Raw genomic sequence first — 52,352 nt, forward strand, 5'->3', positions numbered from 1 at the left:
TCTTCATCAAAATCTCCTCATGCATATTGCCGAGAAAATTCTACTTTTGAACCCGATTAGTGCGCGGGAGGATTACCTTTGTTATCACTCAACCGCGAGGCAACCGCGCCGCGCACCTGTTCAAACTGGTAACTCGCGAAGCAAAGACAGGTTGAAAGTTGCCGCTCGGGGGCAGCTTGCCTTTCGAAGCATGCAGAGGATGCGATCATAACCGTCCTCAAAGGTGTTAATGGTGTCAAGCAGCGCTTCTAGACTTTCTACTTGTTCGTCGGATATTTTTCCTCTGAGCGTCTCGATCACTAAAGCGACGGTGTCGGTCCGGCTTGCGGTGCGAGCGCGGCGAGTTCTGCCATCGCCTTCGCATTGTCTCGATTTCGAACGGCCTTGACGAAATCTCCGGTTGACCATTGCGTCATTCTTGCGCCTCTGGAAGCTCCGATGCTTTCGCGGTCGAAAGAATGCGGTAGCAGTTAATGTGGCACGAAGTTACCTTGGGTCGGGATAGTCCTATGGATGGATGGGGCGTTATCCTGACCTGTTAAAACCGAACAACCATATCGGGCTGCGCCTAAGTTTCCGACCGGAAACTCCCATAAATCGCGAATAATTTCAGTTGTTTACCAAATCTCTTAACAAGTGTCGACCTTAGCCCGACACTGGCATAGCCTGAATAGGGGGTTGAATGTCAACTAGTCACCAGTTGGTTGGAATCATTCTCGATGAAACGCTCGCATGTCAGGACCCTAATAGCCCGCAGTCCAAAACCCGAAGCAGTGGCGCATACCAACCGCTTGGCCCGTATATCCCCGGCGACAAGGGAAGCTATCCAACGACAGACGCCGCGATGAACGCTCTCGCCGAACTCGCCGACACCCTCACACACAACGCGAGCGATCTCAAGGTCGCTGTTAGCCGGGATCGTATGCGTATGATCGTTTCGGAGGCCTTTGGTTCTGCCTCAACGAACTAGTCGGCGAGCCGGACCGGAACAAGCATTGGAAGATATTGCGAAAGCGCATATTTGAGAGTGCCCGAGCCTCGGGCAAGCAGATCGTACACTAAGTGCCCGTCTGGCTCTTCACTGGGCAAGACTGCCCCTCGTTCAGTATTGGCCCCGTGAAATTTGTACCACGGGCCGGCTGGCTGGAGGAAATTCGGAAGAGACGGGGTAAAGATTCACCGTGGATGGCCACAGTCGAGAGCCTATGGTCGGAAGAGGACGTTCGGGGCGGTTCGAGGTGGTCTGGAGTGAAAGGTGTGTTCCAGCGTGGCGTTTAACCCCACCATCGGCGCCGAAGTCTGACCCCAGCCAAACCGAAGAAACCACCAATTGATCAGCATGTTAATCTACCCAGACCGGGGTCATTCTTTTCCGCCGATAGGGGTCAAACCTCAACGCTTAATCACACCTGGTCCATCAGATCCTTGACGACGCCCGCCACGTCCTCGATCGGAACCTCGGGATCGACACGGTGCTGATAGAGAAGGTCGATGCGGTCGGTGCGCAGGCGCTTCAGCATGCCCTCGACCGCCAGCTTGATGTGGTCCGGGCGGCTGATGAGGCCGGGCTTGCGCTCGCCGGTCTCCAGATCGATGTTCCAGCCGAATTTCGAGGTGATCACGACCGTGTCGCGGAACGGCGCGATGGCTTCGCCGAGGATGCGCTCGCATTCATGCGGACCATAGGCCTCTGCGGTATCGAAAAAGGTCACGCCGTGTTCATGGGCCGTGTGGATGATGGCGATCATCTCCGGCCGCGACGGGATGGTCGTCTGGTAGGTGCGGTGCATGTTCTGGACGCCGAGGCCGACGCTCGACACCTCCAGCGTCCCGAGCTTCCGGCGACCGTCCAGCGAGGTTGCCATGGAGCCGTTCACGCCGCCGGTCTGCGCCGATGCCTGTGAACCGGCGGCAGCCAGAATGGGTACGGTCGCAAGACCGCCCGCTGCGCCGAGAAAGCGGCGGCGGCCAATCGTCGGAATGCCTTCGTTCGTCATGTCTGCGTGTCCTTTCCAGCGTCCAAATTCGAATGATTTCGAATTTAGCGCCTGCCGCAGACCACAATTAGACGGTATAATGCGCATGAGCCTTTTAGCTGAGCTAACAAATAGCGCATGGAAAATTTCAATGACCTCGCCGCATTCGCAATCGTTGCAAGAGAGAAGAGCTTTACGCGCGCCGCCGCGAAGCTGCGCGTTTCACCATCGGCGCTGAGCCAGACCATCCGCAATCTCGAAGGGCGTCTCGGCCTGCGACTTCTTGCACGCACGACAAGGAGCGTCGCTCCGACGGAAGCGGGCGAGCGCTTGCTGCGCACGATCGCACCGCGTTTCGAGGAAATAGAGGCAGAGCTGGCGGCCTTGAGCGAACTTCGCGACAAGCCGGCCGGTACCGTGCGCATCACGGCCGGGGAGCACGCGGCGATCTCGGTCCTGCAGCCAGCGCTCAAACGCTTTCTGCCGCTCTATCCGGATATCAATGTCGAGATCATCGTCGATTATGCCCTGACGGACATCGTTGCCGAGGGCTATGACGCCGGCGTGCGCATGGGGGAGCAGGTCGCCAAGGACATGATCGCCGTGCCAATCGGGCCACATCTGCGGATGGCGGTGGTCGCCTCCCCCGGCTACTTCGAACAGCATCCCCTACCCCGCAGGCCGGAGGATCTGGCCGCGCATAACTGCATCAATTCCCGGCTCCCTACCTACGGGGGCCTTTTTGCCTGGGGACTGGAAAAGGAGGGGCGCGAGGTGAAGGTGCGGGGCGAAGGCCAGCTCGTCTTCAACAGCCTCAGCATGCGGCTGACCTCGGCGCTCGACGGCCTCGGCTTGCCTACCTGCCCGAAGACCAGACACTCAAGCATATCGCCGAAGGCCGGCTGGTGCGGGTTCTGGAGGATTGGTGCCCCGCCTTCCCCGGCTATCATCTCTACTATCCAAGCCGCCGACAGCAATCGCCGGCACTGGTCCTACTGGTGGGCGTTCTGCGTTATCGCGGCTGACCTGTGCTTCCTCGCCTGGAGCCATTGCAGGGCGCAGTAGGTCAGGCAGATGTAGAGGCCGATGACAGCAAGGCAGTGAAAGAAGAAGCCCGCGACGGACTCTTCGAAATTCCACCAATCGAGTGTCACCTGCATGGAGAGCTTCGTGCCGATGGCCAGCGCGAACGAACTCCAGACGCCATGGATCGCGATGAGAATCGCGGTCGCCCGCAGCGCGAGCGTGCGAGTGGCGTTCGGCTGGGAAAGGCCTGTCAGCTTGCGCGCCACGCCGATGAGCATCGGCCAGCGCAGGCCGAGATGGACAGCGACAATTACCAGCACCCAATAGGCCGCGAGCGTATGGATCTGCCGCACCGTGAAGCCGCCGAAGGCCGAGAGGATGCCGGACAGCGCATTGGAAATGAGCACGCTCGTCACCAGCAGAGCCAGCATCGCGACGAGCAGCGCAAGCGTCACCGCAATGTTGATCAGGCTGCGCGCCTCGCGCCGGGTCTTTGGGATGGTGCCGTACCAGCGGCGATTGAAGACGTTGTGCAGGATGACCAGCAGGAACATGGCCGTCCCGGCCAGTTCATGGGCGACATTGCCGAGCCACCAGTAAGAGAACGCGAAGAGCAGCAGGCCGGCGGCGACAAGGTCGAAGACCAGTCGCGTGAGGAAAACGGGGCTCAAGCGTCGGATCTCCCGTTCATTCGACCGGCGCGCCATCGAAACGGGGGATGCGATAGGCCGTATAGAGGTAGTCGCTGTCCTGCTGGCCGCTATGGCAGGACTGACAGCGCGCCGTATTCTCGTCCCTATTGATCGACCTATCCGGCCAGAACCACTGGAACTGCCAGTCGCCAGTACGGCGGCTTTCATCATATTCGGCGCCAAAGCCCTCGCCCCTCTGCATGACGAAGTAGCGGTAGAGCTTGCCGTCGCGATGATCGACCAGCACGAAATGCGTGCCATCTGGGATCGGCTGGCCGTTCCTGACGGCCTCCATCGCCGCCGGCGTGGTCATTATGTGCTCCATCACATCGCCGCGCCGGACGGTCGTGTAGTGAACCAGCGCGTCCAGGTCGGAAAACTCGACGCGGTTGGGCTCCGCGTGGACCCGCCAGCCGACAAGAGAGCCGGCGAAGGCGATAAGCGTGGCGACAGCGTAAAGCCTCCACGTAATCCGACTTGGGGAATGCAAATGACCGTCCTTTTCATCCGTTTCGGTAGAAAGGACGATAAAGCCGATCGCATTATCGGATTAGATGGCAGTATCGGGATGGGTCTTTAAGGTCAGCTTCACAATTAGCGCGGTGCGTTCTCTTCACACTGCACTCTGCCGAAGGGCGTCCAGGATGACCTTGAAGGCGGGCGCGTTTTGCCGGCGGCTGGGATAGTAGAGGTAGTAGCCGGAAAACGGCGGGGACCATTCATCGAGAACGACCTGCAGCCGGCCGGCAGCAATGTGGTCCGCCACGATGTCTTCCGGCACGTAAGCGACGCCGTAGCCGGCAAGCGCCGCTTCGACCATCGGCAGCGTCGAATTGAAGGTCAGCTGGCCGTCGACACGCATGCGGATATCCCGTCCGTCTCGCTGGAACTCCCAGGCGTAGAGCCCGCCGGCGGTCGTCAGGCGCAGGCAGATGCAGTTGTGGTTCACCAGGTCTTGGGGCGTTTGCGGAATTCCTCTCGCCGCAAAATATCCCGGCGTGCCGACCGCGACCAGCCGCCAGTCGGGGCCGATGCGCACGGCGATCATATCCTTCTCGACCGTCTCGCCGAGCCTGATACCGGCATCGAACCCGTCCTCGACGATGTTGCGAAAACCGTTGTCCCGGCTGAACTCAAGCTTGATGTCCGGATAATCAGCGAGAACCGGCCGCAGCTTCGGCCAGACCAGATAGTCGAGCGCGTGATCGGATAGGGTGATGCGCACCGTGCCGGACGGCTTGTCGCGATAGGCGGTCAGCGCCGCGATATCGGTTTCGATCTCGGCGATGCGGGGGCCAAGTGACTGGCGCAAGCGTTCGCCGGCCTCCGTCGTGGAGACGCTACGCGTTGTGCGCGCCAGAAGCCGCAGCCCCATCCGCGTTTCCAGCCGCTTGATCGTGTGGCTCAAGGTCGATTGGGTAATGCCGATCTTGGCCGCGGCCCTCGTGAAGCTGCGCTCCTCGGCGACGACCAGGAACCAAAGCAGGTCATTGAAGTTTTCACGCATCGCCCACTCCGGAAGGAGGTGCATACCTAATTCTATTTATGGCTCGAGTCGATAAGTTCAAGCGAATTAAAGCGGCTAATCCTCGCAATCGCGCCCTGCTATCTCTCACGGCGAAACGGCTGGCGCATGACGCACCGGCCAGGTCTTCTGAGGAAAGCAGGCCGCATGGACATTCCCTACGACGATCGCCTGGTGAAACCGCAGGCCGCATGGGGCGCGGTCTTCTCGATGGCGCTCTGCGTCGCCGTGCTCATCGCGTCCGAATTCATGCCCGTCAGCCTGCTGACACCGATCGCCGGCGACCTTGGCATCACCGAGGGGCAGGCCGGGCAGGCGATCTCGGTCTCCGGCATCTTCGCAGTCGTCACCAGCCTCCTCATCGCCAGCCTCTCGTTCTCGCTGCTGCTTGTCGTCTCCGGGCTGATCGTGACATTCGCGCCCACCTATGCGGTGCTGATGATCGGCCGCGCCCTGCTCGGCGTCGCCATCGGCGGCTTCTGGTCGATGTCGACGGCCATCGTCATGCGGCTGGTGCCGGAAGAGGCCGTGCCGAAGGCATTGGCGATGATCAATGCCGGCAACGCCATCGCCGCGACCGTTTCCGCGCCGCTCGCCAGCCTGCTTGGTGATCACGTCGGCTGGCGCGGCGCCTTCCTCCTCGTCGTGCAGCTGGCGCTGCTTGCGCTCGTTTGGCAAGGGACCAGCATGCCGTCGCTGCCGTCGCTGCCGCCGCGCGGGCGCAAGGGGACGGGCAATGTGTTCCGGCTGCTCAGGCGCCGACAGGTCGCGCTCGGCATGGCGGCGATGTTCCTGCTGTTCATGGGCCAGTTCGCCCTCTTCACCTATCTCAGGCCCTTTCTCGAAACCGTGACCGGCGTCGGCATCTCGATGCTTTCGGCAATCCTCCTCCTGATGGGACTTGCGGGCGTTGCCGGTACCTGGGCCATCGGTCATCTGTTGCAGGCGCGGCTTTACAGCATCGTCATCGCCATTCCGCTCGTGATGGCGCTGCTGGCGCGCGCTCTGATCCTGTTCGGCTCCGTGCAGTCGGCCGTCACCGCTCTTTTGATCGGCTGGGGTTTCTTCGGCACGGCCGCACCAGTCGGCGGGGGCACCCGGCTCAGCCGCGCGCTGCGCGACGATGCCGAGGCGGGCGGCGGTTTGCAGGTCGCCGTCATCCAGCTGGCCATCACATTGGGCGCCGCCGTGGGCGGCCTGCTGTTCGATGCGTTTGGATGGTGGAGCGCCTTCGCCCTCGGCGCAGTCCTTCTGCTGGGCTCGGCGCTTGCGGCAGCGGCCGCCGCGATCGATCCCGGAAAGGCTTGAGCCATGACTTCGTCACTCATCACCCGAAGGGCAGCGCTTCAGGCCATCCTCCTCACTGCCGCAGCCGCGCCCTTCAGCTTCGCCCATGCACAGGGAGCCGGACCCATGAGAATCCGCATCACGTTCAACGGCCGGACGATGACCGCGACGCTGGAAGACAATCCATCGGCGCGCGACTTCACATCGATGCTGCCGCTCCACGATCTCACGATCGACAACTACGCGAACAACGAAAAGATCAGCTATCTGCCGCGCAAGCTTACCGAGGAGGGCAGCGGCCCATTCGGAAACGAGAAGCCGGGCGATCTCTGCTATTATGCGCCCTGGGGCAACCTTGCCTTCTTCTATGCCGGATACCGCTGGTCACGCGGGCTGATCCGGCTCGGCCGCATCGACGGCCGCCTAGACCCTCTGCTGACGTGCGGACAATTCCCGCTGCACATCGACCGCATTCGCTAACAGACAGGAGACCGCCCATGGACATTCTACGCGCTGGCTCGCGCCCATCCGCAAAAGGCCCGGACGCCTGGTTCACCGGCACCGTGCGCATCGACCCGCTGTTCAACCCATTCGATGCCGAGCGGGTTCAGGGCGCCCAGGTCACCTTCGAGCCGGGCGCACGCACCGCCTGGCATACGCACCCGCTCGGGCAGACGCTGATCGTCGTCTCGGGCCTCGGCCGGGTACAGCACGAGGGCGGCCCCATCGAGGACATCCGCCCCGGCGACGTCGTCTGGTTCGCGCCGGGCGAAAAACACTGGCACGGCGCATCTCCGGATGTCGCCATGAGCCATATCGCGCTTCAGGAGGTCAAGAACGGCAAGGTCGTCGACTGGATGGAGCATGTCACGAACGCCGAGTACGGCGTTTGAAGCAACCGGAAACAGAGAACAAAGGAACATCCCATGCTTGGAACAGTGCTTTACAGCCCCGGCGACATCCGTTGCGAAGAGGTGGCGGAACCGGAAATTCTCCACCCGACCGATGCAATCCTGAAACTTTCGGCCACTTGCATCTGCGGCTCGGATCTCTGGCCCTATCGTGGCCTCCAGCCGCTGAACGAGCCCATGCATATGGGCCATGAATATTGCGGCGTGGTGGTGGAAGTCGGCAGCGCGGTCACGACCATCAAGCCCGGCCAGTTCGTCATCGGCTCCTTCTGCTGCTCGGACAATACCTGCCCGCATTGCCGCTTCGGCTTCCCCTCCTCTTGCGAGAACCGCGAGTTCATGAGCCGTGCGCAGGCGCCTCTCCTTCGTGTGCCGCTCGCCGATGGCACGCTGGTCGCCACGCTCCAGATGCCCGATGACGACCTGATCCCGAGCCTGCTCGCCGTCTCCGACGTGCTCGGCACGGGCTGGTATGCGGCCGACGCCGCCCGCGTGCGCGTCGGCGGCACGGCCGTCGTCGTCGGGGACGGCGCGGTCGGGCTGATGGGCGTCCTGGCCGCAAAGCAGATGGGTGCGGAAACGATCATCGCGATGAGCCGCCACAAGAGCCGGCAGGACCTCGCGCTCGAGTTCGGCGCGACACATATCGTCTCCGAACGGGGTGACGACGGCGTCGCCCGCATCAAGGACCTGACGGACGGCGTGGGCGCGGAATCGGTGCTGGAATGCGTCGGCACGCAGGAATCGATGGCGCAGGCGCTCGCGTCGGCCCGCCCCGGCGGCTCGATCGGCTTTGTCGGCGTACCGCATGGCGTCACGCTCGACGGCCAGCAATTGTTCTTCGCCCAGAAGAACCTGCTCGGCGGCCCCGCCCCGGTGCGCCGCTTCCTTCCCGACCTGATCGATCTGGTGATGAGCCGCAAGATCAACCCCGGCAAGGTCTTCGATCTCGAACTACCGCTGGAAGACGTCGCCGAAGGTTACCGCGCCATGGACGAACGGCGGGCGATCAAGACGCTGCTGCGGGTGTAGTACGATCATGGCAGGGCCACTCGCTCGGCCATATTCCGAAATCGCCCCTGAGGCATGTCACGACTTGAAGGTATACGAACGGCCGGCTCGCCTGCTTTACACCCGTCAACGGGGTACCGAGTCCTACGTACGCCAACAAAATCAGTTCTGAGTCAGAGCTAAGGCGCACGCCGACAAGGGGCAACGTTCCGCACCAACCCTATTGTCCCGGGGAACCTACCAGGAACCGCGCTTGCGCAGCCACGCGGCCGCCTTGTCGACACCGCCGAACGGGAACACATGAATCTGGGCGATCACCGCCGGCGTTGCGTTTTTGCGGTGCTCTTCGAATGGCGCGACAAAGATGTCCGGCGCATAGCCGGTCGCGAGCGACAACAGGCAGCCGCCATGACGTGTCAACATCGAAAGCGAATTGCCGACACCGCACAGCGTTCCGTATTTGATGAGCGTGGTTATCTTCGCCGGTCCGGCAACACCCATGTGTATTGGCATGTCCAACCCGACATTGAAAAGGCTTTCCGCCCAGGCAAGCGCCTTTTGCGCATCGAACCCGAACTGCGTGACAATGCGCAGCCGTGCGCCGGTCCGCTCGGCGAAGGCCTGCTTGTTGCGCAATGCCTCCAGCGCGGTCGCCTCGGAAAAGTCCAGGCTTCCCTCGGGATGTCCGGCGACCGCGAGATCGGTGATCCCGTATCGGTCGAGAACACCGGTCTCCAGCAGGTCCATCGAAGAGGCGAACGGCCCGGTTGGCGGACTGACGCCGCCACCGATCACGAGCACATCCGTCACGCCTGCCCCCTCGGCCAGCTGGCCGACGCGGAATTCGAGCGCCCCCTGCGAGAAAATCCGGCGCGCCGCGAGATGCGGGACCGGTACGCATCCCACTTCCCGCAGGCGCCGTGCCGCCGTCAGCATTTCTCCATCCGTTTCGACCGTGCCGATGTCGGTGAGATAGACGCGAGTGCCGCGCGGCAGGAAGGCGCCAAGATCGCCGACCGTCAGTATCTGCTTCGGCAGGATTTCGATGGATGCCGGAAGCTTGCCTGCATCAGCTCGTTCTGTTTCGGTCATTTTCGCTCGCATTGCGGCAGCGCGGTGGAATGCCGGCACCAAGAGGAATGGACGCTCTTCTCACAGCGCGACGTATCTGCGCACCATAATGTTGACGGCTTGCGCCGTTTTGCGTCTAGGAGAGCGCGTCGTATGCCGACCCCGCCTGAAAGAAGACCGCTGTGGTGGCCTAACCGTTGAGATAGCGACGCATGCAATAAAGCAACGTTGCCTGTTCTTCATTCTCACGAACGTCGATTACGCGCCCGAGGAGAATGCGATGGGTTGCCTCGTCAACTTCATTGGTGAGCTCGCATTCGAAGCTGACAGAGGCGTTGGCCAGGATTGGAACACCCGTTAAGCCTTCTCTCCACTCGCCAAGCGTAAATCGATCCTCCGTCGGTGTCTTTCCGCCAAAGACATTCGAAATGTCCTCATGGCCTGGCATCAGCGTGTTGACACAGAAGTGGCGCGTGTTCTCAAAGGCATAAAAACACGAGCTCGAACGGTTGATGCAGACGAGAAGTGTTGCCGGCGTGTCGCTGACGCTGCAGACTGCTGAGGCCGTAAAGCCGTAGCGCTTCCCGCTGTGCCTGGTGGTGACGACGTTGACCGCCGAGCCGAGGCGAGACATGCCGTTGCGAAACGTGGCTTTATCCACGATGTCGAAGCCGTGCTTCACCATGTTCATGTCGGCCCCCTGCTGCTCAGCCAGCACTAGGCCGAGAGTTCTTTTCGGACGATTTCTGCGCCTGCTGCCAGAGCATTCAGCTTGCCTCTTGCTACACGGCGAGACAGGGGCGCCATTCCGCAGTTCGTGCAAGGGCAAAGTTTGTCCGCATCGACAAACTGAAGCGCCTTTCGTAGGGTCGCGGCCACTTCCTCTGGGGTTTCAATGGTATTGCTTGCCACGTCGATGGCCCCGACCATCACCTTCTTGCCTCGAACAAGCTCCATGAGATCCATCGGAACATGAGAGTTGTGGCATTCCAGGGAGATCATACCGATGCTGGATTTCTGTAGCTTGGGGAAAGATTCCTCATATTGCCGCCACTCGGACCCCAGGGTCTTTTTCCAATACGTATTGGCCTTGATGCCGTATCCATAGCAGATATGGACAGCGGTCTCGCATTTGAGGCCCTCGATTGCTTTCTCCAATGTGGCGACGCCCCAGTCATTCACATCATCAAAGAAGACGTTGAATGCGGGCTCGTCGAACTGGATGATATCGACGCCGGCAGCCTCCAGCTCCCTCGCTTCCTCATTAAGGATCTTGGCAAATTCCCAGGCCAGCTTTTCACGGCTCTTATAGTGACTATCAAAGAGCGTATCGATCATCGTCATGGGACCCGGCAGAGCCCATTTGATGGGCTGCTTCGTCTGCTGACGTAGAAATTTGGCGTCTTCGACGAAAACCGGCTTCTGGCGAGACACGGCGCCCACGACCGTGGGGACACTCGCATCATAGCGATTGCGAATTCTGACGGTCTCACGTTTCTCAAAATCAACCCCGTCGAGGTGTTCGATAAACGTCGTAACGAAATGTTGGCGCGTTTGCTCGCCATCGCTGACGATATCGATGCCTGCCTGTCGCTGATCATCCAACGACAAACGCAAGGCGTCCTGTTTGCCCTCAATCAGTTCCTCGTCTTGCAGCTTCCAAGGCGACCAAAGCTTCTCAGGCTCTGCAAGCCACGAGGGTTTGGGCAGGCTGCCGGCGGTTGACGTGGGCAACAGTGTTTTCATGATAGGCGACCTTGTGTTTCCAGTTCGTCAGAGGACGTGATTGGCAGACCATTGCTCAAGAATGGTCCTGTACGGTTTGATGAAGTGCTTCTCGGCGAACTTCCCCTGCTCAATCGCCAGCCGACTCCGTTCTTCTCGATCGTAGACAATCCGGGTCAACGAGTAATCCTGGTGCTTCAGATCTGGCTGATAGCAGGCACCCGCCGCGGAATTGGCGTTGTAAATCTCGGGTCGATAGATCTTCTGAAAAGTCTCCATCGTGCTGATGGTGCTGATAAGCTCAAGATTGGTGTAGTCATCGAGCAGATCGCCGAGAAAATAAAAAGCCAAAGGGGCAACGCTATTCGCCGGCATGAAAAAGCGAACTTGCAATCCCATTTTCCCGAAATATTGGTCGGTCGAGGAGAGCGTATTCTGTTTGTATTCGACGCCCAATACGGGATGCTGATTGTCCGTCCGATGATAGGTTTTGCTGCTTGATGCGCTTAGGCATATGACTGGCGGCTTGTTGAAATGCTCTTTGTAAGCATTTGAATTCAGGAAGCACTTGAACAAGTTTCCATGCAGATCGCCAAAATTATCCGGCGTGCTGAACCCGGGTCGATTTTTGTTATGCTCTGGCAACAACACGCTGAAGTCGTAGTCGCGCACATAAGAGGAGAAATTATTGCCCACGATGCCGTCAATACGTTCGTTCGTTTTGCGATCAACAACAGTTGTTTTCAATATTTCAATGAGCGGAAAGGCATCACTATAGCCTCCGGCGCCAATGCTCATCTCGACGGAAATGATTTCGAGCTCGACAGAGTAACGATCACCTTTGGGGTTATCCCAATGCGCCAGAGCGTTGAAACGGTTGTCAATCATCGTCAGCGCATTGTGCAGGTTCTCTCGGCGGCTCTCCCCTCTAGCCAAATTAGCAAAATTGGTCGTAATGCGCGTATTTTCTGAGGGGTGATATTCCTCGTCTAATTGAACTACCTTAATATTAAAATCGAAATCGCTATTCATCACGACGACGCGCCCTGTTTCCCGAGAAAAAACCTAAGACTATTTACGTAAACTTCAGGGTACACCGGACATTACTTTCTATATTCCCAGTCGGCAGCGTTCACACCGCCCAGACATACGAGTGGTGTGCGGTTTATGCCTGAGGGATCGATCGAGAAAAAATGGTATTATCTCACGGAAGCATGAGCCGTGCTCATGATTTGAGGCCGAAGCCAGAGACAAAAAATGCGGAGATGACGGTATCTCACGAGCCGCCTTCAGACATCGAGGTACTCGAATGCCCGTTCAGCACGCAAAACCGACGGGACATAGGCGCGGGGGCACCTTCCACATCCGCCATGCCTCCGTGATAGACGCCTTGACCGCTCTGGCGACATGAGACATTGGTTCGTCATCGTGGTTCTGCGGATGAAAGTCCGGAGCTAAGAGGGAATTCGGTGAGGGCTTTGATCAAAGCCTGAAGCCGAGGCTGCCCCCGCAACTGTAAGCGGCTAGCGAACGTCCATCCATGTCACTGAGGCATACCTCGGGAAGACGGACGAAAGCAATGACCCGCAAGCCAGGAGACCTGCCGCGATAGATAACGTCCACGGGCGGGGTGTCCCGGAGTGCCGCTTTCGCGATAAGCACTCCCGTGCCGTCGTCTCTGCGTCATGCCGCTGCCCGGCCGCAACCTGATGGCAGTGCAGATGACAGAGATCGCGACCATAGAAAAGCCTGTCGAGCACGGCTCCGCAACCAGTCTTATCGATATCGTCTTTCCCGGAGATACCAACCATCACGGCACTCTGTTCGGCGGAGCCGGACTTGCTCTCATGGATCGCGTAGCCTTCATAGCGGCAACCCGGTTCGGGCGGGCGCCCTTCGTGACCGCCTCTTGCGAGCGGATCGATTTCAGGCAACCCGCACGGATCGGGCACATCGTTGAGTTCACGGCCAGACCGGTCAAGGCTGGACGGCGCTCCTTGACGGTCGAGGTCGAGATGGCGGCGGAGACCATAGTCGGTCGCCAGCGACACACCTGTACGCGCGGCATCTTCCATATGGTCGCGATACCGGAGAGCGGCCACGCGGCGAACTATACATTGCCCGAGCTCGCGGCAGCGGAAACTCTGAACGCCACGGACACCGTTTTCATGGTCGACATCGTCTTTCCGGATCAGGCAAACAGCGTCGGCCGGATGTTCGGGGGCGAGGCGATCGCCTACATGACCAAAGCCGCATTCGTTGCAGCGTCGCGCTACTCCGGCAAGCTGGTCGTCCTCGCCTCATCAGAGCGCATCGATTTCGCACGAGCAATCAAGATCGGTGAAATTGTCGAGGCGGAAGCGCGCGTCGAGCGCGTGGGACGCAGCTCCATGTCCATCGAGACGAAACTTTGGTCCGAAAACCTCCTGACCGGCGAGAGGCATGTTACGGCCACAGGATGTTTCACCATGGTGGCGGTCGATAAAGACCACCGGCCGGTTCCTGTTCGCGATAGCGCCACAGCGGAATCGCTTACCTTTAATCACGGGCGGGCATAACCGTGCTGGACAGGCAACATCTATCGATCTTGCGTGAAGTCGACCGTTTGGGCAGCCTAACGGCTGCGGCTGAGCGGCTGAACGTCTCCCAGTCGGCTCTTAGCCATACGATCCGCAAGTTGGAAGAGCGCTACGGCGTGGCGATGTGGGAAAAGGACGGCCGCAACCTTCGTCTCACAGAGGCTGGCCGCTACATCGTGACACTAGCACAGCGCGTTCTGCCCCAGATTGAAAGGGCCGAGGATGTCCTGTCGGATTATCGCCATGGCCAGCGAGGCTCGCTCAAGATTGGCATGGAATGCCACCCATGCCACCAGTGGCTTATGGGGGTCACAAAGCCCTATCTCATGGAATGGCCGGATGTGGGCCTGGAACTGAAGACATCATTTGCTTTCGGCGGTGTGGCGGCGTTGACGGGGTACGAGATCGATATCCTGATCACGCCGGATCCGATCGAGACGTCCGGCATTCATTATGTTCCAGTGTTCGACTATGAGCTGGTGCTTGCCGTTCCGGCCGATCATCTCCTGACGCTGAAACGCCATGCCGATCCTACGGATCTGCTGAATGAGACACTATTCACCTATCCGGTACCGCCGGAGCGACTGGACGTGTTCACGCAATTTCTGGTGCCCGCCAATTGCCGGCCGCGACATCACCGCAATGTCGAGACGACGGAAATGATGCTCCAGCTCGTGGCGGCAGGGCGCGGGGTCAGCGCCATTCCCAGCTGGCTAGTGCGCCGAGAAGCAGCGGCGCTCGGTGTCTGCCCCGTCCGGATTGGTCAGAGCGGTATCCAGAAAAGCATCCATCTCGGATTAAGAGATGGCGACGACACTGTCGATTTCATCGCCGGGTTTCTCGCGACGTCACGCCAGACATCGGCGTGACGTTTCAGGTGTAAGGCCATCTGGAACGTCTGAACCTTGCAAGCGTTCATCGCGCGATCGCAACCTGCCTGGGCTGACGTAACTTCGGCCAGAGGATCAGCCAGCTCACCAGAACAAGGTTCACGACGTTCCACAGGAAACCATGCAGGAACGCCAGGCGGTAAGACCCGGTCGCGTCGAAGATGTAGCCGGCAGCAAGGCCCCCGCATGCCATGCCGAGCACCGTCGCCATCAGCACCAGGCTGATGCGGATGCCGGCTTCACGTGGCGGCAGGAACTGGCGGATGATCACAGCATACATCGGCACTATGCCGCCCTGGAACAGCCCGAACAAGCCGGAGATCACATAGAGCGAGGCTTGGCTGTTGAAGAACAGATAAAGCAGCAGTGCTGCCGCCTGCATGGAGGAGCCGAGGATCAGCATCGGGCCGGCCCCGATCCGGTCCGCGACCACGCCGGAAGCGAGACGGCTGACGACGCCAAGGCCGAGCATCAGCGACACGATCTGCGTGCCTACGGCGACGCCGTACCCGAGATCGCCGCAATAGGCCACGATGTGGACCTGCGGCATCGACATCGCCATGCAGCACGCAAACCCCGCGACGACGAGAATGCCTTGCAGCACATTGGGCTTGAGGCCGAGTTCCTCGCGCGCCGCTTCGGTCGCCGCATCAGCCTCGGCATAAGCCGCAGTCTGCAGGCGCCGCTTCAGCAGAAGTCCGATCGGCACCATCACCAAAGGGACGAACAGGCCGATGCCGACATGGGTGGCCCGCCAGCCCTGCGCCGTTACAAAATGCTCGATGATCAGCGGCCATACCGCGCCGGAGAGATAGCTACCCGAGGCGGCGAAAGTGACGGCAAGTGCGCGCCGCTTGCGGAACCAGTGGGACAGATCGGAAATCAACGGCGAGAATCCAGCAGCGGAGCCGAGGCCGATCACCGCGGAAATCGCGGCGAACTGCCAAATGTTGCTTGTGAAGGCGGCGGCGATATAGCCGATGCAGAGCAGAAAAGCGCCAATCAGCACCGGTGCGACAATGCCGACCCGATCCGCGAGGCGTCCCATCGCCACCCCACCGAAGGCGAAGCCCAGCATGGTGTAGGTATAAGGCAGCGAGGCGCCGCCGCGCAACGTGTCGAACTCGAGTTGGAGGGTCGGCAGCACCACCACGATCGACCAATTGCCGACGCACGCAACAGTGCCAAGAATGAGTGTGAGCACCAGCCGTAACCAGGCATAGTTTGAATCGACGCCGCCGACTTCGATTCCACTAGGCGCGCTCATCCGCTTCTCCAAATCTGCCATGTCGAGTCCGTCTTCAACCCGGTTTTGTACATTGAATGCGATTGGCTTTACAGTGTCGATAGGGCTCGCAATCTGGACCTTTAGCTCCGTGGCACTTGTTGTCTGGCTCACCCGATAGACTGGGTAAGTCCAACTGGCTGAACTTGCCATTCGGGGGGCCGTTTGATGGGGCAACGTCGGCGGTCTTAAAGGGATCAGAACCACTGATCCTTTGTTGGCTCAGTTGAGCATCCGCCTCAGTCGGAAAGTCGCGCCCGCGCCGCCAGGAAGTCAAGCATCACCCTCACCCGGGACGGAAGCGTACCGCCCTGGCCCTGAAACACCGCATGGAAGGTCTCGCGATCTCCTGGGTTGAGGTGCTCGGCAACTGGCACCAGCCGCCCGGCAGCGATATCGTCGCGGACCGTGAACGTCGCCATCCGCGCCAATCCGACACCTGCTAGCGCCAGCCGGCGCAGCCCCTCCCCGTCGCTCACTCGCACCCTTTCGCTTGGCGGCAGCTGGATGGTCAAACCGTTCTCTATCACCGGCCATCCATCCACAGCCCTGGCATAGTTCAGGCTCAGGCGGTTGTGGGTTCTGAGGTCGTCCAAGCTTTCCGGCTTGCCTTGGCATTCGAGATAGGACGGCGCCCCGACGATGGTCATCGACGTACTGCCGAGCTTGCGCGCGATCAGCGTCGACGACTTCAGCGGACCAGCGCGGATCGCGATATCGACGCGCTCGGCCATCAGGTCGACGACAGCGTCGGTCTGGATAATGTCGACGGCGAGTTCCGGAAACGAACCCAGAAGGTCCGGCAGAAGCGGCATCAGCACATGCGTAGCAAAGGAAGCGCTGGCGTTGAGGCGAACGCGGCCGGCAGGGGTGTCGCCGGCCGCTGCCTGCCTCTCCGCATCATCGATATCGGCGAGGATGCTGGCCGCGCGCTCGTGAAATGCGCATCCCTCCGGCGTCAACTGCAATTGACGCGTCGACCGGTTGATCAGCCGAACGCCAAGCCTCTCTTCGAGCCTCTGCACCAGCTTGCTCACCGCCGATGGCGTCATGCCGCATTCGCGAGCAGCTGCTGAGAAGCCGCCGAGTTCGACAGCCCTGACAAAGACGGCCATTTCGCCGGAGCGATTGATATGTTGTCGCGCCATGTGACTTCAGCTCACAAATGATGTTCCTGCAAATGGTCTATCTATCAAATCCCCAAGACACCACCTTCGATTTGCCAACGCAGACATGCTCGCACAAAGGAGTTCGAACAATGGAATACAGACGGCTTGGATCGTCCGGGTTGAACGTTCCCGCGCTGTCTTTCGGCGCCGGGACGTTCGGTGGCAAAGGGCCGCTTTTCAGCGCGTGGGGCAACAGCAACGACACCGAGGCACGCCGGCTTATCGACATCTGCATGGAGGCGGGCGTCAATCTTTTCGACACGGCAGATGTCTATTCGGACGGGGCTTCCGAAGAAGTGCTCGGCGCGGCGATCAAGGGACGGCGCAGCGACGTTCTGATCTCCACCAAAATGGCGCTGCCCATGGGCGACGGCCCGAACGATGCCGGGTCCTCGCGTTCGCGCCTGATCAAGGGCGTTGACGATGCGCTGCGCCGGTTGGGTACCGATTACATAGACCTGATGCAACTGCACGCCTTCGATGCCTTCACACCCGTCGAAGAGGTGTTGTCGACACTCGACACGTTGGTGAGCGGTGGAAAAATCCGGTATGTCGGCGTTTCCAATTTCGCCGGCTGGCAACTGATGAAGTCGCTGGCAGCGGCAGAGAAAGGCGGCTATCCGCGCTATGTCGCTCATCAGGTCTATTATTCGCTGGTGGGGCGCGATTATGAATGGGAATTGATGCCGCTTGGGCTCGATCAGGGCGTCGGCGCGCTCGTCTGGAGTCCGCTCGGATGGGGGCGCCTCACCGGAAAGATCAGACGTGGCCAAGCCTGGCCGAACGGAAGCCGCCTGCATGATACGGCCTCGTTCGGTCCGCCGGTCGATGACGAAAAGCTCTACGACATCGTCGATGTGCTTGACGAACTGGTGGGTGAAACCGGCAAGACGATCCCACAAATCGCCATCAACTGGCTGCTGCAGCGCCCGACGGTCTCAAGCGTCATCATTGGCGCCCGCAACGAAGAGCAGCTACGTCAGAACCTGGGTGCCATGGGCTGGTCGTTGACCCCGGACCAGACAGCGCAGCTCGACAAGGCCAGCCGGAAGACCGCCGCCTACCCGTACTTCCCCTATCACCTCCAGCAAGGCTTTGCGCGCCTGAACCCGCCGACGGTGTGATCCCCTTCCCATTCTGACAAGCGGGTGCGTACGGCACTGCAGAATTGGGAGTACGATCTCCGCCAATAACCACTTACTAAGAAACCGGCCGGGTGATTTTGCCCGGCCTTTTCACGAGAATGGCGACGGCCTGGCCAAACTGGACCTGTCGACTTGGTGTGATAAGCAAGGATTCAAGAATTGCAAAACTCTTGAAAGGAGCCGAACCATCGACCCGATATCCCATGCTAATGCATAATTCCGAATCGGGAGGCAATCTGCTCACCTTGTTAAAAGTATACTCACCACTACCCGGAAAAGCCGGACAGCCTTTGTCTCACGCCAGGGTGTAGGCGGTCTTGACGGTTGTGTAGAATTCGTTGGCGTAGCGGCCCTGCTCGCGCGAGCCATGCGACGAGCCCTTGCGGCCGCCGAAAGGCACATGGAAATCAACGCCCGCCGTCGGCAGGTTGACCATGACCATGCCGGCCTCGGCATTGCGCTTGAAATGCGTCGCGTGCTTGAGGCTCGTGGTGGCAATGCCGGAGGACAGACCGAACGGCGTGTCGTTGGCGACGGCCAGCGCCTCCTCGTAGTCCTTGACGCGGATGACCGCGGCGACCGGGCCGAAAATCTCTTCCCGCGAGATGCGCATGTCGTTCGTCGCCTCGGTGAAGAGCGCGGGCGCCAGATAGAAGCCGGGCGTGTCGCGCTTCAGCAACTCACCACCGAAGGCGAGTTTTGCACCCTCTTGTCTGCCTATCTCGATATAGTCCGTGTCCTGCTTCAGTTGGGTTTCATCGACCACCGGACCGATATGCGTGCCGGCCTTCAGCGCATCATCGACGACGACGCTCTTCAGGCGCTCACCGACGGCAGCGACGAACTTGTCGTGGATGCCTTCCGTCACGATGACGCGCGAGGAGGCCGTGCAGCGCTGGCCGGTGGAGAAGAAGGCCGAGTTCACAGCGGCTTCCACGGCGACGGTGAGGTCCGCATCGTCGAGCACGACGAAGGGGTTCTTGCCCCCCATTTCGAGCTGGTATTTGCGGTTATGTTCGACGGAGGCAAGTGCGACGCGTTTGCCCGTTCCGGTCGAGCCGGTAAACGTGATGGCCTGCACGTCGGGACTGTCGAGCATGGTCTGGCCGACGACAGAGCCCTTGCCCATGACGAGGTTCAGCACCCCCTTCGGCAGGCCGGCGCGCACGAGGATATCGACGATCGCCCAGGAACAGCCGGGTACGAGTTCGGCCGGCTTGAAGACGACGGTATTGCCGTAACACAGCGCCGGCGCGATCTTCCAGGCGGGGATGGCGATCGGGAAATTCCACGGCGTGATGATGCCGACGACGCCGACCGGTTCGCGGGTGATCTCGACGCCGATGTTCGGGCGCACCGAGGGCAGCACTTCGCCGGCAAGGCGCAGGCACTCACCTGCGAAGAAATCGAAGATCTGGCCGGCGCGCACCGTCTCGCCGATGCCTTCGGCCAGCGTCTTGCCCTCTTCGCGCGACAGCAGGCGGCCGAGTTCGTCCTTGCGGGCGAGAATCTCGTCGGCGGTCTTGCGCAGGATCGCATGGCGTTCGAGGATGCCGGAGCGCGACCAGGCCGCGAAAGCCGCCTTCGCCGCCGCGATTGCCGCCTTGGTGTCTTCGACCGAAGCGCGGGCATATTCGCCCACCACGTCGTCGGTATTCGACGGGTTGATGTTGCGAATTGCGTCCGAGCCGACCCATTCGCCGGCAATCAGGTTCTGGTGCATCGTCATGATAGATCTCCGTCTAGATCAGCTTGCGCGCGGCAAGGTTGCGCATGAGATGGGACGCGCCGAAAGTCCAGGGCGGGCATTCGTTGGACAGCTTCACTGTGTTGACGAGAGCACCGAGCTTCTCGTTGGAAATTGTCACGACGTCGCCGATCTTGTGAGTAAATCCCTGGCCCGGCGCATCACGGTCCTCGACGGGCGCAAAGAGCGTGCCGAGAAACAGCACGAAGCCATCCGGATATTGGTGATGCGCGCCGCGCGTCTGGGCGACGAGATCGAGGGGGTCGCGGCTGATTTCCTTCATCGAACTTTTGCCGCGCAGCACGAAGCCGTCCTTGCCTTCGACGCGCAGGTCCAGTTCCGCATTGCGCACGTCGTCGATCGTATAGGTTTCGTCGAACAGGCGGATGAACGGGCCGATCGAGCAGGAGGCGTTGTTGTCCTTGGCCTTGCCGAGCAGCAGGGCCGAACGCCCTTCCACATCGCGCAGGTTCACGTCATTGCCGAGCGTCGCACCCTTGACGCGGCCTTCGCTATCGACTGCAAGCACGATTTCCGGTTCGGGATTGTTCCACTTCGAAATCGGATGCAGGCCGACGGCGGCACCCGTCCCGACGGAAGACATGATCTGCGATTTCGTGAAGATCTCGGCGTCAGGGCCGATGCCGACTTCGAGATATTGCGACCACAGGCCTTCCTCGATCAGCGCGGACTTCACCCGCTGAGCGTCTTCCGATCCTGCCTTCAGGTCGCGAAGGCTGGCGCCGATGATCTGCGACACCTTTTCCCGGATGTTTGCAGCGCGCTCGGGATTGCCCGCCGCGCGTTCTTCGATAACCCGCTCGATCATCGAACGGGCGAAGGTGACGCCGCTGGCCTTGATCGCCTGAAAATCGATCGGCGCCAGCAGGTGAAGCTGGGAGCGGCTCGGCTCGCTGTGCGACAGCAGGTTTTCCAGCGGCCCGAGTTCGCGGCCTTGCGCGTTGCGGACAAAATCCGCCGGTGCCTCCAGCTCCAGAAGATCACGCACCGTAGCGCAGGCCTTCGCCGTGATATCGTAGACGCGGCCGTCGCGGATCGTCACGAGGACCGGCCCTTCGGCCTCCGGCGACCAGACCCGGCCGACGAAACATCCTGTTGCAAAGCTTGAAATAGTATCGGTCACGACGATCAATGCTCCCTGAAAGCCAATGTCAATATTCGGTCTTCGCTCATTTCCGCCCGCTCGAGAATACCGGCAAGCCGGCCCTTCGACAGCACCGCCACGCGGTCGCAGAGGGCAAGGATTTCCGGTACCTCGGACGAGGCCATGAGCACGGTCAGGCCCCGTTCGGCAGCCTGCGCGATGATGGTGTACAGATCAGCCTTCGCTCCCACGTCCACGCCATGGGTCGGCTCGTCGAGAAGCAGCAGCTGCGGTTCGGCCATGAGCGCGCGAGCGAAAATGACCTTCTGCTGGTTGCCGCCCGACAGCGTGGAGATCGGTTGCGTGTCGCTCGCCATGCGAATGCCGAGGCTTTTGGTGAAGGCCGCCATGCGGTCCGCCTCCCCGCTGCGATCGGAGAGGAACCGACCGGCGAAACGCCGCAGGCTAGAAATGGCCGCATTGTCGCGCACGGAATGTTGCGGGAGGATGCCCGCCGTCTTGCGCCCCTCCGGCACCAGCACCACGCCGCTTTTCACCGCCTCGCTCGGATCACGAGGCGCAAAGTGCTGCTGATTGAGGGTCAACTGCCCTGATTTCACGGATCTGACGCCATGAATCACATCGAGAAGTTCGGTGCGTCCGGCCCCGACCAGGCCGAACAGGCCGAGGACCTCGCCCCGCCGCACCTCAAGGCTGATGTCCTCGAGATGCGTGCCATCAGAGACGTTCTTCAGCGACAGCGCGACGGTCTTCTCATCGATGGCGCGCGGCTTGTAATCATAAATCGCCGGCTTTCCGGTCATGTCGGCAATGAGCTGTTCTCGGCTTGTCTCTGCCGGTCTGCGCTCGCTGACGATGGCGCCGTTGCGCAGAACCACCAGTCGGTCGCAGAGGCCCAGCGCCTCCTCGAGACGATGCGTGATGAAGATGATCGCCGTGCCGGCATCCCGCGCATTGCGGACGTAGGAGAAGAAGCTCTCTACCTCGTGCGGCGTCAGCGATGAGGTCGGCTCGTCGAGGATCAGCAGGCGCGGCTGGCGCCCGGCCGCCTTGGCGATCTCGATCAACTGCTGCTCGCCGGCGCGAAGCCCGCCCGCTTCCTGCTCAGGGTCGAGTGCCCCGGCGCCGACCCTTTCGAGCAAGGCCTTGGACGAGGCGCGCATCAGCGCTTTGTCGACGAAGCCAAGCGGTGTACGCGGAAAGCGTCCAAGATACAGATTTTCCGCGACCGAAAGTGCCCCGACCACCGAAAGCTCCTGGTGGACGAAGCTGATGCCGGCGGCGATGCCATCGCCGACATTGCCGAACCGCACCGGCTCGCCGGCAAGATCGAAGGTGCCGGAATCGGCCGTGAGGCCGCCGGACAGGATATGCATCAGCGTCGATTTGCCGGCGCCGTTTTCCCCGAGCAACCCGACCACCTCGCCCGGATGGAGATCGAGATCGACGGAATGCAGCACCGCATTGCCGGAAAAGGCCTTTGCGACCGCGCGGGCACGAACGAGCGGCTGACCGTGACCGGCGCGAGGCGCGCCGGTCGTGTTTTCGATGACGTTACTTGGCATCGGCGGGGGTCAGCAGGTTACCGACGACGGGGATGACCTTGGCCGGCGGCTCAGTGCCGGCGGCGAGGTAGTTATAGAGCAGCACGCTTGCATCCAGAGCCTGCTGGTAAGGCGCCTGGTCGAGCAGTCCGACCATCTCGCCGGTCTTGAGATACTGCATGTTGTCAGGCGTATGGTCGAAGCCGACGACACCAACCTTGCCGGTCAGGCCGAGGTCCTTGACGGCCTTCGCCGCGCCGAACGGGCCACCCGCCGTGACATAGACCATCGACAGATCGGGATTGGACGTCATCATGTCCTGAACGAGCGAATAGGCCTCTTCCGCCTTGTCCTTGTTCTCGAACGGGCCGACGATCTGGATATCTGGCGCATTGGCCTTCAGATAGTCGACAGCACCGTTCATGCGCTGGGTGTGCTGAGTGGCGCCGAAATAGCCAGTGATCACGCCGAGCTTGCCCTTGCCGTTCATCTTTTCCTGGATGAACTTGCCGATCTGCTCGCCAGCGGACGTCGCATCCTGGCCGATGAAGGCGAGGCGCTCGGAGGGAGCGGCCCCTTCCGCGACGATGTTGAAGACCGGCACGCCGGCTTCCGTCGCCTCGTTGATGATGCGGGCCGTGCCGTCGAAGATCGGAACGACCACGATGCCGTTATACTGCTTGGCCAGCGCGCCCTCGATACCGGCGACGACCGCTTCGGCCGAAAGCTCGTTGCCGAGATCGACGAAATCGACCGTAGCGTTGAAACCCTTCAGATAGTCGTTGGCGGCCTTGGCGCCGTCGGTCACCGGGGTCCAGAACGGATTGTTCTGGAATGACAGGAAGGCAATCTTGATCGGCCCCTTCGTGTTTTCGGCGGCGGCGACCGTGCCGCCCTTCGGCGGTTCCGCCGCGTTCGCCACGGAAAATACCGATGCGACACCGAATGCGGCCGCAGCCGTCAATTTCGTGATTTTTCTGATCATGTTCATCTCCTCCACTAGGTTGATCAATCGTCTTCGCTGCCGCGCTGCAGGCCGTCCAACGCCACGGCGAAGATGATCACCAACCCCTTGGTGACGACCTGCCAGTAGGCGGAAATGCCGAGCAGCACGAAAGCATTGTTGAGCAGCGCCATCAGCAGCGCGCCGATGACGACGCCCGCAATCGAGCCCCGACCGCCGCTGAGCGCCGTGCCGCCGAGGATGACTGCGGCGATAACGTCGAGTTCGTAGCCGACGCCGAGATTGGGATCAGCGCTTGCCAGGTTGCCGGACAGGATGATTCCGCCGAGACCGGCCAGTAGGCCGCAGAAGGCGAAAATGAAGAGGCGCGTCGCCTTCAGATCGACGCCTGCGAGGCGCGACGCCTTCGGATTGTCGCCGATCGCGTAAATCTCGCGGCCGCGCACCGTGCGCACGGAAAAGACATGCACGACGACGGCCAGAACAATCATCAGCAGGAAGGAGACCGGGATGCCGGCGATGCGGCCCGCGCCGACGAATTCGGCAAAGCCGCCCATCGGAACCGGAATGCCGCCCGTCATCAGGAGCGCGATACCGCGCGCGACCGACAGGGTGCCGAGCGTGGCGATGAACGGATTGATCTTCAGCCGCGTATAGAGCAGGCCGTTGACGATGCCGCAGCCGAGGCCGGTGAGAAGACCCGCGATGAGGCCGACGCTTTCCAGCCCCGTATCCCTGATGACGACGGCCGCGACCACGGCAGAAAGGCCGATGACCGAACCGACCGACAGATCGATGCCGCGGCCGATGATGACCAGCGCCTGGCCGAGCGCCACGATGGCGACGACCGACGCCTGCCTGCCGATGTTCAAAAGATTGCGCGGCGCGAGAAAATACTCGCTTGCAAAGGAAAGATAGGCGGCGACTACGAAAAGCATCAGGAGAACCGATGCTTCGCGGTGGCGCCCGAGACGCTTGAGCGTGGAAAGTCCCGTATTCATGGCGCGCTCCTATCGCCGCCGGAAGACCGGCGGGCGCTTCTCCTTGAAGGCCTGGCGGCCTTCCTGGGCGTCGGCGGTCGCAAAGCAGATCGTCTGGAGGTCGCGCTCGTATTCGACAGCCTTTTCATGTGGCATCGAGGCTGCGGCCTTGAGGTTGAGCTTGGCGGTTTCCGCCGCGATCGGCGCGCGGGAGGCGATCGTTTCCGCGATGGCCCGTGCCCGCGGCAGCAGGTCCTCGGAACTCACCACATCGCTGACGAGGCCCCATTGCTGCGCCTTGTCGGCGCTGACGGGATCGCCCGTCATGATCATCAATGCCGCATTCGACGGGCCGATCGAATGTGCGAGGCCTGCCGCCATGCCACCGCCACCGATCCAGCCGAGCTTGATTTCGGGCGCGGCGAACTGCGCGTTGGACGAGGCGATGCGAATGTCGCAGGCCATGGCCGTTTCGAGCCCGCCGCCGAAGGCATAACCGTTGACGGCGGCGATCGTCGGCTTCAGCAGCGCGTGAATGGCATCGCAATAGTCCTCGCGGTTGCGGAACTGCCAGGGCGTCTCGTAAGTATCCAGTTCGCGGATATCGGAGCCCGCACAGAACGCGCGCGCGCCGGCACCCGTCAGGATGACGCAGCGGATCGTGTCACTGTCGTTGCATTCCTCGACCGCCGCCACGATGGCCTCGGCCATTTCGGGCGTGACGGCGTTCAGCTTGGCCGGGCGGTTCAGGGTGATCGTCGCGATCGCGCCGTCCACCTCGAAAATGATCTCCTCCGTCATGTCGTCTCCTATCGCTCCTCACCGCCACGCCTGTGGGCGCGGTAGAGGTCCTGCAGTTGGGCGAGCACGCTCGCGGCCGCCGCGTTTGTTTCGAATGCGTCGCGCAAGAGCGCGGATGCCTTGGTCTGGAAGGCGATGTAGCCTTCATGGCGCGGGCGCACGTAAGCCACCTCGATTGTCTCCGCCGTCTGACGGTAGAAGCCGTTCCAGCGCCGGTTGACGCCATTGTCGAACCAGGCCTCCCGCCGCGAAGGCTGGCCGTCATGGGCGGGAATGAAATTGATCTGCGCGTCACGGCTCATCAGCCAGAGCAGATGCGCCTTCAGTTCCGGGCTTGGATCGCAACGCTTCGAGATGCCGATGCCGGTTCCGCCGAGCGTGGAGCCGGGGCGACCGCCCGCGACACGGCGCGGCGCATTCGCAAAGGCGACCGGCTTTCCGACATCGGGCGCCGAGTAGTTCACATAGCCATAGACGAGCGGGCACAGCACCACGTCATCAGACGCGGCCATATGGCCGAGAATGCCGATCGGGTTCTTTTCCCTGACGACACGCGGGCTGCGCGACGCCAGTTCCGCCATCAGGTCATAGACCGCAGTCCCGGCTTCTGCGGAGATCAGGACATCCGGGTCCGCTTCGGCCGGCGGCTCGCCATAGGCGGCGGCAATCGACAGGAAACTCAGGGCCGCATGCGGCCCTGCCAGCGACAGGGCGACCTTGCCGGTACGGCGGGAAAGATCGGCAACGGCCGCCCAGGTCTCCGGTGCGGCGCCTTCGACGAGATCGGCGCGCAGCGCCATTACCTGTGCCGCGGCATCCAGCGGCAATGCCCAATGCTGGCCGGCATAGCGATAGCTCGACAGGGACGGACCGATGCTTTCGGCGGCAAGCGCCTCGACCACATCGGCACCGAACACGCTTTCGAGCGATTGCAGGCATTTACCGCCGACCGCTTCGCCGACATGCGGATGGTCGAGGACGACGAGATCGTAACGCGCGCAGAGGTCGGCGATCGGATGCGACTCGAACCCTTCGAGCGGCTGCTTTTCCCATTGGATATCGAGGCCGGCCGCGATGACCTCGTCCTGCTTTGCGGCTGCGGCGAGTGCGTTGAACCCGCGCGGATGTTCCCAGGTCAGTGCCTTGATCGTCGCCATGGTCAGATCGTTCCCGTCGCGACGGCGCCATTCGCCACGAGCGCGGCGATCGCCGCATCGTCGTAGCCGGCCTCCTTCAGCAGTTCGTGCGTGTGCTGGCCGGTAACGGGCGCGCCCCGCTCGACGGTGGACGGGGTTTTAGAAAACTTGATCGGGAAGCCCGGCGTCTTGACCCGGCCTTCCGTCGGATGGTCGTAATCGACGAAGGTGCCGTTGTGCTTGATCTGCTCGTCCTCGACGAGATCGGCATAGCCGTAGACCGGGCCGCACCAGATATCGGCGGCGCGCAGCAATTCGAGCCACTCGGCCGAGGACCGGGCCTTCAGCCGGTCGCGGGTCTTGGCGAAAATTTCGTCGCGCCGTGCCCAGCTATCGACCTCGTCGTCCATCGTCAGGAAACTGTCTTCACCGATCACCTCACCCAGCGTTTTCAGCTTCGGGAAGGCGACGATGATAAAACCGTCGCTGGTGGCGAAGGCGCCGTAGGGTGCGCGGATGTAGACATGGGCATGCGGCTCGGCGGAGCGTTGCTGCGGTTTGCCGCCCACCGTGAAGACCGAAAGCTCCTGCATCTGGATCGTCGTGATGGCATCCAGCATGTTGACCTGCACAAGCTGGCCCTCACTGGTCCGTTCACGATGAAACAGTGCGGCAAGCGCGCCTTCGAAGGCCGTATAAGCTGTGATCGCATCAACGAGATACTGACCGGCGGCCGTCGGCGGCTCGCCCTCACGGCCGGCCGACAGCATGGCGCCGGACATGCCTTGGAGAACGAGATCCTGTCCCGGACGGTTCACATAGGGGCCGTCTTCGCCATAGCCCGACATCGACACATAGACGAGTCGCGGATTGATCTTCGACAGCGTTTCGTAATCGACGCCGAGGCGCTTGGCGACGCCGGGACGATAGTTCTGCAGGAAGACGTCAGCCGTCTTCACGAGATCCAGTAAGACCTTCTTGCCGTCGTCCGACTTGAGGTCGACGGCAAGCGAACGCTTGTTTCGATTGAGCGACAAAAACGAGACGTTGACGCGATTACCGCCAGCGCCGCCGGCCGCGACATGGCGTTGCCATTCACCCGTCGTCGGTTCGACCTTGACCACGTCCGCCCCCAGATCGCCAAGCCGCTGGGCCGCAAACGGTCCCGCCATGGCGATAGAGCAATCCAGAACTCTGATACCCGACAAAACACCCATATTCGGTCGCTCTCCTGCAAGTCTTTAAGTTGGCGGGAACTTAGCGGATAAATTTGGCCTGTCCAGAGTGAGCGCTAACTATTTTTGAATTGCGCCGGCAAAATTATCGCATCATAATCGCAGTTATCAAGCGCGACCTAATGAGCGCTAACTTTGACATTGACCAACGGATACGTGATGAATAGATAATTCATTGGTAAAGGTGGAGCGGCCCAAGTGCCGCTGGAGGAGGAAATCAATGAAGACGTTTCAATCAGGCTTACGCCTGAGCTTGCTTGCCGCCGCGCTGCTTTCGTCGGCCGCAGTACCCGCATACTCAGACGCCCGGTCCGATGCATTGCAGGCTCTGCCGGAAAACGTGCGTGCGCTCTACACCGACGCCGTCGATGTGGCGCAGGGCGCACTCGCCGACTTCAAAGCACCAGCCAAGCCGTGGCGCTGGTGCCATTCGGAATCCTATATGGGCAATCCCTGGCGCGTGACCTTCAATGACGAGCTCGCCCGTCTCGTCAACGGCGCCAAGGAAGCCGGCGACGTCTCGGAGTTCATCGTTTCCGACTCCAACGGCGACGCCACGCAGCAGATCTCGCAGATCCGCGCCTTCATCGAACGCGGCTGCTCGGTCATCACAACGATTGCCGGCTCCTCGACGGCGCTCAATGCCGTCATCGAAGACGCGCAGAAGGCAGGCATTCCCGTCATCACGTCCGCAGGCGCGGTGACGACGCCCGCTGCCATCAATGTCATGCACAACCAGAACCTCTGGGGCTACCAGATGGGCAAGGGCATAGCCGAGGCACTGCCCAATGGCGGCACCATCCTTCAGGTCGAAGGCATTTCCGGTCACCCGCTGGTGCAGCAGGAAAATGCAGGCCTCGACAAGGCCGTTGCCGAAAGCGGCAATCTGACGATTGCCCGCAAGGTGAGCGGCGAATGGACCGGCACGACCACCAAGTCCGCCGTTCTGCAGGCGCTGGCAACGACGCCGCAGCAGATCGATGCGGTGTGGTCCACCGGCAGCGAGGCCCGCTTCATTGCCGAGGCCTTTCAGCAGGCCGGCCGGCCTCTCCCGCTGATCGCAGGCTCCATTTCGGGCGATGCGCTCGGCTTCTGGCACGAAAACCAGGACACCTTTAAATTCTACGGCGGCGAGGTCTCGCCGCATGTTGCCGCGCAGAACGCGTTCCGCGTCGCCCTGCGCATCATCGAAGGCCAGAAGCCGATCGTGAACACGATCATCGCCCCGATGCCCACCATCACGCAGGCCGACCTGCCGACCTGGTACAAGGACTGCATGAAGCCGGATTCGGCCGCGATCTTCCCGATCCCGCCGCAGGACCCGTTCTCGGAAGAGCTGCTCAACGGCTATTTCTCGAGCGGCCAGGCTACGCCGCTCTACGATTTCGCCAAGGTCCCTGCCTCCTGCGCGAAGTAATCGCCTGTGCGAGGACCACCGCCGGATGCCCGGCGGTGGTCCCGCCGCGTTCGGCAATGAGAAGGCTGCTGTGAATGCTTGCTACGACACATCCGCAATCCGGACTGGCGGTCACGACGTCCCGGATCCATCGCGTCGTCGCCGAGAACGGCGGGGCAACGCCCCATCGCGGGGGCAGCGTCGAGCTCTCGGTCAGCCACCTGACCAAGCGCTATGGCGAGACGTTGGCCCTCAGCGACGCATCCGTAACGTTCACGGCCGGCATCCACACGATCCTTGGCGAGAACGGCTCCGGCAAGAGCACAATGCTCAAGATCCTCTCCGGCGTCGTTGCGCAAAGCGAGGGCACCGTTTCCCTGAACGGTCTCGCGATCAACCCGCGCACGCCGCGCGACATGCACGATCTCGGCCTTTCCACGGTCTTCCAGGAAGTGCTGATCGCGCCACATCGCACGGTTATCGAAAACATCTTTCTCGGTTATGACGGCCCGCTCAAGCGGCGGATCGCGAAATCCGCGCGCGCGCCGCTCGCCCAGGCGCTGCTTGCCGAAATCTCGCGTTTCCCCATTCCCTTGTCGGCGCAGGCGGGCGAACTGCCGCTTGCAAGCCAGCAACTCATCGTTCTCGCCCGCGCCCTCGTCCGCCTGCCGTCCATCTTGTTGCTCGACGAGGCGACGGCCGCCCTCGACTATGCCGACCGCGATCTCGTCTTCAATGCGATCGAAAACTATGCAGCTGCCGGCAACATCATCATCTTCATTTCGCACCGTCTTGAAGAGGTACGCCGTCTCTCCGACCGCGTCACCGTGCTCAGAAGCGGGCACATCGTCGAAACGCTCGAGCGGGACTGCATTACCGCCGAGAGGCTCCTGAAGCTCATGGCCCCGGAGGCGGTGATCCATGCCTGACGACACCATCCTTCTGCGCTACGATAACCTCGTCCTCGCGCCCGGAAGGGCGCCGCTGTCCGGCGCGATCCGTGCCGGCGAGATCACCGGCATCGCCGGCCTCGAAGGCCATGGGCAGGAGCAATTCCTGTTGGCATTGGCCGGCCTCGGCCGGATCCCCGAAGGCGCGATTACCGTCGAGACGACAGATCGCGGCCCGCTCGGCTATCGCGATCACTACGAAGCGGCGCGGCACGGCGTTGTCTTTCTGCCGCGCGACCGGCGGGCGACCGGCATTTTCCCCGTGCTCTCCGTGCTGGACAATTTCGCAATACCGTCCATGCCGCGTTTTTCACTGGCCGGCATCCTGAACCGCAAGCGCCTGAAGGACGAACTCGCCGCCTACACGGACTTCCTGTCCATCCGCTATCCCTCGGCCGATGCACCGATTTCAGCACTCAGCGGTGGAAACCAGCAGAAGGTACTGCTGGCGCGCCTGCTCGCGCTCAAGCCGCGCGTCATGCTGCTCAACGACCCGACGCGCGGTGTCGATCTCAACACGCGCCTGAAATTCTACGAAGCATTCCGCAAACTTGCGGCCGAAAACGGCATCGCCCTCGTCATCCTCTCGAGCGAGATCGAGGAAATCCTCACGCTTTGCGACACGGTCTCGATCTTCCGGGATTTCGAATGCAGCACGGTTCTCGACCGCGCCTCCATGTCGATGGACCGCGTCATGGCCGCCATGTTCGGCCAGGAAGGACACAGGCATGAGCACCGATCCGATGACATTTAACAAACCGCGCTTCTGGGATCGCAGCGAGACACGCCTCGCAGCGATCCTTTTCGGTGTACTCATTCTGCTCAACGCCGTCCTCAACCCCGTTCGGTTCTCGCCGGCAAACTGGCCGACCGTGCTCGGCCTCGCCGCCCCGATGATCCTTGCAACCATGGCGACGACGCTGCCGTTCCTCGCCGGTCGCGGCTCCATCGACGTATCGGTCGGTCCACTCATGGGCCTCATCAACGTCATCCTCATCAAGGTGGTCATCGGCGATCTCGGCATATCCTCGCCCTGGATCATCGTTCCGGCCGCTCTCCTGCTCGGGCTTGCCTCCGGTGCCCTGAACGGCTTCCTGGCCGCGATCCTGCGCATCCAGCCGATCGTCGCGACCCTCGCCACCTATCTTATCTATAGCGGCCTTGCGCTCTCCATTCTGCCCTCGCCCTCCGGCACCGTGCCGGGATGGCTGTCTGCGCTTTCAGGCCCGTTGTCCTTCATCCCCGTCGGTGTCGTCATCGTCGCCTGGCTCTTCTTCAAGCGGTTGCCATTCTACGAGCTTCTGATGGCCGTCGGCAGCGATGATCGCGCCGCGTTTACCGCCGGGGTGAATGTGCCCGTCATCCGCTTCTTCGCCTATGTGTTTTCCGGTCTGGTCGCCGGTGTCGCCGCCCTTGCGCTAACCGCGCTGATCGGTTCGGGCGACCCGAACATCGGGCCCGGCTATACGCTGATCGCAATTGCGGCGGCCGCCCTTGGCGGCGTCAGTCTCGCCGGCGGCGTCGGCGGGCTGGCGGCAGCCTTCATCGGCGGGGCCGATATTTTCCTGCTGCAGAACGTGCTGACCTCCTTCAACGTCTCCACCTTCATGTTGCAGGCCGCTTATGGCGTCGTGCTGGTGCTCGCCGTTTGCCTCAATTCCGAAACGCTCAAAGCACGGTTCCAGACCTGGAAGGCCAGCCGATGACGACCGCCCTCTTCTCCAACCGCGCCCTGATCGCCTTCATCGGCGTGGTCGTCGTCTTCTTGCTCGGAACGATCTTCATTCCGGGCTTCGGCAGCGCGTTCTCGGTGCGTGCCATGCTGATCCTGGCATCGCTCTTGGCGATCGCTGCCCTCGGCCAGACACTCGTCATGATCCTCGGCGGCATCGACCTTTCGATCCCCTTCGTGATCGGTTTCGCCAACGTCGTCTTCGCCAGCCTCTATGGCAGCGGCATGCCGGCTTTACCGGCCTTTCTCATCGTCATCGCCTGCGCTGGCGCAATCGGCGCGGTGTCCGGCGCGCTATCGGCTGGCCTCTCGATCCACCCGTTGATCGTCACGCTCGGCGTCGGCACGATCGTTCAGGCCGCCGTGCAGCTTTGGACACGCGGCCTTCCTACCGGCTCGGCGCCGCCGTTTATCAATGACTTCGTGTCGCTTGGCGGAACGATCGGCCCACTGCCCTTTCCCTGGCTGATCCCATTCACGCTTGCGCTGACACTCGGATGCGTCTTTGTCTTGCAGCGAACGGTCTACGGTCGTCGCCTCTATGCGCTCGGCTCCAACCTGAAGGCGGCGGAACTTGCCCTCGTGCGACCGGTTGCGATGTGGACGACGACGTTTGCACTCAGCGCGGCCTTCGCCGCCCTTGCGGGCATCCTGCTTGTCGGATTTACGGGTTCATCGAGCGCAACCGTCGGCACGCCCTATCTGTTCCAGACGGTTTCAGCGGTGGTGATCGGCGGCACCGCGCTGATCGGCGGACGCGGCGGTTTCGTCGGCACGGTCGCTGGCGCCATCGTCCTCGTCGAACTGCGCACGCTGCTGATCGGCTTTGGCCTGTCGGAAGCGCTGGTCCAGTCCGCACTCGGCCTGTTGATCCTCCTGCTGGTTGCGGCTTACGGACGCGACCAGCACATCCGCAACCTGATCTGAGGAGAGCCCCATGGACGAACGGCTCGCAAAAACCATCGCCGCGATCAGAGAATCCGGCGCGGACTGGGGCCTCTTTACCAGTCCCGACGGCGTCGCCTATGCGCTTGGCCATATCTCCGGCATCGAGGCCGGCCCTTCGCCTTTCGCAGGCGGCCCCAGCCTCGGCATCGTCGGTGTGAACGGTGAAACCGGGCTGCTCGTCACCAATCTGGAGGCAGGAACCGAGAGTTGGGCCGATCTCGTCGTCACCTATACGGGCTTCTCGTTCAAGGAACCGACCGATATCTTCGCGAACTATGTTTCGGAGGCGAAGGCCCTGCTGCAACGCCTCAAGGTCGGTGGAAAAATCGCGGTCGAGCGCCACGCTCTACCCGCCTCGATCCTCCCGCTGCTGGAAGGCAATCCGATCGTTCCCGTAGAACCGGCCTTCCGGCGCCAGCGCGCCATCAAGACCAAAACCGAAATCGCCCTGTTGCGCGAAGCGGCGCTGACAGCCTCAGAGGGCCAGAAGGCGTTCCTTTCAACCACCCGTGCCGGGATGAGTGAACTTGACGTGTTCGCCGCCGTCCGCCTGGCCATGGAAACCCGGGCCGGCGAACGGCTGCCCGTGACCGGCGACCTGATCTCCGGACGCGAGCGTACGTCGCAGTTCATGGGATGGCCAGGCAACCGCATCCTCGAAAGAGGCGATCCGCTGATCTGCGATCTCGCACCGCGCGTCGCCGGTTACTGGGGCGACAGCTGTGCATCCGCAATGATCGGGCAACCATCGTCCGGCTTCGAAACGCTCTTCAGCGCCGCCCGCACCGCATTGGACCTGGCGATGGAAACCGTTCGTCCGGGGCTCGGTATCGACGCGCTCGACCAGAGCCTGCAGGCAGCGATCAGCCGGCATGGCTATTCCTATGCGCACCATTCCGGTCACTCGATCGGCACGGGCGTGCATGAATGGCCGCGCCTCGTCGCCTATGAACGCGAGACGCTGAAAGAAGACATGGTGATCATGGTGGAACCGACCGCGCTTGATCCGGAAATCGGCGGCGTGCGGCTCGAATATATGCTGCGCGTGACGGCAACCGGCTGCGAGGTGCTCACCGATTTCGAGCACCGGCCGGAAATTCCGGCATTCTAGCCGCTGTCGCGGATCATCAGCTTGAAGCCCATATCGATGAGCGTGGTTTCGGATTCGATGCCGCGCATGCCTTCCAGAAGTAGACGCCCGGCCTCGCGGCCGATTTCCGCCGAGGGCACGGAGACCGTCGTCAGCGATGGGATGAGATGCCGGGCAAGTTCGAAGTCGCCGAAGCCGGTAATGGCAAGGCGCTCCGGCACCTTCAGCCCGATACGCACGCTTTCCTGTAGCGCGCCCGAGGCGATGATATCGCTCGAGAACATCACGGCATCGGCTTCGGGATAGCGCGCGAGCGCCTTGCGCAGCAGGTCCGCTCCGGAGGCCATGGTCAAAGGCAGGTCGCGTGATATGGAAATGCGCGGCGTCTTGCCGGGAAAAAGTTCTTCCATGACTGCGGCAAAGCCATCCCGCCGCTCGGCCGCGCGGCTGTCGCCCTTGCGCAGTACGCCGGCAAAGACGATGTTCGTCCGGCCGGAGCGCACGAGATGCCGCGCCATCTCGGAAATGGCCGCCGTATTGGAAAAGCCGACGAGCCGGTCGATCGGCTTTTCCGTCATGTCCCAACCCTCGACGACCGGAATGCCGGCGCGTTTCAGCATGGCCACGCTGGCACGGGTGTGGTGCGTGCCGATCAGAAACACACCGTCCGGCCGCCGCCCGAGCAGGCTGCGGATCACTTCCTCCTCGCGGTCCAGCCGGTAGTCGGTATTGCCGAGAAAGATCTGGTAGCCTTCGCGATGCAGGACCTCGGAGAAATGCTGCATCGTCTCGGCGAAGACGGAGGCTGAGAGTGTCGGAATGACGGCGGCGACCGTGTTGCTCTTGTGCGAAGCGAGGTGGCTTGCCGCGAGATTGTGGACGTAATGCGTCTTCCGGATCGCGTCGTCGATTGTCTTGCGGTTTTCCGGCGTTACCGTGTCGGGAAAGCGCAGCGCGCGCGAAACCGTCTGCATGGAGACGCCGGCAGCGGCAGCGACATCCGCCATCGTCACTCCGGCGCCCTTGCGGCGGCCTCGTTTTGCAGGCTGCTTTTCGTCCGTCACAGGATGAAGGGCCTCACGCATACCGGGGTACCGATCTCGATGCGCTTTCCGCTGTCCGTCAGCGCACCCGTCTCTTCGTTCCGCCGGAAGATCACGATTGCATCACCATTCTGGTTGGCGACCAGCACATGGCGGCCGCTCGGCGTGAGCGCGAAATTGCGGGGCGTCTTGCCGCCCGAAGGGGTGATGTCCTGCAGCGCCAACTGTCCCGTCGTCTGATCGACCATGAAACACGCTATACTGTCCTCGCCCCGGTTGGAACAATAGAGGAAACACCCGTCCGGCGACAGATGAATGTCGGCACCATGGGATTCCATGCCGGGCCGGATGGTCGGCAGCGTCTGCTTCGCCGTCATTTTGCCCGCCTGGCGCAGGACGAAAGTCACGGTGGAATCCAGTTCGTTGGAAACATAGACGAAACGACCGTTCGCGTGCTGCGCGATATGGCGAGGTCCGGCGCCTGCGGGCAGCGCCACGCTGGCGACCTGCGCGAGCTTGCCGTCACCGGAGATCTTGTACTCTGCAACCTGGTCAAGGCCGAGATCGGCAACCAGCACCGCACCGCCCTCCGGAACCTCGCTTACCATGTGGGCATGCGGTCGTTCCTGGCGGTCGGCGACCGGGCCGAGTGGACCATCGAGCCGCACCGATGCTACCGCCGGCGCCAGACCGCCATCCTCCCGGATCGGGAATACCGCCACCGACTGGTCCGGCCCATCACCGCCCATCGAGTAGTTAGCGACCAGCACGAAGCGCCGGTCACGCGACACCATGTTATGCGCCGCGATGCTGCCGAGCGTCGGCTGCTTGTTGAGATAGGTCAGTGCGTTCGTTTCAGGCGAAAAGCGGAAGGCGCTGACCGTGCCCTCATGCCAGCCGAACACTTCCGAATTGGCATAGACGACACCGGAGGCCGCATCGATGCTGAGGAATGTGGGATTGTCGATGGTCGACGTGCCGGCAAGGCGCGCCCATTCCAGCGCGTCCTCGTCGAAGGAGAAGATGGTGAGGCCCTCGCCGCGTGCGCCCTGGAAATAGGGCGCCTCGCGATTGAGCGATCCGACGGCGAGGTAGAGTGACTGGCTCACGCGAAAACTCCAGGGCGACAGGCATCATCATGGGCACGGCCATGCCCTGCGCCCCGACATGGCATATTCGCAACCGCAGCGCTAGTTCATCACCCAGCCGCCATCGACGTTCAGCGTCTGTCCGGTGATGAAGCCGGCGGCGTCGGAGGCGAGGAACATCAGGGCGTTGGCGATGTCGCTGGCACTGCCGCGCCGCTTGATCGCCTGATGATCCAGCACGAAGCGGGTATAGCCCTCCGGATCGGGATGAATTTTTTCCGCATCCGTCGGGAAAGCGCCGGGCGACACCGCATTGACCGTGATGCCATAGGCGCCGAATTCACGCGCCCAGGCGCGTGCAAGACCGATGAGCGCGCCCTTAGACTGGACGTAAGGCGAGAGATTGGCCCATCCGCCATTGGACGTGACGCTGGCGATGTTGATGATACGACCCCAGCCGCGATCGCGCATATGCGGCAAGGCGACCTGAACACAGACGATGCCGGCATCCACATTGATGCGCTGGACCCGCTGCATCTCCTCGATCGAATAGTCCTCGAAGGGTTTCGAAGGATAGATCGCCGCATTGTTGATGACGACGTCGAACCCGCCGACCTCGCGCGAAAGATCTTCCAGACACGAACGCAGGGCCGAAAGATCGGAAAGATCGATGGCCCGGATCACCAGGTTTTCGAGGCCCTCCTTGTTGGCGGATGCCTGCAAGGCGGCATTCTTTGCGGGATCGTTGTCGAGCGCGACAACCGTCGCCCCGGCCCGAAGGAAATTCAGCGTCGTTTCCGCACCAAGCCCACCAGCCGCGCCGGTATACAGAATGACTTTGCCGGCAACCGAGATCATGGGGCTTTCCTTCTGCACTAGCTGCTTCGCCTGCATGTTCATGACCGGCCCTCCAGAGGGACATGGTTGCCGGAAGGCTCTGGGAAATCGGCATCCGGCTGACGGGCGATCGCCGTAATCCTGGCCTCGCTCGCCGCAATCGCTGCGGCATCGGGAAGGATGCGGAACGTCGTGTCGTAGTGGCGCTCTTCGCCGTGCTCTAGCCAGATCAGCTCGCCACGCTCCCGCGCGGCACCGTGGCCGAGCACATGGTTGGTCGAAGGTTCGATGCCGACAGCATATTGCCCGGCCTGCAGGTTCTGCCATTCGTACATGCAGGGGAACTGGTCCTTGCGGGTGATGACTTCGAAGCCGAGGCCGAGACGGTCGTTGACCAGCGCCACGGGCACCTCGCCATTTTCATCCGCCGCCATTTCATGCTGCCAAACCTGCTCGTGGAAACCGAACTGTGGCGCCGGCATGGCGCGGTAGCCCACACCTTGCTTCTCGTAATCCGCTCCGGCATGCGCCGCCCACACGACGTCGCGCACGGGTGCCAGATAGCGCGAGCCCTCGGCAAGCACGGGATGGCCGACATTGATGTGGTAGCAGAACATGTGCGGCGTGCAGTAGAAACCCCGATTGGCCACCCTGTCGGAAATGCGGATATCGTTGGTGCCGGCCTTGATCTCGATGCGGCGCTTCAGTTCGAGGTGTTCGCCGAACACCGTGCCCTGCGTGACGGTGCCTTCGCACCAGAGAAAACAATCATCGCCGTCCCAGCGCTCGCCGTAACCGTCCAGCTTGCCGGGGATGGTGCCGACGCGGCCGTGGATGGAATGCTTCACCGTCTTCTTCGGACCATAGACATAGTGGTCGGCCGGCTCGTCATACATGAAGAGGATATGGTCGAGGCCGCAGGTGATCATCAGGCCGGAGAAGGAGCGCATCCAGCCGAGACCGCCCTCGCCCTCGTATTCGTGCAGGCCCGGATGGCGGAAGCCGGACGGCGAGTGCCAGCCGATCGCCATGCCGCGATATTCGCAGTCCGCAATATCAAGGGCGCGATCCACCAGAACCGTGAAACGCAGGCCCGTGCCGCTGCGGAACTCGAGCATGCGGATGCCGCGCTCGAGACCGTCGGACAAGGTCATCAGCCGTACACCGGCAAACTGCGAAAAACTTCCTGCGCTGGCAGCGATATCGCGGCGCGACTTCGCTTCCCCGAATAGTTCGACCATCGTGTTGTTCCTTCTCCCTGCCAGGCAGGTCATGCTGTCTCGAGAGGCGGCCGGACCGAAGCCCGGCCGCCGGATTGTCAAAGGCCCTGCGCGCGCAGCTTGCCGTCGAGGAATTTCTTGGCGCGCGGCACGTCGCTCTCGTCGAGATGCTCGATGATCATGGGGATGTTCGGGTGCTTCTCACTGAGGCGCTTGAGGTAAAGATCGTAGTTCAGCGAACCCAGGCCGGGGGCCGGCAGTTCGATTTCGCCGACGCCGCGGAAGGTGTGGCTTTCCAGCGCATCCGCATCGCCGATATCGGCATGCTTTTCCGACTTGTCGTCGCCGGACCGCTTCACGTCCTTGGCATGACCGATCTTGATCTTGTCGGCGAGCGTATCGAACACCTGGTTCAGGATCTGGTCCATGCGGTCGATATTGTGCGTCTCGAAATAGTTGGTCGGATCCATCAGCAAGCCGAGGCCGGGATGATCGACCTGCGCAAACATCTTGACGGTCTCCTCGACGGAGCCGACGACGTTGTTCACGTAGGTTTCGAGCAGGAAGACCGCACCGTGGTCATAGGCATGCTGGGCGAGATCGGCGATGACCTTGCGGCATTCCTCGAAGCCTTCTTCCGTCTTGTTCTTCGGGTGATGCACCCAGTCGGATTCCGTGTTGTAGGTGCCGGTTTCCGAGATGACATAGGGCGTGCCGAGATGGCGCGCGTTACGGATGATTTCCTTCAGATAGCCGACGCGGCGCTCGCGCTCGGCCTTGTCCGGATGGATGATGTTCGTGTAGCCCGAGATGCAGGAGATCGGCAGGTGGTGATCGCGGAAGGTCTCGCGGATCTTGACGCACTTGTCCTTGGTGATCTGGCCCGCCGAGAGATCGATATCCTTGAAGTGCATGTCGAGCTGCACGGTGTTGAAGTCGAGTGCCCGGATCTTCTTCGCCGTCTCTTCCAGCGCATAGGGGAAATAGCCGGTGAAAATACCTGTTTGCATCATGATGAGAATCCTCCCTCGTTATTCATGAATTGATGGAAATTTCGGAAAGCCTGACCGTGCGGCCCTCGTCGATCGACTTGTAGCCGGCCTCAACCAGCGCCACGGTCTTGACGTTATCGGCGACGGAGAGCGCCGGCGGCTCGCCGGATTTGACCGCATATTGCAGCTGCTCCATCACACCAACGAAGGCATGCGGGAACCACATCGTGTCCCAGGTCGGCGTGACCCACTTGCCGCCGGTCGTCGTCTTCGAGGCATAGGTCAACGTCGAGGGCGAACCGTCGGGCCAGCCGATGGTGCCCTGTGCAACGCCGTCCGTGCCTTCGACGCGCCACTTGATGTAGATGTCGCTGTCGAAACCCTCTTCGCGCGGGCCGGACCACACGTCCTCCATGGAAACGGCCATGACGCCGCTCGGGAAGGTAAGCGTCGAGACGGTGATGCCGTCCTTGTGGGCGAATGTCGTTCGCGGATCGGCCCGCGTCAGCGTCGTGATCGTCTCGGGGTCGCCGAACAGGAAGCGCAGCACGTCGAGATGGTGCACGCTCATGTTTGACAGTGTCAGCCGGTCATAGTCTTCGAGGAAGGTCTGCCAGTGCGGAATGGCGCGCATCTCGATCGTCGCCATGACAGGCGCGCCAAGTTCACCTTTGTCGAGGATCTGCTTGAGCACGCGCATGGACTGGTCGTAGCGCATGTTCTGGTTGACCGAGAGGATCTTGCCGGCCTTGGCTGCGGCATCGCGCAACTCGATGGCGTCCTCCAGCGTCAGCGCCAGCGGCTTCTGCGCGAGGATACCCTTGATATGCGGCTGCGCGAGCGCCTTGCGGATCAGCTCCGGCTGCTGGTCCGGCGGGAAGGCGATGTCGAGAATGTCGATGGTGGGATCAGCGATCAGCGCGTCCGGCGTGTCGTGCACGGTCGCAATGCCCCAGCGCTCGGCAACGGCCGCGGCCTTGTCCTTCGTGCGCGAGGCGATGGCGACGACCGGAAAGCCGGCCTCCTTGTAGGCCGCCAGATGGCATTCCGCCATGATCATGCCGGCGCCGATGCAGCCGATCTTGTAGTCCCGCACCCGCACCTGCGGGTCGGGTGCAAAACCCCTGGCTTCGCTCATGGTAACCTCCCGTTTGATATGCTCGTTCACAGGCTGACGGCCTCCCCCGCCTGATTGAAGAAATGGGCTTTGATCGGATTGCAGCTGAGTGCCACCGCACTTTCCAGCCGTATATCCGGTTGGCCACGCATCAGCGCCTTCAATTTTTCTGCCCCGGTATCGACCGTGACCACGGTGTAGCCGCCGAGCGGTTCGATCTCGTAGACCGTGGCCGGTCGCCCCGGACGCGCATCGTTCCACGGCTCGACCTTGAGGTCTTCCGGGCGCACGCCGACATGTGCGGCACCATCCGGAACCGCCTCGAGCGGCAAACTGATCGTGCCGTCCGCCATTTCCAGCGCCTTGCCGCGCACGGCGGGCAGGATGTTCATCATGGGGGCGCCAAGCAGGCGGGCGACATAGCGGCTGACCGGCGTATCGTAGATGTCGGTCGGCGAACCGATCTGGCGGATTTCGCCCTCTTCCATGATCGCCATACGGTCGGCGATCGACATGGCCTCTTCCTGATCGTGCGTGACATAGATCAGCGTCTGGCCGAGATCGCGCTGGATGCGTTTCAGCTCGACGCGGGTTTCCTCGCGCAGCCGCGCATCGAGCGCCGAAATCGGATCGTCCATGAGATAGGCGACGGGATCGCGCACGAGTGCGCGCGCAATCGCCACGCGCTGACGCTCGCCACCGGAAAGCTGCGCCGGCGGCTTGTGCAGCAGGTGGGAAATATGAAGCTTCGCTGCGACGGCCTCGACACGGGCACGGATCTTGTCCTCCGGCACCTTGCGCTCGACGAGCGGGAAGCGGACGTTCTCGCCCGCCGTCATATGCGGAAAGAGCGCGAGGTTCTGGAACACCATCGCCACGTTGCGGTCGGCAGGCGAGATGCGGTTGACCGGCTTGCCACCGATCAGGATCTCGCCTTCGTCCGGCGTCTCCAGTCCGAGGATCAGCTTCAGCACGGTGGATTTTCCAGAAAGCGGCGGCCCGAAGAAACAGAAGAACTCGCCCGGCTGGATATCGAAGCTCGCATTGTTTACGGCGAGGGTCTTGCCGAAACGCTTCGTGACATTGCGGAAGGAAATACCGGCCATGCTCAAACCTCACGGATCGCGACGCCGGTCGCGGCATCGAACAGACGGGCAAAGCCCGGCTCGACAGCGACATGGACGGTCTCGCCTGTCTGGACGGCGATATCATTGTCGAACACGGCTTTCACCCTCTGCTCCCCGTCGCCGAAGTGAACGACAGTGCGCGCGCCGATGCGCTCGATGAAGGTGACGGGCATGGCAAGTCCCTGCCCCGCTGTCGCCAGCACCACACGCTCCGGGCGGAAGCCATAGACGATCTCACGCACGCCGTTTCTCCGCGCCACGGCAGAGAGCGCAGGATCGAGCGGCGCGGTCACACCGAGCGCACCGAGATCGATCACTAGGCCGCGGTCGCTATCGGCAAGCGCGCCCTTGAGCAGGTTCATGCCCGGTGAGCCGATGAAATCGGCGACGAACAGATTGACGGGGTCGTTGTAGACCTCCAGCGGCGTACCGACCTGCTGCAAAACGCCGTGATCCATAACGGCGATGCGGTCCGCCATGGTCATCGCCTCGAGCTGGTCGTGCGTGACATAGACCATGGTCTGGCGGAACTGGCGCTGGAGATGCTTGAGCTCGGTGCGCATGACGGCGCGGAAGGCCGCGTCCACATTGGAAAGCGGCTCGTCCAGCAGGAAGATTGCCGGTTCCACGATGGCCGAGCGACCGATCGCCAGGCGCTGGAGGATATTGACCGAGAGCTTGGCCGAGGGCTTGTCGAGCATCGGCGTCAGTTGCAGGAAATCGGCCATCGCCTTGACGCGGCGGTCGGTTTCGGATGCGGAGGTCCCACGCACTTTCAGGCCGTAGGCCAGATTGTCGTAGACGTTCATATGGGTAAAGATCGCGTAGTTCTGGAACACGAAGCCGACGCCGCGCCGGCCCATGGCGACGCCGTTCATGTCGCGGCCATCGAAGGTGATACGCCCCCCGCTCGGCTGCTCCATGCCGGCGATCATGTTCATGGTCGTGGACTTGCCGCAGCCGGACGGGCCGAGCAGCGCCATGAACTCGCCGTCGCGGATTTCGAGATCCATTGTCTTCAACGCCGTGAAGGCCCCGAAACGCTTGACCAGGTTTTCAAGGTGGATGGCGGTCATGGCTCAAGCCTCCTTCGCCGCATTCATGCGGCTGATGGCAAGCGATACGAGAATGGAAAGCGCGATCAGGACGACGAGCGCGATAGCTGCGACATAGCCCCAGATCAGATCCTGCTGCGTCACCTTGTAGATATAGACGGAGATGGTTTCCGTCGCGACACCCGGCCCGCCGCCTGTCATGATGTAGAGCGTGTCGAAGATCTTGAAGTTCTCGATGACGCGGATCGACAGCGCGATGATGATGATCGTCTTCATCTTCGGCATGACGATGGTGCGGAAGCGCTGCGACCAGCTCGCACCGAGCAGTGTCGCGGCGCGCATCTGATCTTCAGGCACGCCGACGAGCCCAGCGAGCAGAATGAGGAACATCAGCGGCGTCCACTGCCAGATATCGGCGATCATCACGGCGATCAGCGCCGTACCGGGGCTCGACAGCCAGGCGAGCGCGAAGGGGCGGCCGATCAGCGTCGAGACGATGTCGTTCACCGGCCCGCCGGACTGGAACAGCATGAAGAACATGTAGCCGGCGACGGCGGGGACAACCATCATGGGAATGAGCATGACGGAATAGAACAGGCGCTTGCCAACGAAATTGTCTATGAAGAGGATGGCAAGGCCGAGACCCAGCAGGAATTCGGCCGGCACGCAGATCGCCATAACCAGCGCCGTGCGACCTAGGGCATCCCAGAAGCGGCTATCGGCTGCAAGGTCGGTATAGTTGGCGAAGCTGTTCCACAGTTCATAGGCCTGCCACCAGCCGATGCCGTCGAGCGGCGACCAATCGGTGAGGCTGATATAGAGCTGCATCAAGAGCGGAAAGACCGCGATGAAGAGCACCAATAGCTGGGCCGGTAGCGTCAGCATCAGGCCAAGGCGGCGTCCACCGTCCTCGATGCGGGTCTCAGGCGTCGAACGGTCGCCGGTCACGGAGATTTTCTCCTCGGTTGCGAGTATGCTCATTGCTTGAGCGCTCCGAAGGTCAGACCCCGGACCAGATGCTTCTGGATGGCGATGCCCATTATGACAGGCGGGACGGCGGCGATCAGGCCGAGCGCGGCCTTGGCGCCATAAAGCTGGCCGGTCATGGAGGACGAGAGCGAGGCCATGTAGACCGGGATGGTCACCCATTCGCGCGTCGTCAGAAGTAGCGCGATGAGATAGTCCGACCAGTTCAGGATGAAGACGAAGAGCGCGGAGCTGGCGAGTGCCGGGCGCATGATCGGCAGCGTGATTTTCAGGAAAACGCGCAGGCGAGAGCATCCCTCGACGAGTGCTGCATCCTCGATTTCGCGCGGCATATCGTCGAAAAATGTCTTCATCAGCCAAAAGGCGAAAGGCAAAGTGACAATGCCGTAGATCAGCGCAAGGCCCCACCAGCTATCGACCAGGCCGAAGAAGGCCCACATGATCATGACGGGGATCATAACCGCCATCGGGGGAAAGAGCCTCAGCTGGATGAGCGCCAACGGCAAGTTCCGCCCGGAACCGAACCGCGACAGGCCATAGGCGCCCGCCGTGCCCGCTGTTATAGCAATCAGCGTGCCGAAGACGGCCGAAAACAGCGAGGCGAGGATCGGCTTGCCCGCAGTGCGATCGAGGGCGACGATGAGATCCGAGGTCGAGGTTCCGAAGATGAACCGGAAGTTATCGAGCGTCGGGTTCTTCGGCCACCAGGTCAGGTCGGCGCCGGCGGCAGACCATTCGGCAATCGGCTTGAAGGCCATCGAGGCCATCCAGAGCGTTGGAATGAGCGTGACCGCCAACGCCAGAAGAATGGTGGTGTAGCGGAAGATCTCGAAGGTCAGCGAGCGGTTCATGATCGCAAAGGTCACTTGTCGAAAACAGGAAGAAGGCGCCGGGCGAACAGGCCGCCCGGCGATCGGGTCATGCCGGCTCAGCCGGCCAGCGGATCGAGCACCGTCGGCCACGCCTGCTTGTTCGACTTGATGGCTTCGAGCAGCTTGTCCTCACCCGTGCGCCGCGCGATGCGCTGCCATTGCTTCTCGGTATCGGCCATCGCCTCCTCCGGCGTCTTCGCCTTGGTCAGCGCTGCCATGAGGTTTTCGTCTAGCGCGTTGTGGAATGCGGTCGCGCCCGGATAGTTGATCGAGGGCACGGTGCGCGCCACCGTCTCCCGCACGACGTCCATGTGGTAGTCGTGATAGGTCTGGCGCACCAGCGGGTCGGCGAAGTTCGACAGCTGGAACGGGTCGAAGTAGCCGCCCGGATTGGCCGTCATCCACGAATAGATGCGGCTGGAACCGAGCCATTGCAGCAGCAGGTAGCAGACCTCGGGATGTTTGCTCTGCGCCGAGACTGACGCCGAGAGGTTGAGCCACAGGACAGAGCGGCTGACGAGCTGGCCGCCGACATCGCGGCCGGGCGGCAGCATGGAACCGATCTTGCCGGTGACCTTGGAGCCCTCGTTCGCCTTGTTGTCGAGGAACTTCGGCAGGTTCGAAAAGGCGCAGGTCATCGCCGCACCACCCGAGGCGAAGTTGCCGTACTGCTCTGGCCAGCCCCACGAGATTGCGTCCGGCGAATGGTGGCTGAGCGAATCGACATACTCATGGGTAGCGAGATAACCGGCTTCCGAATTGATCAAAGCCTTGCCGTCGTCGCCGAAGAGGAACTGGTTGGGCGAACCCATCGAAACGAAGCGCTGGTACCAGTTCGTGTAACCCCACCCCTGGTTGCGCAGGTCCGTCGAGCCGAAAAGGCCCTTGTCCGGGCGGTGAAAGAATGCTGCAACGTCGGAGTGTTCCTTCCAGGTGCGCGGCGGGGCGAGCGCATAGCCGTATTTGTCGGAGAAGGCCTTCTTCTCCGCCTCGTCGTTGAACAGGTCGGTGCGGTAGTTCCAGGTCTGGAAGTCGCCGTCGAGCGAAACGCCGTAGGTCGAGCCGCGATACTGGTTGAGAAGCGAAACGCCTTTGGCGCCGTTGACATAGCCGCGTTCCGGATCGTCCCATTCCGGCTTATGCTTGGCGACATAGTCGTCGAGCTTGATGATGCCGGCCGTTTCGACGAGATCGCCGAGGCGGTTCCACTCCACGGCATAAATGTCGAACGCTCCGCCCTTGGTGGAGATATCCTGCATCGTCTTGGTGAATTCCTGGCCGTTCGGCACGCCGACGATATCCAGGGTGATGCCGGTTTCTTTCTCCCAGAGCTCCTTGATGGACGGCGCACCGGCGGGGAAGGCCTGCGTCAGCTGGCCGATCGAACCGTCGGACAGACCGAGCACGATACGCTCTGGTGCCTTGCCGGCGCTCTTCAGTGCCTTGGCAGCTTCGACGGCGCGGCCTTCCGGCGTGTCGGCGCCGTACTGGTAGCGCTCAGCCCCTTCGAAGCCGGTCGGACCGCCGATCATGCCGGGCGCGAGCGCGTCGGCCGCAAAGGCCCGGCCTGGACGGATGAACTGCGGCGCAATTCCGACCGCAGCAGTCAATGCAAATGTCTTCGCGCCGGCTGCCAGAAGGCCACGGCGCGAGACCGTCAGAAACTCGCTCATTGATGTTCTCCTCCATGCCGAGAGGTCTCCTCACCCGTCAGCGTGATGATTAATGGCGGCATCATTGATTGGCGTCAACATCAATTTACCTCATATTGCGTCTTTTGGCTTCAATTGCTTAAGTCAGTAGGCGTTCTAGGAGCGAAAACTGACGGAAAATGATGGGCTAGGCCCGCGCCACACGCGTGGTTTTCTGAGGAAAAGCTGATTTGCCTACGCATACCCCTTGTATTTCGGATGGAGAGAAATACATCATTTCGCGTCATTTTGTGGAAGGACACGCTTTGCGCTCGACATTGACGGACATTGCCCGTGAAGCCGGCGTTTCACCGGCGACAGTGGATAGGGTCCTCAACAATCGTCAGGGCGTGCGGGATCGGACCCGCGACGCCGTGCTCGAGACCGCCCGCAAACTAGGCTATCTCACCGGACCGTTCTCGGAAGTGACGACTGCGGCCGGGAAAATTCGGCTAGACTTCGTACTTCCGGCCGGCACGAACACCTTCGTCGCTAACCTTCTCACGCAGCTTGTCAATCAGGGCGCCCTTCAGGAAGACCTCGACATCCGCGTTCACTCAATTGAAGGCTTTAATCCGGATACGCTTGCACGCACGCTCAATTCGTTGGTGGGCCTAACGCAGGGCGTCGGCGTCATCGCCCTCGACCATCCCACCGTACGAGAGGCCATGCGCGAACTCTCGCTATCTGGCGTGCCGATCGTGACGCTTGTCTCCGATATCCTTCACGTGCCTCGCGCAGGGTATGTCGGCATCGACAACCGTGCGGCAGGCAGGCTTGCCGGCTATCTGCTTGGCCGTTTCCTCGGCAGTGGTACGAAGCGGAAGATCGCGCTGTTCGCCGGGTCGCTGTCTTATCGCGGGCACGAAGAGCGCGAAATGGGCTTCCGTCACGTCATCACGGAAGAATTCCCAGATCTCGATGTCGTCGAACTGCGCGAAGTCCGCGACGACCGCCAACGCGCCTATGAGGAAGCGGTCTCCCTTTTCAAGCGCCACCCCGATCTCTCCGGGATCTACAATATCGGCGCCGGCAATGCCGGGATTGGCCTGGCGCTACAGGAGACCGGCATCGCATCCTCGGTCATCTTCGTCGGCCACGAACTGACGGAGAGCACCAAGCGCTTTCTTCTCGACGGCACCATCGATGCCGTCATCGACCAAAATCCGCGCGTAGAGGCGCGCGAAGCCATTTCCATGCTGAAAAACACGATCCTCGGCGGGAAATTCGACCACCACCCGCCGCGACTTCAGGTCATTTTCCGAGAGAACATCCCGGAATCGTGAGATCTACTTATCCGAAATTGAAGCGGGGCCACTCATTGCAGTAGCTATTGCTGGTTGTTGGCGCACGCTTGCTCAGAAGAGGCTCCGGAAAATCAGCATGCGGGTCAACAGTTTTCTCCGCCGCACCAATCAAGTGCCTGGTTCATTGGGGCAGTGCTAACGAGCTTGACACTGGAGCCACAGGAGAGCGGTGTAGCATTCGATTCGCGAACTTGTCGGCGGCATGACCGCGCAGCAAGCTGCCTGGAAACTCCGCGGTCTCTCGCCCGCTACATTAGGTCTTGATGGAATCAGAACCGGTGGCCCCGTGAAAATCCCAACTCATATGGAAATTCACAGCCTACACAAGACCTTGAGTACGAATGACCGAGTTGGTCCGGCAGCTAACTCGAAGCGGAAAACTAGAGCCTTTGCGCTCCCGATTCACCGGCAAGCTGCACGCGGAGAACGACGAGCTTCTCAAGCGCATTGATCCAAACGGACGATTACCTCCCGAGGCATTTAAAGCTCGGCGAATTGCTTTTTGGACGCGTCCCACGTAAGGGGACCGCACAATCCTTTACGTGAGATCGACCCATGAGAATGCCGCAGCGCAGCTTCGTCGTTGAATTCAAGTCGCGTTCCCGGCAAACTAAAGCAAACAAGCCCGCGTCAATCTGGGCTGACACGGATTTGAAGGCAGTCGCGCGGCAGGTCGAAGAGCAATCCGCACATCTGTTCGATCAGTCAGCGGATAAAGAGGCGGCCAAGGCTGCTGCAGCTTCCCGGTTGGAAGCGCCACCTCAGGTCCCCTCTGCGCTGCAGTGTTCGACTTCACCTTCGGAGTCCGAGACCCCAATGGCCAAATCGCAGGTCACTGACGTTCGGCTCGCAGACAACACGATGGCGAAGGATGTTGAAAATGGGCCGCCCGAAACGGCCGGGCAGCCACCTGCCGCTTCCGAAACACCGGCTCCTGCGCCTCAACGCATGACGGTACGCAAGATAAAAACGCGCGCAGTGCAATCCGAGCGCAAAACCGTGCCACGAACGGCGCCAGCAGGTGGCCTCAATGCGCAGGAGGCATTCGCTTCGGCTACCGATCTCGCCGCCCTTGAAGCGGAAAACAGGCGGCTGAAAGCGCGGCTGCGGGAACATCTCTCTGCTGAACACGCACAGCTAGCAGCCATGCTTCTGCGCTTTCAATAGGCTGTCTTCCGTACCCTTCTCGTCAAGTCACGATCCAGGTCGCGCTTCAACGCTTTGGGATCACGCATCAAGAGTCAGGACCGCCAAATCGCTCCAGCATTTTATGAAGTTGAGTATTCTGCTGCTTCAGTTTCTCCGCCAGCTGGCGCGATAACGACCGGATCTCCGCATCAACCGCGGCGATCTCCGCATGGATGTTGCCGCGCGATGGTCTAGTCGAGGTTTGACGGTCGGCCGCGGCCTCAACCTCCTGGTTCACCGGCTCGGTTTGAGCCGGCTTCTTGCCTCGTCTCAGCCGCGTAACTGGCGGTGTGCTGGCGATCGCCGCTTTGGGCTCCCTTTTGCTCTCTTGAGCAAGACCTTGATTGGATCTTGTGGATGAACGCGTCGCTATACGATCGATAGCGTCGAGGTTCGCAAGAGAAATGCCGTCATCGGCTTTGGCGTCCGCCAAGATCGTTTCGTCGGCGTGCGTAACATTCTCGCGCTTGAGTTCAAGGAAAGGCTGAACCGGCGCCGATGAGGACGAGGAAGTCTCCTGCTCATCGGCCAATTCCTGCGTCTCTTCCGGCGATCGCCGCCGGAAGACGAGTTGTCCAATCATTTTCCACGGTGACTTCATTGTGCTTCAACCTTTGGCGTCCGCATCATGACGTCGCATATCCTACCGCAGGTTCGCGGCGAACTGAGGCGCGAGAAGTGTTATCGCGCTTGCAACCGAACTGGCTCGGCCGCGACCCTGTCATTACATCAGGCCAGACCGAGCCGTTTACGCAGATCCGCGTTTTCCGAACGCAGTTTCTCGGCCAGCGTTTGGCGAAGACGCTTGTTCTCTTCTTCCAGCTGCAGAAGTTCCGCCATCTCGTCCAGAGCAGGCACGGAGGCTTTCGCTACGGCCTTCGCCGGCTTGACAGCGGCAGGAGTTCTTTTGGCCCTGGTTTTGATCGGCTTTTCCGTGATCACCGCGACGTTGGTATCAATGCCAGCGTTTGCACCGTGCTTCTTACGCTGTTTTGCAACAGGCGCAGTCTCCAGCGACGCAGCCTTCGAGTCAGGAGTAGATTTCGCGCGCCGAGGAGCTCGCTGCTTCTTGTGCACCGGAGCATTCACCTCTGTCGATGCCACTTCACCCTTCTCGATCGTGTTGTTTTCATCAGCCATAAATTGTCTCCCTCTAAGCCTTGATCGCCTTTGTCCGTCGGCTTGAAGATCGAGTCAATATCTTCGCGTCTCTACTGGAACACGCTGGCTATCAATGGAAGAAAAGGCGCACGCGCCTGCAACGAAACCGCCGTCATCGGAGCAGCATCGAGCGGTGGTCGGGCGATAGCTCGAAGCGACCGCGGCGCCTCATCAAGAGCGGCGCGCTGGGGTTCTATGTCGAGACCGACGATGCTTGCCTTTCTCGAACACGGGCCTATCCGGCAATGGGGGCACTCCATAATCACAATGAAGGTGCCAGCGAGTTGCTGCCAGGCTTTGTACTCGGCCGTCTTCGTTCGGCCTCCTGCCTTCTTATTGACAAAGAGACCATTGATGGAGGCATGGGAAGAGCGATGCGGATCCTGCGGCCGCCCTCTGAAAAAATTCGACCTTCCGACCGCGACCAATCTTGAAACCGAAAAAGTTCGAAAATACATTTCCGGCCGGCGCACGATTCTGACGCCACCCTTGTTGATCACCAACGTTTTCAGTGAGGTAGAGATGAACTCGAAGGTATTTGATAAGCCCGTCTATCTGAAGGAACGCAGGGAACTCATCCGAGAGATAACGTGCTTGGAAGACGCCATCGACTTTCTGGAAGAATGGCCGGAAAGAGATCGTGACATCGTGCACGATGCGGCCCTTAAGACATGCTACATGGCCTTTGACGGTCACAAACCCGTAAAAATCGGACGCGATGCCATCCGCTCCTTTGGGGAAAAGAAGGGCATATTGGTGAAATCCCCAGGCGTCATGCCGTGGATGATCCGTTCGCGTTCCGGCGGCGGGCGCTTGTGCGTAGAGTCTGTAACGATTGGGAGAGGCTGCGATTGCGGCCTCTCTTCCCAAATGGCCAGTTCATGCTGCCACCTCGCCCGCCGATTGGAACCTTTCCGCGCCGGCCGAAGTTGGTTTCGTGACAAGGAGACCAGCATGGCCATTGCCCCAATCGATCCTACGCCCAAGCAACCGCCGGATGTCATTCCTGATCTGCCGCCGGATTTGCCCGAGCCGCCCATCAAGGAACCGGACCCGGACGTCCTTCCGGACGAATTGCCGAACCCTAACCCGGATGAAGGCAATGACTTGCCGAGGAAGCTTCGTAAGCGTCCGGTGAAGCTCCCTTTGAGATTTCCCACGAACGCCTGAAGTCACGTTGACCTGCCCCTGAACTTTCATCCGGCAGCGATTAGAGCCTCGGCGGTCTTGCTCTGAGCCCAAACCTTGGACCGCCGGGAGTTGGAGTTTTCCGGCTCTTATCACGATGGCTGGCTGGTATCGCCACCGGGTTTATGCAGCAGGATCGGAGGTTTGTAACCGATCGCCGAGTGAGGACGTTCCTCGTTGTAGTATCGACGCCAAGTCTCCAACTTTTCGCTTGAATCCGCAAGGGTCAGGAACCAATGAGCGTTCAGGCATTCCGCGCGGAGCTTACTGTTGAACGCCTCGATGAAGCCGTTGTCCGTCGGCTTACCGGGCCGCGAGAAGTCCAGCGTGACGTTGTTGGCATAGGCCCAAAGGTCGAGATCTCGGGAGATGAATTCGCTGCCGTTGTCGACCCTGATCGTCTTCGGAGACCCAGTCTTCCTGCAAATGCGTTCCAGCGTCTGGACAACATCCTCACCGCGATAGGTGAACCGCGCATCGGTTGCGAGGCAGTAACGCGCATGGGTATCGACAATGGTCAGGATGCGCAGCTTCTTGCCGGTCGAAAGCTGGTCGTGAACGAAGTCCATCGCCCACACGTCGTTCGGCCCGGCGGCTTCCTGGCGATCCTCCCGTAGTTTTGCCTTGACCCGCCGCTTGGGGTGCTTGTTGCGCAGTTGAAGCCCTAACTCACTGTAAATCCTGCGTGTCTTCTTCATGTTGATCTTCCATCCATCACGGCGCAGGAGGATATGGACACGCCGATATCCATAACGGACGCGTGCCTCGCAAATCTCCCTGATCCGTCTTTCGAGAGGGGCCTGTCCGGTGCGCCGGGACTTGTAGTGATAAGTCGATGTATCGAATGTCAGGACCTTGCAGGCCCGTCGGATCGATATGCCCCAGTCCGCCAGCATCCCGTCGATCAGCTTTCGCTGCTGGACAGGCCTCAGAGCTTTCGGCGGATGACGTCCTGGAGCATCTCCCGGTCAAGCGTCAGGTCCGCGACAATCTTCTTCAGCCGGGAATTCTCATCCTCCAAAGCCTTCAGACGTCGCATCTCGTCGGGCAACAGGCCCGCATACTTCTTGCGCCAGTTGAAATACGTCGCCTGGCTGATACCTGCCTTCCGGCAGATCTCCGCAACCGGCACGCCGTCGTCGCCCTGCTTCAATATGAACGCCTTCTGCGCGCCCGAAAATTCGATGCCTTCATCGCTTCCGCTCCTTATCCCAGCCGGGAAATTATCGCGGAAAACTCCAACTATGAATGGTCCAGTTTTTGGGGATCAGAGCACATTGTCCGGCCATCGCCTCGCTCACCTCCAGCGATCCCCCGATCTGCGGGAGCAGACCGGCAGGCAGAGCCTCGGTCAGGATGGTGAGGAAACCGGCAATCGCCAGCGCGCATAGCCCCGCGACTGGCAGCCGTCCGACCTGCGTCGTCATGCTGAGGCCTTCGGCAGCACCAGGTCGGCAACGGTGTAGGTGTGGAACTCGCTCGACGAGACGGTGTCGAGCTTGCGGAACTTTTCGAGGAATACCGGATCGGAAAAGAAG

General features: G+C 61.3%; 47 protein-coding genes, 4 pseudogenes and 1 riboswitch. Of the genes and pseudogenes, 17 read left to right on the top strand and 34 right to left on the bottom strand.

Annotated elements, in window-relative coordinates; all coding sequences use genetic code 11:
• Positions 1 to 1,409: 1,409 nt before the first annotated feature.
• Positions 1,410 to 1,997 (bottom strand): annotated as a pseudogene (locus AC1RT2_RS30795) (aldo/keto reductase); the annotation flags it as partial.
• A 117-nt stretch (positions 1,998 to 2,114) separates the two neighbouring features.
• On the opposite strand from AC1RT2_RS30795, the pseudogene AC1RT2_RS30800 reads away from it, so the two are divergent.
• Positions 2,115 to 3,001, top strand: a pseudogene (locus AC1RT2_RS30800) (LysR family transcriptional regulator).
• Here the strand turns inward: AC1RT2_RS30800 and AC1RT2_RS30805 are convergent.
• From AC1RT2_RS30805 to AC1RT2_RS30815, 3 genes are all read right to left on the bottom strand, one after another.
• On the bottom strand, positions 2,969 to 3,673 hold the full coding sequence (locus AC1RT2_RS30805; protein WP_493108161.1) for a DUF4405 domain-containing protein: 705 nt from the start codon (positions 3,671 to 3,673) through the stop codon (positions 2,969 to 2,971). The pseudogene AC1RT2_RS30800 and the gene AC1RT2_RS30805 overlap by 33 nt on opposite strands.
• A 16-nt stretch (positions 3,674 to 3,689) precedes the next feature.
• Positions 3,690 to 4,166, bottom strand: a complete 477-nt coding sequence (locus tag AC1RT2_RS30810) for a cytochrome P460 family protein (protein WP_493108220.1) — start codon at positions 4,164 to 4,166, stop codon at positions 3,690 to 3,692.
• Between the two features lie 141 nt (positions 4,167 to 4,307).
• Complete coding sequence (locus AC1RT2_RS30815; RefSeq protein WP_493108163.1) at positions 4,308 to 5,201, bottom strand: LysR family transcriptional regulator; 894 nt, start codon at positions 5,199 to 5,201, stop codon at positions 4,308 to 4,310.
• A gap of 165 nt (positions 5,202 to 5,366) precedes the next feature.
• On the opposite strand from AC1RT2_RS30815, the gene AC1RT2_RS30820 reads away from it, so the two are divergent.
• The 4 genes from AC1RT2_RS30820 to AC1RT2_RS30835 are packed head-to-tail and all read left to right on the top strand — an operon-like array spanning position 5,367 to position 8,449.
• Complete coding sequence (locus AC1RT2_RS30820; protein WP_493108165.1) at positions 5,367 to 6,527, top strand: MFS transporter; 1,161 nt, start codon at positions 5,367 to 5,369, stop codon at positions 6,525 to 6,527.
• A gap of 3 nt (positions 6,528 to 6,530) precedes the next feature.
• Entirely contained in the window at positions 6,531 to 6,986 is a 456-nt protein-coding gene (locus AC1RT2_RS30825; RefSeq protein WP_493108167.1) for a cyclophilin-like fold protein, read from the top strand.
• Between the two features lie 17 nt (positions 6,987 to 7,003).
• Positions 7,004 to 7,399, top strand: coding sequence for a (R)-mandelonitrile lyase (locus tag AC1RT2_RS30830; protein WP_493108169.1), 396 nt, complete (start codon positions 7,004 to 7,006; stop codon positions 7,397 to 7,399).
• Between the two features lie 33 nt (positions 7,400 to 7,432).
• Positions 7,433 to 8,449: a zinc-dependent alcohol dehydrogenase family protein gene (locus AC1RT2_RS30835; RefSeq protein ID WP_493108171.1), complete on the top strand. Its 1,017-nt coding sequence runs from the start codon at positions 7,433 to 7,435 to the stop codon at positions 8,447 to 8,449.
• Positions 8,450 to 8,665: 216 nt separating this feature from the next.
• Here AC1RT2_RS30835 and AC1RT2_RS30840 read toward each other — a convergent pair whose 3' ends face one another.
• The 4 genes from AC1RT2_RS30840 to AC1RT2_RS30855 all read right to left on the bottom strand — a co-directional run bounded on the left by AC1RT2_RS30840 (position 8,666) and on the right by AC1RT2_RS30855 (position 12,256).
• Positions 8,666 to 9,520: a methylenetetrahydrofolate reductase gene (locus AC1RT2_RS30840; protein WP_493108173.1), complete on the bottom strand. Its 855-nt coding sequence runs from the start codon at positions 9,518 to 9,520 to the stop codon at positions 8,666 to 8,668.
• Between the two features lie 169 nt (positions 9,521 to 9,689).
• Complete coding sequence (locus AC1RT2_RS30845; RefSeq protein ID WP_493108175.1) at positions 9,690 to 10,190, bottom strand: flavin reductase; 501 nt, start codon at positions 10,188 to 10,190, stop codon at positions 9,690 to 9,692.
• A gap of 26 nt (positions 10,191 to 10,216) precedes the next feature.
• Positions 10,217 to 11,245 (bottom strand): methionine synthase, encoded by a 1,029-nt coding sequence (locus AC1RT2_RS30850; RefSeq protein ID WP_493108177.1) that lies wholly within the window; start codon positions 11,243 to 11,245, stop codon positions 10,217 to 10,219.
• Between the two features lie 27 nt (positions 11,246 to 11,272).
• The gene (locus AC1RT2_RS30855; RefSeq protein WP_493108178.1) at positions 11,273 to 12,256 is read right to left on the bottom strand and encodes a DUF1852 domain-containing protein; all 984 of its coding nucleotides are present in this window, start codon (positions 12,254 to 12,256) and stop codon (positions 11,273 to 11,275) included.
• A 380-nt stretch (positions 12,257 to 12,636) separates the two neighbouring features.
• A riboswitch (cobalamin riboswitch) is annotated at positions 12,637 to 12,846 on the top strand.
• A 63-nt stretch (positions 12,847 to 12,909) separates the two neighbouring features.
• Here AC1RT2_RS30855 and AC1RT2_RS30860 point away from each other — a divergent pair.
• A complete protein-coding gene (locus tag AC1RT2_RS30860) occupies positions 12,910 to 13,782 on the top strand; it encodes an acyl-CoA thioesterase (RefSeq protein WP_493108180.1) in 873 nt (290 codons plus the stop codon).
• Positions 13,783 to 13,784: 2 nt separating this feature from the next.
• Entirely contained in the window at positions 13,785 to 14,672 is an 888-nt protein-coding gene (locus AC1RT2_RS30865) for a LysR family transcriptional regulator (RefSeq protein WP_493108182.1), read from the top strand.
• Positions 14,673 to 14,718: 46 nt separating this feature from the next.
• On the opposite strand, the gene AC1RT2_RS30870 is transcribed toward AC1RT2_RS30865, so the two are convergent.
• On the bottom strand, positions 14,719 to 15,981 hold the full coding sequence (locus tag AC1RT2_RS30870; protein WP_493108184.1) for an MFS transporter: 1,263 nt from the start codon (positions 15,979 to 15,981) through the stop codon (positions 14,719 to 14,721).
• 236 nt (positions 15,982 to 16,217) lie between these two features.
• Positions 16,218 to 17,126: a LysR family transcriptional regulator gene (locus AC1RT2_RS30875; RefSeq protein WP_493108186.1), complete on the bottom strand. Its 909-nt coding sequence runs from the start codon at positions 17,124 to 17,126 to the stop codon at positions 16,218 to 16,220.
• A gap of 110 nt (positions 17,127 to 17,236) precedes the next feature.
• Between AC1RT2_RS30875 and AC1RT2_RS30880 the strand changes: the two genes are divergently transcribed.
• On the top strand, positions 17,237 to 18,271 hold the full coding sequence (locus tag AC1RT2_RS30880) for an aldo/keto reductase (RefSeq protein WP_493108222.1): 1,035 nt from the start codon (positions 17,237 to 17,239) through the stop codon (positions 18,269 to 18,271).
• 316 nt (positions 18,272 to 18,587) lie between these two features.
• On the opposite strand, the gene AC1RT2_RS30885 is transcribed toward AC1RT2_RS30880, so the two are convergent.
• The 8 genes from AC1RT2_RS30885 to AC1RT2_RS30920 are packed head-to-tail and all read right to left on the bottom strand — an operon-like array spanning position 18,588 to position 27,807.
• The gene (locus AC1RT2_RS30885) at positions 18,588 to 20,021 is read right to left on the bottom strand and encodes an aldehyde dehydrogenase family protein (RefSeq protein WP_493108188.1); all 1,434 of its coding nucleotides are present in this window, start codon (positions 20,019 to 20,021) and stop codon (positions 18,588 to 18,590) included.
• 13 nt (positions 20,022 to 20,034) lie between these two features.
• On the bottom strand, positions 20,035 to 21,183 hold the full coding sequence (locus AC1RT2_RS30890) for a fumarylacetoacetate hydrolase family protein (protein ID WP_069063618.1): 1,149 nt from the start codon (positions 21,181 to 21,183) through the stop codon (positions 20,035 to 20,037).
• A 5-nt stretch (positions 21,184 to 21,188) separates the two neighbouring features.
• The gene (locus AC1RT2_RS30895) at positions 21,189 to 22,730 is read right to left on the bottom strand and encodes a sugar ABC transporter ATP-binding protein (RefSeq protein WP_493108191.1); all 1,542 of its coding nucleotides are present in this window, start codon (positions 22,728 to 22,730) and stop codon (positions 21,189 to 21,191) included.
• Positions 22,720 to 23,694: a sugar ABC transporter substrate-binding protein gene (locus AC1RT2_RS30900; RefSeq protein ID WP_069063620.1), complete on the bottom strand. Its 975-nt coding sequence runs from the start codon at positions 23,692 to 23,694 to the stop codon at positions 22,720 to 22,722. Before AC1RT2_RS30900 ends, AC1RT2_RS30895 begins: the two co-directional genes overlap by 11 nt.
• A 23-nt stretch (positions 23,695 to 23,717) precedes the next feature.
• Positions 23,718 to 24,674 (bottom strand): ABC transporter permease, encoded by a 957-nt coding sequence (locus AC1RT2_RS30905; RefSeq protein ID WP_069061946.1) that lies wholly within the window; start codon positions 24,672 to 24,674, stop codon positions 23,718 to 23,720.
• 9 nt (positions 24,675 to 24,683) lie between these two features.
• Positions 24,684 to 25,454, bottom strand: coding sequence for an enoyl-CoA hydratase/isomerase family protein (locus AC1RT2_RS30910; RefSeq protein ID WP_493108194.1), 771 nt, complete (start codon positions 25,452 to 25,454; stop codon positions 24,684 to 24,686).
• Positions 25,455 to 25,462: 8 nt separating this feature from the next.
• On the bottom strand, positions 25,463 to 26,611 hold the full coding sequence (locus tag AC1RT2_RS30915) for an extracellular solute-binding protein (RefSeq protein WP_493108196.1): 1,149 nt from the start codon (positions 26,609 to 26,611) through the stop codon (positions 25,463 to 25,465).
• Between the two features lie 2 nt (positions 26,612 to 26,613).
• Positions 26,614 to 27,807 (bottom strand): CaiB/BaiF CoA transferase family protein, encoded by a 1,194-nt coding sequence (locus tag AC1RT2_RS30920; RefSeq protein WP_493108198.1) that lies wholly within the window; start codon positions 27,805 to 27,807, stop codon positions 26,614 to 26,616.
• Between the two features lie 238 nt (positions 27,808 to 28,045).
• Between AC1RT2_RS30920 and AC1RT2_RS30925 the strand changes: the two genes are divergently transcribed.
• From AC1RT2_RS30925 to AC1RT2_RS30950, 6 genes are all read left to right on the top strand, one after another.
• Positions 28,046 to 29,242: a substrate-binding domain-containing protein gene (locus AC1RT2_RS30925; protein WP_493108200.1), complete on the top strand. Its 1,197-nt coding sequence runs from the start codon at positions 28,046 to 28,048 to the stop codon at positions 29,240 to 29,242.
• A 74-nt stretch (positions 29,243 to 29,316) separates the two neighbouring features.
• Positions 29,317 to 30,150 carry an ATP-binding cassette domain-containing protein gene (locus tag AC1RT2_RS30930; RefSeq protein ID WP_493108202.1) on the top strand — a complete coding sequence of 278 codons (834 nt, stop codon included), beginning with the start codon at positions 29,317 to 29,319 and terminating at the stop codon, positions 30,148 to 30,150.
• Positions 30,143 to 30,925, top strand: a complete 783-nt coding sequence (locus tag AC1RT2_RS30935) for an ATP-binding cassette domain-containing protein (protein ID WP_493108204.1) — start codon at positions 30,143 to 30,145, stop codon at positions 30,923 to 30,925. The genes AC1RT2_RS30930 and AC1RT2_RS30935 overlap by 8 nt, the downstream gene beginning before the upstream one ends.
• Positions 30,900 to 31,877 (top strand): ABC transporter permease, encoded by a 978-nt coding sequence (locus AC1RT2_RS30940; protein ID WP_493108206.1) that lies wholly within the window; start codon positions 30,900 to 30,902, stop codon positions 31,875 to 31,877. The genes AC1RT2_RS30935 and AC1RT2_RS30940 overlap by 26 nt, the downstream gene beginning before the upstream one ends.
• Positions 31,874 to 32,830, top strand: coding sequence for an ABC transporter permease (locus AC1RT2_RS30945; protein ID WP_257946786.1), 957 nt, complete (start codon positions 31,874 to 31,876; stop codon positions 32,828 to 32,830). Before AC1RT2_RS30940 ends, AC1RT2_RS30945 begins: the two co-directional genes overlap by 4 nt.
• A gap of 10 nt (positions 32,831 to 32,840) precedes the next feature.
• Complete coding sequence (locus tag AC1RT2_RS30950) at positions 32,841 to 33,962, top strand: M24 family metallopeptidase (protein WP_493108208.1); 1,122 nt, start codon at positions 32,841 to 32,843, stop codon at positions 33,960 to 33,962.
• Here the strand turns inward: AC1RT2_RS30950 and AC1RT2_RS30955 are convergent.
• The 11 genes from AC1RT2_RS30955 to AC1RT2_RS31005 all read right to left on the bottom strand — a co-directional run bounded on the left by AC1RT2_RS30955 (position 33,959) and on the right by AC1RT2_RS31005 (position 45,952).
• The gene (locus AC1RT2_RS30955) at positions 33,959 to 34,948 is read right to left on the bottom strand and encodes a LacI family DNA-binding transcriptional regulator (RefSeq protein ID WP_069061954.1); all 990 of its coding nucleotides are present in this window, start codon (positions 34,946 to 34,948) and stop codon (positions 33,959 to 33,961) included. The two genes, AC1RT2_RS30950 and AC1RT2_RS30955, sit on opposite strands and share 4 nt — an antisense overlap.
• A 53-nt stretch (positions 34,949 to 35,001) precedes the next feature.
• Positions 35,002 to 36,093 (bottom strand): lactonase family protein, encoded by a 1,092-nt coding sequence (locus AC1RT2_RS30960; RefSeq protein WP_493108210.1) that lies wholly within the window; start codon positions 36,091 to 36,093, stop codon positions 35,002 to 35,004.
• A gap of 81 nt (positions 36,094 to 36,174) precedes the next feature.
• Positions 36,175 to 36,966, bottom strand: coding sequence for an SDR family NAD(P)-dependent oxidoreductase (locus AC1RT2_RS30965; RefSeq protein WP_493108224.1), 792 nt, complete (start codon positions 36,964 to 36,966; stop codon positions 36,175 to 36,177).
• Positions 36,967 to 36,968: 2 nt separating this feature from the next.
• Positions 36,969 to 38,150 carry an aldose 1-epimerase family protein gene (locus AC1RT2_RS30970; protein WP_069061957.1) on the bottom strand — a complete coding sequence of 394 codons (1,182 nt, stop codon included), beginning with the start codon at positions 38,148 to 38,150 and terminating at the stop codon, positions 36,969 to 36,971.
• A 77-nt stretch (positions 38,151 to 38,227) separates the two neighbouring features.
• Positions 38,228 to 39,142, bottom strand: coding sequence for a sugar phosphate isomerase/epimerase family protein (locus tag AC1RT2_RS30975; protein WP_069061958.1), 915 nt, complete (start codon positions 39,140 to 39,142; stop codon positions 38,228 to 38,230).
• 22 nt (positions 39,143 to 39,164) lie between these two features.
• A complete protein-coding gene (locus AC1RT2_RS30980; protein ID WP_069061959.1) occupies positions 39,165 to 40,259 on the bottom strand; it encodes a Gfo/Idh/MocA family protein in 1,095 nt (364 codons plus the stop codon).
• A 26-nt stretch (positions 40,260 to 40,285) separates the two neighbouring features.
• Positions 40,286 to 41,344, bottom strand: coding sequence for an ABC transporter ATP-binding protein (locus AC1RT2_RS30985; RefSeq protein ID WP_069061960.1), 1,059 nt, complete (start codon positions 41,342 to 41,344; stop codon positions 40,286 to 40,288).
• Between the two features lie 2 nt (positions 41,345 to 41,346).
• On the bottom strand, positions 41,347 to 42,441 hold the full coding sequence (locus AC1RT2_RS30990; protein WP_069061961.1) for an ABC transporter ATP-binding protein: 1,095 nt from the start codon (positions 42,439 to 42,441) through the stop codon (positions 41,347 to 41,349).
• Positions 42,442 to 42,444: 3 nt separating this feature from the next.
• Positions 42,445 to 43,305 carry a carbohydrate ABC transporter permease gene (locus AC1RT2_RS30995; RefSeq protein WP_493108226.1) on the bottom strand — a complete coding sequence of 287 codons (861 nt, stop codon included), beginning with the start codon at positions 43,303 to 43,305 and terminating at the stop codon, positions 42,445 to 42,447.
• A gap of 92 nt (positions 43,306 to 43,397) precedes the next feature.
• Positions 43,398 to 44,258 (bottom strand): carbohydrate ABC transporter permease, encoded by an 861-nt coding sequence (locus AC1RT2_RS31000; protein ID WP_069063623.1) that lies wholly within the window; start codon positions 44,256 to 44,258, stop codon positions 43,398 to 43,400.
• A 77-nt stretch (positions 44,259 to 44,335) separates the two neighbouring features.
• Positions 44,336 to 45,952, bottom strand: a complete 1,617-nt coding sequence (locus tag AC1RT2_RS31005) for an extracellular solute-binding protein (RefSeq protein ID WP_069061963.1) — start codon at positions 45,950 to 45,952, stop codon at positions 44,336 to 44,338.
• 284 nt (positions 45,953 to 46,236) lie between these two features.
• Here AC1RT2_RS31005 and AC1RT2_RS31010 point away from each other — a divergent pair, with 284 nt between their 5' ends.
• Positions 46,237 to 47,256 carry a LacI family DNA-binding transcriptional regulator gene (locus AC1RT2_RS31010; RefSeq protein ID WP_069061964.1) on the top strand — a complete coding sequence of 340 codons (1,020 nt, stop codon included), beginning with the start codon at positions 46,237 to 46,239 and terminating at the stop codon, positions 47,254 to 47,256.
• Between the two features lie 576 nt (positions 47,257 to 47,832).
• Positions 47,833 to 48,444 (top strand): hypothetical protein, encoded by a 612-nt coding sequence (locus tag AC1RT2_RS31015; protein WP_493108214.1) that lies wholly within the window; start codon positions 47,833 to 47,835, stop codon positions 48,442 to 48,444.
• 67 nt (positions 48,445 to 48,511) lie between these two features.
• Here the strand turns inward: AC1RT2_RS31015 and AC1RT2_RS31020 are convergent, their stop codons facing one another.
• Together AC1RT2_RS31020 and AC1RT2_RS31025 are read right to left on the bottom strand one after the other, a co-directional pair.
• A complete protein-coding gene (locus AC1RT2_RS31020; protein WP_493108216.1) occupies positions 48,512 to 49,066 on the bottom strand; it encodes a hypothetical protein in 555 nt (184 codons plus the stop codon).
• A 128-nt stretch (positions 49,067 to 49,194) separates the two neighbouring features.
• Positions 49,195 to 49,605 carry a SyrB-like regulator gene (locus AC1RT2_RS31025; RefSeq protein ID WP_493108218.1) on the bottom strand — a complete coding sequence of 137 codons (411 nt, stop codon included), beginning with the start codon at positions 49,603 to 49,605 and terminating at the stop codon, positions 49,195 to 49,197.
• Between the two features lie 543 nt (positions 49,606 to 50,148).
• On the opposite strand from AC1RT2_RS31025, the pseudogene AC1RT2_RS31030 reads away from it, so the two are divergent.
• A pseudogene (locus AC1RT2_RS31030) lies at positions 50,149 to 50,442 on the top strand (DUF982 domain-containing protein); the annotation flags it as partial.
• Between the two features lie 464 nt (positions 50,443 to 50,906).
• On the opposite strand, the gene AC1RT2_RS31035 reads toward AC1RT2_RS31030, so the two are convergent.
• The 3 genes and pseudogenes from AC1RT2_RS31035 to AC1RT2_RS31045 all read right to left on the bottom strand — a co-directional run.
• Positions 50,907 to 52,000 (bottom strand): IS3 family transposase gene (locus tag AC1RT2_RS31035; RefSeq protein WP_493108228.1). Its coding sequence is split into 2 segments (ribosomal slippage): positions 50,907 to 51,757 and positions 51,757 to 52,000, totalling 1,095 coding nucleotides; the frame shifts between segments, so codons are not numbered across the junction.
• Between the two features lie 37 nt (positions 52,001 to 52,037).
• A complete protein-coding gene (locus AC1RT2_RS31040) occupies positions 52,038 to 52,241 on the bottom strand; it encodes an MFS transporter (protein WP_069061968.1) in 204 nt (67 codons plus the stop codon).
• A pseudogene (locus AC1RT2_RS31045) lies at positions 52,238 to 52,352 on the bottom strand (antibiotic biosynthesis monooxygenase); the annotation flags it as partial. The pseudogene AC1RT2_RS31045 and the gene AC1RT2_RS31040, both read right to left, overlap by 4 nt.

The sequence above is a fragment of the Shinella sp. GW821-FHT11G07 genome (assembly GCF_058808115.1).

What these genes read in the sequence shown, in the direction of transcription:
- AC1RT2_RS30815 (WP_493108163.1), bottom strand. Translation starts at nt 5,201, where the DNA reads ATGCGTGAAAACTTCAATGACCTGCTTTGGTTCCTGGTCGTCGCCGAG.
- AC1RT2_RS30820 (WP_493108165.1), top strand. Translation starts at nt 5,367, where the DNA reads ATGGACATTCCCTACGACGATCGCCTGGTGAAACCGCAGGCCGCATGG.
- AC1RT2_RS30825 (WP_493108167.1), top strand. Translation starts at nt 6,531, where the DNA reads ATGACTTCGTCACTCATCACCCGAAGGGCAGCGCTTCAGGCCATCCTC.
- AC1RT2_RS30830 (WP_493108169.1), top strand. Translation starts at nt 7,004, where the DNA reads ATGGACATTCTACGCGCTGGCTCGCGCCCATCCGCAAAAGGCCCGGAC.
- AC1RT2_RS30835 (WP_493108171.1), top strand. Translation starts at nt 7,433, where the DNA reads ATGCTTGGAACAGTGCTTTACAGCCCCGGCGACATCCGTTGCGAAGAG.
- AC1RT2_RS30840 (WP_493108173.1), bottom strand. Translation starts at nt 9,520, where the DNA reads ATGACCGAAACAGAACGAGCTGATGCAGGCAAGCTTCCGGCATCCATC.
- AC1RT2_RS30845 (WP_493108175.1), bottom strand. Translation starts at nt 10,190, where the DNA reads ATGAACATGGTGAAGCACGGCTTCGACATCGTGGATAAAGCCACGTTT.
- AC1RT2_RS30850 (WP_493108177.1), bottom strand. Translation starts at nt 11,245, where the DNA reads ATGAAAACACTGTTGCCCACGTCAACCGCCGGCAGCCTGCCCAAACCC.
- AC1RT2_RS30855 (WP_493108178.1), bottom strand. Translation starts at nt 12,256, where the DNA reads ATGAATAGCGATTTCGATTTTAATATTAAGGTAGTTCAATTAGACGAG.
- AC1RT2_RS30860 (WP_493108180.1), top strand. Translation starts at nt 12,910, where the DNA reads ATGCCGCTGCCCGGCCGCAACCTGATGGCAGTGCAGATGACAGAGATC.
- AC1RT2_RS30870 (WP_493108184.1), bottom strand. Translation starts at nt 15,981, where the DNA reads ATGGCAGATTTGGAGAAGCGGATGAGCGCGCCTAGTGGAATCGAAGTC.
- AC1RT2_RS30875 (WP_493108186.1), bottom strand. Translation starts at nt 17,126, where the DNA reads ATGGCGCGACAACATATCAATCGCTCCGGCGAAATGGCCGTCTTTGTC.
- AC1RT2_RS30880 (WP_493108222.1), top strand. Translation starts at nt 17,237, where the DNA reads ATGGAATACAGACGGCTTGGATCGTCCGGGTTGAACGTTCCCGCGCTG.
- AC1RT2_RS30885 (WP_493108188.1), bottom strand. Translation starts at nt 20,021, where the DNA reads ATGACGATGCACCAGAACCTGATTGCCGGCGAATGGGTCGGCTCGGAC.
- AC1RT2_RS30895 (WP_493108191.1), bottom strand. Translation starts at nt 22,730, where the DNA reads ATGCCAAGTAACGTCATCGAAAACACGACCGGCGCGCCTCGCGCCGGT.
- AC1RT2_RS30900 (WP_069063620.1), bottom strand. Translation starts at nt 23,694, where the DNA reads ATGATCAGAAAAATCACGAAATTGACGGCTGCGGCCGCATTCGGTGTC.
- AC1RT2_RS30905 (WP_069061946.1), bottom strand. Translation starts at nt 24,674, where the DNA reads ATGAATACGGGACTTTCCACGCTCAAGCGTCTCGGGCGCCACCGCGAA.
- AC1RT2_RS30910 (WP_493108194.1), bottom strand. Translation starts at nt 25,454, where the DNA reads ATGACGGAGGAGATCATTTTCGAGGTGGACGGCGCGATCGCGACGATC.
- AC1RT2_RS30915 (WP_493108196.1), bottom strand. Translation starts at nt 26,611, where the DNA reads ATGGCGACGATCAAGGCACTGACCTGGGAACATCCGCGCGGGTTCAAC.
- AC1RT2_RS30920 (WP_493108198.1), bottom strand. Translation starts at nt 27,807, where the DNA reads ATGGGTGTTTTGTCGGGTATCAGAGTTCTGGATTGCTCTATCGCCATG.
- AC1RT2_RS30925 (WP_493108200.1), top strand. Translation starts at nt 28,046, where the DNA reads ATGAAGACGTTTCAATCAGGCTTACGCCTGAGCTTGCTTGCCGCCGCG.
- AC1RT2_RS30930 (WP_493108202.1), top strand. Translation starts at nt 29,317, where the DNA reads ATGCTTGCTACGACACATCCGCAATCCGGACTGGCGGTCACGACGTCC.
- AC1RT2_RS30935 (WP_493108204.1), top strand. Translation starts at nt 30,143, where the DNA reads ATGCCTGACGACACCATCCTTCTGCGCTACGATAACCTCGTCCTCGCG.
- AC1RT2_RS30940 (WP_493108206.1), top strand. Translation starts at nt 30,900, where the DNA reads ATGAGCACCGATCCGATGACATTTAACAAACCGCGCTTCTGGGATCGC.
- AC1RT2_RS30945 (WP_257946786.1), top strand. Translation starts at nt 31,874, where the DNA reads ATGACGACCGCCCTCTTCTCCAACCGCGCCCTGATCGCCTTCATCGGC.
- AC1RT2_RS30950 (WP_493108208.1), top strand. Translation starts at nt 32,841, where the DNA reads ATGGACGAACGGCTCGCAAAAACCATCGCCGCGATCAGAGAATCCGGC.
- AC1RT2_RS30955 (WP_069061954.1), bottom strand. Translation starts at nt 34,948, where the DNA reads ATGGCGGATGTCGCTGCCGCTGCCGGCGTCTCCATGCAGACGGTTTCG.
- AC1RT2_RS30965 (WP_493108224.1), bottom strand. Translation starts at nt 36,966, where the DNA reads ATGCAGGCGAAGCAGCTAGTGCAGAAGGAAAGCCCCATGATCTCGGTT.
- AC1RT2_RS30970 (WP_069061957.1), bottom strand. Translation starts at nt 38,150, where the DNA reads ATGGTCGAACTATTCGGGGAAGCGAAGTCGCGCCGCGATATCGCTGCC.
- AC1RT2_RS30975 (WP_069061958.1), bottom strand. Translation starts at nt 39,142, where the DNA reads ATGATGCAAACAGGTATTTTCACCGGCTATTTCCCCTATGCGCTGGAA.
- AC1RT2_RS30980 (WP_069061959.1), bottom strand. Translation starts at nt 40,259, where the DNA reads ATGAGCGAAGCCAGGGGTTTTGCACCCGACCCGCAGGTGCGGGTGCGG.
- AC1RT2_RS30985 (WP_069061960.1), bottom strand. Translation starts at nt 41,344, where the DNA reads ATGGCCGGTATTTCCTTCCGCAATGTCACGAAGCGTTTCGGCAAGACC.
- AC1RT2_RS30990 (WP_069061961.1), bottom strand. Translation starts at nt 42,441, where the DNA reads ATGACCGCCATCCACCTTGAAAACCTGGTCAAGCGTTTCGGGGCCTTC.
- AC1RT2_RS30995 (WP_493108226.1), bottom strand. Translation starts at nt 43,305, where the DNA reads ATGCTGACGCTACCGGCCCAGCTATTGGTGCTCTTCATCGCGGTCTTT.
- AC1RT2_RS31000 (WP_069063623.1), bottom strand. Translation starts at nt 44,258, where the DNA reads ATGAACCGCTCGCTGACCTTCGAGATCTTCCGCTACACCACCATTCTT.
- AC1RT2_RS31005 (WP_069061963.1), bottom strand. Translation starts at nt 45,952, where the DNA reads ATGAGCGAGTTTCTGACGGTCTCGCGCCGTGGCCTTCTGGCAGCCGGC.
- AC1RT2_RS31015 (WP_493108214.1), top strand. Translation starts at nt 47,833, where the DNA reads ATGAGAATGCCGCAGCGCAGCTTCGTCGTTGAATTCAAGTCGCGTTCC.
- AC1RT2_RS31020 (WP_493108216.1), bottom strand. Translation starts at nt 49,066, where the DNA reads ATGAAGTCACCGTGGAAAATGATTGGACAACTCGTCTTCCGGCGGCGA.
- AC1RT2_RS31025 (WP_493108218.1), bottom strand. Translation starts at nt 49,605, where the DNA reads ATGGCTGATGAAAACAACACGATCGAGAAGGGTGAAGTGGCATCGACA.
- AC1RT2_RS31040 (WP_069061968.1), bottom strand. Translation starts at nt 52,241, where the DNA reads ATGACGACGCAGGTCGGACGGCTGCCAGTCGCGGGGCTATGCGCGCTG.